54 protein-coding genes (2 of these 54 cut by a window edge) are annotated in these 57,671 nt (G+C 47.1%); 37 read left to right on the top strand and 17 right to left on the bottom strand.

Translation table 11 applies throughout. The annotated features are described in order from the left end of the window. A protein-coding gene (yumC, locus tag KY305_RS00555) for a ferredoxin--NADP reductase 2 (RefSeq protein WP_223060902.1) crosses the window boundary here: on the bottom strand, positions 1 to 47 show its start. 949 nt of this gene lie to the left of the window's left edge; 47 of the gene's 996 nt are visible here — the first part of the coding sequence; the start codon lies at positions 45 to 47; its stop codon lies off the left edge, out of view. A gap of 310 nt (positions 48 to 357) precedes the next feature. Here yumC and KY305_RS00550 point away from each other — a divergent pair, with 310 nt between their 5' ends. The 4 genes from KY305_RS00550 (at position 358) to KY305_RS00535 (ending at position 3,011) form a co-directional block, all read left to right on the top strand. Continuing rightward, positions 358 to 1,578: an NAD(P)/FAD-dependent oxidoreductase gene (locus KY305_RS00550; RefSeq protein ID WP_223060901.1), complete on the top strand. Its 1,221-nt coding sequence runs from the start codon at positions 358 to 360 to the stop codon at positions 1,576 to 1,578. Positions 1,579 to 1,751: 173 nt separating this feature from the next. Then, positions 1,752 to 1,880, top strand: a complete 129-nt coding sequence (locus tag KY305_RS00545) for a YuiA family protein (protein WP_223060900.1) — start codon at positions 1,752 to 1,754, stop codon at positions 1,878 to 1,880. A 68-nt stretch (positions 1,881 to 1,948) separates the two neighbouring features. After that, the gene (locus KY305_RS00540; RefSeq protein WP_214803386.1) at positions 1,949 to 2,269 is read left to right on the top strand and encodes a YuiB family protein; all 321 of its coding nucleotides are present in this window, start codon (positions 1,949 to 1,951) and stop codon (positions 2,267 to 2,269) included. A gap of 100 nt (positions 2,270 to 2,369) precedes the next feature. Further along, positions 2,370 to 3,011, top strand: coding sequence for a 3D domain-containing protein (locus KY305_RS00535; RefSeq protein ID WP_262417559.1), 642 nt, complete (start codon positions 2,370 to 2,372; stop codon positions 3,009 to 3,011). 30 nt (positions 3,012 to 3,041) lie between these two features. On the opposite strand, the gene KY305_RS00530 is transcribed toward KY305_RS00535, so the two are convergent. After that, positions 3,042 to 3,518 (bottom strand): divergent PAP2 family protein, encoded by a 477-nt coding sequence (locus KY305_RS00530; protein ID WP_223060898.1) that lies wholly within the window; start codon positions 3,516 to 3,518, stop codon positions 3,042 to 3,044. A gap of 147 nt (positions 3,519 to 3,665) precedes the next feature. On the opposite strand from KY305_RS00530, the gene KY305_RS00525 reads away from it, so the two are divergent. After that, a complete protein-coding gene (locus KY305_RS00525) occupies positions 3,666 to 5,156 on the top strand; it encodes a leucyl aminopeptidase (RefSeq protein WP_223060897.1) in 1,491 nt (496 codons plus the stop codon). 130 nt (positions 5,157 to 5,286) lie between these two features. Further along, entirely contained in the window at positions 5,287 to 6,615 is a 1,329-nt protein-coding gene (locus tag KY305_RS00520) for a Na+/H+ antiporter family protein (RefSeq protein WP_223060896.1), read from the top strand. Positions 6,616 to 6,652: 37 nt separating this feature from the next. On the opposite strand, the gene KY305_RS00515 is transcribed toward KY305_RS00520, so the two are convergent. Then, a complete protein-coding gene (locus KY305_RS00515) occupies positions 6,653 to 7,255 on the bottom strand; it encodes a biotin transporter BioY (protein WP_223060895.1) in 603 nt (200 codons plus the stop codon). 98 nt (positions 7,256 to 7,353) lie between these two features. On the opposite strand from KY305_RS00515, the gene KY305_RS00510 reads away from it, so the two are divergent. From KY305_RS00510 to KY305_RS00475, 8 genes are all read left to right on the top strand, one after another. After that, entirely contained in the window at positions 7,354 to 7,950 is a 597-nt protein-coding gene (locus tag KY305_RS00510) for a sulfite oxidase-like oxidoreductase (RefSeq protein WP_223060894.1), read from the top strand. Positions 7,951 to 8,125: 175 nt separating this feature from the next. Next, positions 8,126 to 9,001: an alpha/beta hydrolase gene (locus tag KY305_RS00505; protein ID WP_223060893.1), complete on the top strand. Its 876-nt coding sequence runs from the start codon at positions 8,126 to 8,128 to the stop codon at positions 8,999 to 9,001. A gap of 134 nt (positions 9,002 to 9,135) precedes the next feature. Then, on the top strand, positions 9,136 to 9,921 hold the full coding sequence (locus KY305_RS00500; RefSeq protein ID WP_223060892.1) for a 2,3-dihydro-2,3-dihydroxybenzoate dehydrogenase: 786 nt from the start codon (positions 9,136 to 9,138) through the stop codon (positions 9,919 to 9,921). Between the two features lie 22 nt (positions 9,922 to 9,943). Beyond that, positions 9,944 to 11,140, top strand: coding sequence for an isochorismate synthase DhbC (dhbC, locus tag KY305_RS00495; protein ID WP_223060891.1), 1,197 nt, complete (start codon positions 9,944 to 9,946; stop codon positions 11,138 to 11,140). Between the two features lie 21 nt (positions 11,141 to 11,161). Beyond that, on the top strand, positions 11,162 to 12,784 hold the full coding sequence (locus KY305_RS00490; protein WP_223060890.1) for a (2,3-dihydroxybenzoyl)adenylate synthase: 1,623 nt from the start codon (positions 11,162 to 11,164) through the stop codon (positions 12,782 to 12,784). Between the two features lie 20 nt (positions 12,785 to 12,804). Then, positions 12,805 to 13,740, top strand: a complete 936-nt coding sequence (locus tag KY305_RS00485; RefSeq protein WP_223060889.1) for an isochorismatase — start codon at positions 12,805 to 12,807, stop codon at positions 13,738 to 13,740. Positions 13,741 to 13,753: 13 nt separating this feature from the next. Continuing rightward, a complete protein-coding gene (locus tag KY305_RS00480) occupies positions 13,754 to 20,884 on the top strand; it encodes an amino acid adenylation domain-containing protein (RefSeq protein ID WP_223060888.1) in 7,131 nt (2,376 codons plus the stop codon). Positions 20,885 to 20,902: 18 nt separating this feature from the next. Then, complete coding sequence (locus tag KY305_RS00475; RefSeq protein WP_223060887.1) at positions 20,903 to 21,118, top strand: MbtH family protein; 216 nt, start codon at positions 20,903 to 20,905, stop codon at positions 21,116 to 21,118. 47 nt (positions 21,119 to 21,165) lie between these two features. Here the strand turns inward: KY305_RS00475 and KY305_RS00470 are convergent, their stop codons facing one another. The 3 genes from KY305_RS00470 to KY305_RS00460 all read right to left on the bottom strand — a co-directional run bounded on the left by KY305_RS00470 (position 21,166) and on the right by KY305_RS00460 (position 24,424). Then, a complete protein-coding gene (locus KY305_RS00470; protein WP_223060886.1) occupies positions 21,166 to 21,843 on the bottom strand; it encodes a YukJ family protein in 678 nt (225 codons plus the stop codon). A 117-nt stretch (positions 21,844 to 21,960) separates the two neighbouring features. Beyond that, a complete protein-coding gene (gene ald / locus KY305_RS00465) occupies positions 21,961 to 23,091 on the bottom strand; it encodes an alanine dehydrogenase (RefSeq protein WP_214803431.1) in 1,131 nt (376 codons plus the stop codon). Between the two features lie 103 nt (positions 23,092 to 23,194). Then, entirely contained in the window at positions 23,195 to 24,424 is a 1,230-nt protein-coding gene (locus KY305_RS00460) for a sporulation transcriptional activator AdeR (protein WP_223060885.1), read from the bottom strand. A 328-nt stretch (positions 24,425 to 24,752) separates the two neighbouring features. Here KY305_RS00460 and KY305_RS00455 point away from each other — a divergent pair, with 328 nt between their 5' ends. The 16 genes from KY305_RS00455 to KY305_RS00380 all read left to right on the top strand — a co-directional run bounded on the left by KY305_RS00455 (position 24,753) and on the right by KY305_RS00380 (position 42,531). Then, a complete protein-coding gene (locus tag KY305_RS00455) occupies positions 24,753 to 25,046 on the top strand; it encodes a WXG100 family type VII secretion target (protein WP_214803436.1) in 294 nt (97 codons plus the stop codon). 75 nt (positions 25,047 to 25,121) lie between these two features. Next, positions 25,122 to 25,361 carry an ESX secretion system protein YukD gene (gene yukD, locus KY305_RS00450; RefSeq protein WP_013353413.1) on the top strand — a complete coding sequence of 80 codons (240 nt, stop codon included), beginning with the start codon at positions 25,122 to 25,124 and terminating at the stop codon, positions 25,359 to 25,361. A 14-nt stretch (positions 25,362 to 25,375) separates the two neighbouring features. Further along, complete coding sequence (gene essB, locus KY305_RS00445) at positions 25,376 to 26,665, top strand: type VII secretion protein EssB (protein WP_223060884.1); 1,290 nt, start codon at positions 25,376 to 25,378, stop codon at positions 26,663 to 26,665. Between the two features lie 54 nt (positions 26,666 to 26,719). Beyond that, positions 26,720 to 31,195 (top strand): type VII secretion protein EssC, encoded by a 4,476-nt coding sequence (gene essC, locus KY305_RS00440; protein ID WP_223060883.1) that lies wholly within the window; start codon positions 26,720 to 26,722, stop codon positions 31,193 to 31,195. Beyond that, a complete protein-coding gene (gene esaA, locus KY305_RS00435; RefSeq protein WP_223060882.1) occupies positions 31,192 to 34,371 on the top strand; it encodes a type VII secretion protein EsaA in 3,180 nt (1,059 codons plus the stop codon). Before essC ends, esaA begins: the two co-directional genes overlap by 4 nt. A gap of 7 nt (positions 34,372 to 34,378) precedes the next feature. Further along, the gene (gene essA / locus KY305_RS00430) at positions 34,379 to 34,885 is read left to right on the top strand and encodes a type VII secretion protein EssA (protein WP_223061593.1); all 507 of its coding nucleotides are present in this window, start codon (positions 34,379 to 34,381) and stop codon (positions 34,883 to 34,885) included. Between the two features lie 24 nt (positions 34,886 to 34,909). Next, positions 34,910 to 35,641, top strand: a complete 732-nt coding sequence (locus tag KY305_RS00425) for a (S)-benzoin forming benzil reductase (protein ID WP_223060881.1) — start codon at positions 34,910 to 34,912, stop codon at positions 35,639 to 35,641. Between the two features lie 185 nt (positions 35,642 to 35,826). Next, positions 35,827 to 36,357, top strand: coding sequence for an HD domain-containing protein (locus KY305_RS00420; protein ID WP_223060880.1), 531 nt, complete (start codon positions 35,827 to 35,829; stop codon positions 36,355 to 36,357). A gap of 139 nt (positions 36,358 to 36,496) precedes the next feature. Then, a complete protein-coding gene (locus tag KY305_RS00415) occupies positions 36,497 to 36,733 on the top strand; it encodes a DUF2642 domain-containing protein (protein ID WP_223060879.1) in 237 nt (78 codons plus the stop codon). 136 nt (positions 36,734 to 36,869) lie between these two features. Next, positions 36,870 to 37,976, top strand: coding sequence for an AI-2E family transporter (locus KY305_RS00410; protein WP_223060878.1), 1,107 nt, complete (start codon positions 36,870 to 36,872; stop codon positions 37,974 to 37,976). Positions 37,977 to 38,039: 63 nt separating this feature from the next. Next, entirely contained in the window at positions 38,040 to 38,261 is a 222-nt protein-coding gene (locus KY305_RS00405) for a spore germination protein (RefSeq protein WP_214803459.1), read from the top strand. Positions 38,262 to 38,332: 71 nt separating this feature from the next. Further along, complete coding sequence (locus KY305_RS00400; RefSeq protein WP_214803462.1) at positions 38,333 to 38,581, top strand: YueH family protein; 249 nt, start codon at positions 38,333 to 38,335, stop codon at positions 38,579 to 38,581. 68 nt (positions 38,582 to 38,649) lie between these two features. Beyond that, positions 38,650 to 39,048: a YueI family protein gene (locus KY305_RS00395; protein ID WP_223060877.1), complete on the top strand. Its 399-nt coding sequence runs from the start codon at positions 38,650 to 38,652 to the stop codon at positions 39,046 to 39,048. Between the two features lie 94 nt (positions 39,049 to 39,142). After that, positions 39,143 to 39,694, top strand: coding sequence for a cysteine hydrolase family protein (locus KY305_RS00390; RefSeq protein WP_223060876.1), 552 nt, complete (start codon positions 39,143 to 39,145; stop codon positions 39,692 to 39,694). Positions 39,695 to 39,711: 17 nt separating this feature from the next. Beyond that, on the top strand, positions 39,712 to 41,178 hold the full coding sequence (locus KY305_RS00385; protein ID WP_223060875.1) for a nicotinate phosphoribosyltransferase: 1,467 nt from the start codon (positions 39,712 to 39,714) through the stop codon (positions 41,176 to 41,178). A 129-nt stretch (positions 41,179 to 41,307) separates the two neighbouring features. Then, positions 41,308 to 42,531, top strand: coding sequence for an EAL and HDOD domain-containing protein (locus KY305_RS00380; RefSeq protein ID WP_223060874.1), 1,224 nt, complete (start codon positions 41,308 to 41,310; stop codon positions 42,529 to 42,531). Positions 42,532 to 42,540: 9 nt separating this feature from the next. On the opposite strand, the gene KY305_RS00375 is transcribed toward KY305_RS00380, so the two are convergent. Continuing rightward, positions 42,541 to 42,882 (bottom strand): YuzC family spore coat inner layer protein, encoded by a 342-nt coding sequence (locus KY305_RS00375; protein ID WP_223060873.1) that lies wholly within the window; start codon positions 42,880 to 42,882, stop codon positions 42,541 to 42,543. Positions 42,883 to 43,344: 462 nt separating this feature from the next. On the opposite strand from KY305_RS00375, the gene degQ reads away from it, so the two are divergent. From degQ to KY305_RS00345, 6 genes are all read left to right on the top strand, one after another. Continuing rightward, the gene (gene degQ, locus KY305_RS00370) at positions 43,345 to 43,485 is read left to right on the top strand and encodes a degradation enzyme regulation protein DegQ (protein ID WP_061522314.1); all 141 of its coding nucleotides are present in this window, start codon (positions 43,345 to 43,347) and stop codon (positions 43,483 to 43,485) included. A gap of 184 nt (positions 43,486 to 43,669) precedes the next feature. Continuing rightward, a complete protein-coding gene (locus KY305_RS00365) occupies positions 43,670 to 44,554 on the top strand; it encodes a class 1 isoprenoid biosynthesis enzyme (protein WP_223061592.1) in 885 nt (294 codons plus the stop codon). Next, positions 44,554 to 44,730 carry a competence pheromone ComX gene (locus KY305_RS00360; protein WP_223060872.1) on the top strand — a complete coding sequence of 59 codons (177 nt, stop codon included), beginning with the start codon at positions 44,554 to 44,556 and terminating at the stop codon, positions 44,728 to 44,730. Before KY305_RS00365 ends, KY305_RS00360 begins: the two co-directional genes overlap by 1 nt. A 19-nt stretch (positions 44,731 to 44,749) precedes the next feature. Then, entirely contained in the window at positions 44,750 to 47,056 is a 2,307-nt protein-coding gene (locus KY305_RS00355) for a sensor histidine kinase (RefSeq protein WP_223060871.1), read from the top strand. 80 nt (positions 47,057 to 47,136) lie between these two features. Continuing rightward, the gene (gene comA, locus KY305_RS00350) at positions 47,137 to 47,781 is read left to right on the top strand and encodes a two-component system response regulator ComA (protein WP_214814425.1); all 645 of its coding nucleotides are present in this window, start codon (positions 47,137 to 47,139) and stop codon (positions 47,779 to 47,781) included. 21 nt (positions 47,782 to 47,802) lie between these two features. Then, a complete protein-coding gene (locus KY305_RS00345) occupies positions 47,803 to 48,186 on the top strand; it encodes a thioesterase, FlK family (protein ID WP_223060870.1) in 384 nt (127 codons plus the stop codon). Positions 48,187 to 48,225: 39 nt separating this feature from the next. Here KY305_RS00345 and mnhG read toward each other — a convergent pair whose 3' ends face one another. Genes mnhG through KY305_RS00310 form a run of 7 tightly spaced genes read right to left on the bottom strand, consistent with a single transcriptional unit; the run spans position 48,226 to position 53,995 of the window. After that, on the bottom strand, positions 48,226 to 48,600 hold the full coding sequence (gene mnhG, locus KY305_RS00340) for a monovalent cation/H(+) antiporter subunit G (RefSeq protein ID WP_223060869.1): 375 nt from the start codon (positions 48,598 to 48,600) through the stop codon (positions 48,226 to 48,228). Further along, the gene (locus KY305_RS00335) at positions 48,584 to 48,868 is read right to left on the bottom strand and encodes a Na(+)/H(+) antiporter subunit F1 (protein ID WP_214803495.1); all 285 of its coding nucleotides are present in this window, start codon (positions 48,866 to 48,868) and stop codon (positions 48,584 to 48,586) included. The genes mnhG and KY305_RS00335 overlap by 17 nt, the downstream gene beginning before the upstream one ends. Then, a complete protein-coding gene (locus KY305_RS00330; protein WP_223060868.1) occupies positions 48,868 to 49,344 on the bottom strand; it encodes a Na+/H+ antiporter subunit E in 477 nt (158 codons plus the stop codon). Before KY305_RS00330 ends, KY305_RS00335 begins: the two co-directional genes overlap by 1 nt. Positions 49,345 to 49,349: 5 nt before the next feature. Continuing rightward, a complete protein-coding gene (locus tag KY305_RS00325; RefSeq protein WP_223060867.1) occupies positions 49,350 to 50,831 on the bottom strand; it encodes a Na+/H+ antiporter subunit D in 1,482 nt (493 codons plus the stop codon). Then, entirely contained in the window at positions 50,824 to 51,165 is a 342-nt protein-coding gene (locus tag KY305_RS00320; protein ID WP_061522323.1) for a Na(+)/H(+) antiporter subunit C, read from the bottom strand. The genes KY305_RS00325 and KY305_RS00320 overlap by 8 nt, the downstream gene beginning before the upstream one ends. Further along, positions 51,165 to 51,596, bottom strand: coding sequence for a Na(+)/H(+) antiporter subunit B (locus KY305_RS00315; protein WP_061522324.1), 432 nt, complete (start codon positions 51,594 to 51,596; stop codon positions 51,165 to 51,167). The genes KY305_RS00320 and KY305_RS00315 overlap by 1 nt, the downstream gene beginning before the upstream one ends. Further along, a complete protein-coding gene (locus KY305_RS00310) occupies positions 51,593 to 53,995 on the bottom strand; it encodes a Na+/H+ antiporter subunit A (protein ID WP_223060866.1) in 2,403 nt (800 codons plus the stop codon). Before KY305_RS00310 ends, KY305_RS00315 begins: the two co-directional genes overlap by 4 nt. A gap of 243 nt (positions 53,996 to 54,238) precedes the next feature. On the opposite strand from KY305_RS00310, the gene KY305_RS00305 reads away from it, so the two are divergent. Then, a complete protein-coding gene (locus tag KY305_RS00305) occupies positions 54,239 to 54,457 on the top strand; it encodes a hypothetical protein (protein WP_223060865.1) in 219 nt (72 codons plus the stop codon). Positions 54,458 to 54,502: 45 nt separating this feature from the next. Here the strand turns inward: KY305_RS00305 and KY305_RS00300 are convergent, their stop codons facing one another. The 3 genes in view from KY305_RS00300 to KY305_RS00290 are tightly spaced (each overlapping or abutting the next) and all read right to left on the bottom strand, a layout consistent with a single transcriptional unit that may run on beyond the window. Next, complete coding sequence (locus KY305_RS00300; protein WP_223060864.1) at positions 54,503 to 55,462, bottom strand: ABC transporter permease; 960 nt, start codon at positions 55,460 to 55,462, stop codon at positions 54,503 to 54,505. Beyond that, positions 55,463 to 56,509, bottom strand: a complete 1,047-nt coding sequence (locus tag KY305_RS00295; protein ID WP_223060863.1) for an ABC transporter permease — start codon at positions 56,507 to 56,509, stop codon at positions 55,463 to 55,465. Continuing rightward, positions 56,506 to 57,671: the 3' portion of an ABC transporter ATP-binding protein gene (locus tag KY305_RS00290; RefSeq protein WP_223060862.1), read on the bottom strand. The gene runs 364 nt beyond the window's last position; the window shows 1,166 of its 1,530 coding nt (coding positions 365-1,530); the start codon falls outside the window, past its right edge; it ends in the stop codon at positions 56,506 to 56,508. Before KY305_RS00290 ends, KY305_RS00295 begins: the two co-directional genes overlap by 4 nt.

Here is a 57,671-nt window from a genome sequence, read left to right as displayed (position 1 = left end):
CCGCCGCCGATAACCGTAATATCGTAAACCTTTGAATCCTCTTGCATACCAAATTGCCTCCTAAATGAAAATTGTTATTAATTATAACATACAATTTGAAATGATGACGAGTGGCGAAACCCGCTCGGCCGCTTCATTCTTGAAAAATATCCTTGCCGCCGCTAAGATGGGGACAAATTCCATTCTGTTTTTTCCTGAATGTTTTCCGTTTCTCTCGGATACTATGGTGATATGCAGACATGTGCGGTTTTCTAAAAAATTTATAATTCATTTCATAAAATCCCGCCAATAAGCTGAAGCTATTACAAATGTTGATTTGATAATGCGTCTAACAGCAAAAAAAAGAAGGTGGATGTGATGGCATTGAATAAACCCAAAATCGTGGTTTTAGGTGCAGGTTATGGTGGATTAATGACAGTGACGAGGCTTCCGAAGCAGATCAGCGCAAATGATGCTGAGATTACTTTAGTCAATAAGCACAACTATCATTATGAGACGACATGGATGCATGAGGCGAGCGCAGGAACGCTGCACCATGACCGCTGCAGATATCAAATAAAAGATGTGATAAATGAATCGCGTGTCAAGTTTGTGCAGGATACGGTGAAAGCGATTGATGTTCAAAATAAAAAAGTTACCCTTTTAAATGGAGACATTCCGTACGATTATCTCATTATCGGGCTGGGCGCCGTCCCGGAAACATTCGGTATTAAAGGTTTAAAAGAATTTGCATTTCCGATTGCTAATATCAATACGTCACGCCAGTTGAAGGAACACATTGAACTGCAGTTTGCAACATACAACACTGAGGCCGAAAAGCGTTCCGACCGCTTAACCATTGTCGTCGGCGGCGCGGGCTTCACAGGCATTGAATTTCTGGGCGAGCTTGCCAACCGCATGCCGGAGTTATGCAGGAATTATGACATTGATAAAAGCCTGGTCCGCATCGTATGTGTCGAGGCTGCTCCGACTGTCCTGCCGGGCTTTGATCCGGAGCTTGTGGATTACGCCGTCCATTATCTTGAAGACAAGGGCGTTGAGTTTAAAATCGGCACTGCTGTTCAAGAATGCAGGGCAGACGGTGTCACGGTCGGTAAAAAAGACGAAGAGCCTGAAGAAATTAAATCGCAGACCGTTGTGTGGGCGGCAGGTGTACGCGGACATCCGATCGTGGAGGAAGCCGGTTTTGAAAACATGCGCGGCCGTGTCAAGGTGAATCCTGATCTTCGGGCGCCCGGTCATGAGAACGTTTTTATTCTCGGCGACAGCTCCCTGTTTATAAATGAAGAGACGGAACGCCCTTATCCGCCGACTGCGCAGATCGCGATGCAGCAAGGAGAAACAGTCGCCAAAAACTTAGGCCGCTTGATTAAAGGAGGACAGCTTGAAGAATTCAAGCCGGATATTAAAGGAACGGTAGCCTCCCTCGGAGAACATAATGCGGTCGGTGTCGTTTACGGCAAGAAGCTGAAAGGCACGCCGGCATCCTTCATGAAAAAGGTAATCGACAACCGTTCGTTATTTATGATCGGCGGCCTCGGCCTGACACTGAAAAAAGGGAAATTTAAATTCTTCTAAAAACCCGCAGGCGCGGGTTTTTACTTCTTTTAAAAAATGGCGGAACGAAAAGGATTCAGTAGTAAAAATAAGATGTTTCCGCTTACATCAAATGATTTGTCACATCTTCTGACTTGGTGCTTGACAATGGGATATGTTATATTATCAGAAAATTAAGAAAAAGGGTGATCCGCATGAAAACAACAGCGAAAAGCACTGTGGCCGCGTGCCCGTTCTGCTCTGGTAAAGGTTATTTACAATTGCTTCTTGGCGGCTCCGAAACATGTCCGTCCTGTCAGGGAAGCGGCAAAGAGACACGCTGATGTTTCCAGACGTTGACTTTTTTACCGCCTCCGAGGTACACTGAAAGTGCTTTAGGGGGTGGTTGTTTATGATTAGTTTGCCTGTCGTCATCATCTCAATTGTTTTATTTTTTGTTTTGTTTTTCGGCATTGGCTTTCTGTTAAACATGCTGCTGAGAATGTCGTGGATTATGGCTGTTGTATATCCGATTGTATGCCTTTTCATTATCAGCAATAAAAAGATGATCAGTTATGTGCAAGCCCCGGGAGAATCGTTTCAAAGCCTGTTTCAGCGCATGACGTCATTAGCGATCGCCGATATCGTCATTTTAGCCGGCGGCCTCGCCGGAGCCATTATGTCAGGGATTGCCATTAAGGCGCTTAGAAAAAGAGGATATCAAATGTTTTAAGCTCGCTTTCTTATTTGAGAAAGCTTTTTTTGTGTGATGCCGTTTTTGTATAGTGTCTCCCCGAGTTGGGAACAATGACTCGGAGGAGAGGTGATTGATAATGACGATAATCAGGCGCATATTCATGATCGTGCTCTTTTTGGGCGCATGTAACGCTACATACTTTGCCATCACCGGAGTAGAAGCAAAAGACCTGTCAAACTGGATGATTGAAAATCACGGGAAATCTTTGAAAAAAATCGGCATTCCGTTTCAGTCATTGCAGGATCATCCGGAAAGGAAGGCTTCAGGCGAAGTAAAGCCGCTGGAAGAAGCTTTTGACTGGAAGCGCTATCCGTCACATAAGGTGACGGCAACCGGTTATACGGCCGGGGCGGAATCTACGGGAAAATCCCCGGGGCACCCGCAGTACGGCATTACATATTCAGGTGTAAAGGTCAAACGCGATTTATATTCTACGGTTGCCGCCGATCCGTCTGTTTTTCCGATTGGGACCATTTTGTTTATCCCGAATTACGGGTATGGGGTAGTGGCTGATACCGGTTCAAAAATAAAAGGCAGCCGTCTCGATCTCTACTTTGACACCGTGAAGGACGTTTATAATAACTGGGGCAAAAAAACACTGGATGTTTATATCGTAAAAAAAGGTAACGGAACGGTTTCCGAGGATGAACTGGTAAAGCTGAATGAAACAAAGTCCTTACAAGTATTCAGAAACCAGTATAAAACTGTTAAAGAATAAAAACGCCTCAGCACCCGCTGAAGCGTTTTTTCACATAAAGAAATAATCTAAAATCAAGGTCAGCGCAATGCCCGTCAGGCCGCCGAAAAACACTTCAATCGGCTGGTGGCCGAGCAGTTCCTTCAGCTTTTTCTGCTTTTCTTTCTCCTCCGCCTTCGGAAAATCCCTTGCCTCGCTGACAAACCGATTAAAATCAATGACCAATTTATTAATGACCGTCGCCTGCTCGCCCGCATGGCGTCTTACACCCGTGGCATCAAACATCGTAATGACGGCGAAAATCGCAGCGACTGCAAACAGAGGCGAATCCAGACCGCTTTCCAAAGCTATACCCGTAGACAGCGCTGTTACGGCAGCGGAATGGGAGCTTGGCATGCCGCCTGTGCTTGTCACAAGGGACCAGTCAAGCCTTTTGGATACGATAAATTGAATGGGTACTTTTACAACCTGGGCAAAGATAATTGCAGCAAAGCTCGCCAGTAAAGGAAAATTCATAAATATATCCATATGTGACATCCTTTCTATATAAAACAGTCAAATGGAAACGAAAAACTGCAGGAAACGCCCTTAGTTTGTTAAAATAATATTAATGGAAAAATGTTTTATCATTATACCATTTTACATAACAAATACCCACCTAAGGAGTGTGTGCTCATGTTTTATGCGGCTGATCAACTGCGGCATCCTGAAACACTGGTCGTCGGACTTTTCCAAAAAAGCAGGCTTAACGGATTCACGAAGGAATTGGATGATGAGCTGAACGGACATTTGACACAGCTGTTAAAGGACGGTGATGTGTCTGCAAAACGAAATCGTGTATCAAAAGTATACCCTCCGCTCGGAACAGGTATGAAACGTATTTATTTTATCGGGTTGGGAAGAGAAGCGAATTACTCGTTTGAAGATACGAAAGAATGCTTTGCCCGCGTATTTCAGCAAATACATCAAGACAAAAAGCAGGAAGTGTCCGTGCTGCTTGACACGTTCGTTTCAAGCGAGGTGCCGGCCGCCGACGCCGCTCACGCACTGGCGGAAAGCTGTCTGCTTGCTGTTTACGAAGTGCAGGATTATAAACATAAATCGAATGAGCCGGATCAGGAGTTAACCTCCGTCTGTGCGGTGACGGATGAAGATTTGCAGGAAGTGCAGGCCGGCCTGAACGTCGGCGCCGCATACGGCCAAGGAACGAATTCAGCCCGTACGCTTGTGAATATGCCGGGAAATATGCTCACGGCGACCGATTTGGCGTCATATGCCGCTGAGCTTGCGGCAAAATATGATTTTGAATGTGAAATTTTAGAGAAGGATGAAATGGAAGAGCTGGGTATGGGCGGGATTCTCGCCGTCAACAAAGGATCAACTGAACCGCCGAAAATGATTGTCCTCAAGTATCAGGGCAAAGAAAACTGGGAAGATGTCATCGGTCTTGTCGGAAAAGGCATTACGTTTGATACGGGCGGATATTCCATCAAGCCGAAAACAGGCATCGTCGGCATGAAAAGCGATATGGGAGGCGCGGCTTCCGTCTTGGGCGCAATGGAGATTATCGGGGAACTCCGTCCTGAACAAAATGTGCTTGCCGTCATTCCGTCAACGGACAATATGATCTCCGGTGATGCCATGAAGCCCGATGATGTCATCGTATCGCTCAGCGGAAAAACGATTGAAATTTTAAACACTGATGCGGAAGGGCGGCTCGTGCTGGCAGACGGCATCACATACGCCAAGCATCACGGGGCATCTGTCCTCGTAGACGTTGCAACCTTAACGGGAGGCGTTGTGGTCGCGTTAGGAACGGAGACGACCGGCGCCATGACAAACCACGCGGCCTTTTATGAGCAGGTCGCCGACTCGGCCCAAGAATGCGGAGAGCCGATCTGGCAGCTGCCGATTACAGAAAAGGATAAAAAACGGGTAAGAAACAGCCAAATGGCTGATTTGAACAATTCTCCGGGACGGGAAGGCCACGCGATTATGGCGGGAACGTTTATCGGCGAATTTGCCGAGAACACGCCGTGGGTTCATCTCGATATTGCCGGGACGGCAACGGCCAATAAAGCGACGTGCTTCGGACCGTCCGGAGCAACCGGCGTCATGGCAAGGACCTTAGCCACATTGGCCGAGCGATTTACGCCCCAAGCTTAACCGCAGCCCGCTGCCCTAAAGCAGCGGGTTTTTGATTCCCAAAATCTTTAGTTGACTAAAGCGCAGAATATATGTTAACTTTAATTATCTACTACATTAGCAAACTAAAGGATTTTTGGAGGGAACTATCATGAATGCTGTTATTGTCGCAGTGCTGCTTATGCTCGTGTTAAGCTTGCTGCGTGTCAATATAATCATAGCCTTAATGATCGGCGCATTAGCCGGCGGACTGACTGGAGGTTTGGGCCTTGGCGATACGGTGAAGGCTTTTACAGACGGTCTCGGCGGAAATGCCACTGTCGCCGTCAGCTACGCGCTTCTCGGTGCGTTCGCCGCGGCGTTAACAAAGACGGGGCTTCCTGATGCAATGGTCGAAGCATCTGTCAAATTAATCGGAAAAAAGGAAGACTCGCGAAAGAAAGCACTGTCTAAAGTGTTAATTGTCCTGATTATTTTAATCATCTCATGTTTTTCGCAAAATGTGGTGCCTGTTCACATCGCGTTTATTCCTGTACTGATTCCGCCGCTTTTGAAAATATTTAATGAACTTGAAATGGACCGCAGACTGATTGCGTGTGTGATGACATTCGGTCTGACGGCGCCATATATTGTTCTGCCTGTCGGTTTCGGGCAGATTTTTCAGGGCATGCTGAGAGACAATATGGCATCATCCGGTTTAAAGGTGCCGCTCAGCGATATCCCGTATGCTCTGATTATCCCGACGGCGGGAATGGTCGTCGGCTTAATTTTGGCCATTATTTTCTTCCGTAAGCCGAAAAAATATGAAATGAAAGAAATTGCCGGATTATCGTCTTCCCCTTATACGAAAAAAAGCATCGCGATCGCCGTTTTGTCGATTGCTGTGTCACTTGGGGTTCAGCTCTATCTGTCACAGGTCTTGGGAGTGGAAGGCATGATCATGGGGGCGCTTGCCGGCCTGTTTACGCTGTTTATCAGCGGGGCCATGAAACGCAATGAAGCTGATAAGCTTATTACAGACGGTATGATTCTGATGGCTTTTATCGGTTTCGTCATGCTCGTTGCGGCAGGATTTTCAAATGTATTGAATAAAACGGGCGATGTAGCATCACTAGTAAAAGCTTCCACGGGATTTATCGGCCACAGCCAATCAGTGGGTGCATTCTTGATGCTGATCGTCGGTTTGTTAATCACAATGGGAATCGGTTCTTCATTTGCGACTGTACCTGTCATTACCACTATTTTTGTGCCGCTGTGTGTTCAGCTCGGGTTCAGTCCGATGGCGACGGTTGCGGTGATCGGAGCCGCAGCCGCGCTTGGAGATGCCGGATCTCCGGCGAGTGACAGTACGCTTGGCCCGACCTCAGGCCTCAGTGCAGACGGACAGCATCACCACATTTGGGATACGTGCGTACCGACGTTCATCTTTTACAACATCCCGCTTATTTTATTCGGCTGGATTGCTGCGCTTGTCCTGTAGAAAAGGCTCCCTTGTCAGGGAGCCTTTTTTGCAGTTCTTACACAGATGACGTATGATTTCTTCTGAAACCTGTCGCTTTATGAATTGAACGATAAATGGCGGGTGCAATAAAAGCCAATATTATGGCTAAGATCATATCTTTTATGAAAAACCAAACCATATAAAACCAGGCTGTACCATAGCTGATAGGAGCATGAAGCCACAGTTTCAGCGCAATATACATATAAGTCGTGCCGATCACGTAAATGACGCCGGTCCCGATGAGAGAGGCCGCAGCATAAAGAAATCGGCCAGGCTCCGCTTTTCTTTCTAACAGCCAGCCTGCGGCAAATGCTGCCGGAATGTAAGCGAGAATAAATCCGCCGCTTTTTCCGAGAAATGGCGCAAAGCCCGCTGAGAACTGAGCAAAAATGGGCGCCCCCGCTAATCCGGCCAGTGCATAGACCGTCATCGCAATGGCGGCGCGCCTGCTGCCGAGAAGCATCGCCGCTAACAGACAAAAGAACGGCTGAAGAGATAAAGGAATTCCCGCAACTTGCAAAAAGGGAGCCATTGATGTAATGTTGGCGCCGACACCCATCAGTGCGGCAAACATCCCGATAAGCGCCATATCACCGGCGCGAAGTTTACGTTGAATCATCTGTTTTCCCCCTTATACTTGTACCAGAATAGCGTAATGGAAGGAAAAATGATTGTCAACATAATTTTTATATAGGTTTACAAAATGGAGGGAGCCATATGTTTTTCGGGAAAACGAAACAAACAGTACAATCGGAAAGAGTGCCGCCAAACCAAAATGTCACAACGAAATTTCCAGTGCTGCACGCCGGAAATGTTCCTTACTATGAAGATTTGTCAAAATGGAATCTGCAGGTTTACGGACTTGTTGATCAGCCGATGCTGTTAAGCTTTGAAGATCTGAAGACCTTTCCGAAAACCGAATCAGAAAATGATATACATTGTGTTACGGGCTGGTCCCGGCTTGATAACGTATGGCAGGGAGTGCATGCAAAAGATATCGCTGAAAAAGCGGGGGTCCAAAAAGAGGCTGGATACGTCATACTTCATGCCGAAGAAGGCTGGACCGCCAATCTGCCGCTCACTGATTTTACACGGGAAACATCTTTGCTCGCATACGCTCATAACGGAGAGCCTTTAACGCCGGAGCACGGCTATCCGCTCAGAGGCGTTTTTCCCCATCTCTATTTTTGGAAAAGCGCCAAGTGGCTGCGCGGCATCCAATTTACGAAGGAAAACCATCCTGGTTTTTGGGAGAAAAACGGCTATCATATGAGAGGAGATCCGTGGAAAAATCAGCGTTTTACATGGGATTGATCCCATGTCACGAATAGTGCTTAGGTACCTTATTAATGTAAGGTGCCTTTTTTATATGGAAAATCCATTGACTTTGTTTGGCAAAAAAACTATTATTTGAGGTGTCTTTTGATATTGAAAATCATTATCAATGAGTGCGTATAAAGTAATTATCATATGAGGGGATGAACTGATCATGGACGGAAAGAAAACAAAGCAGGAAATCGTGCAGGGCGGGCAATTTACGATTCCGGGCACAGAAGTGAGGGAGATGCGTTCACGAAAAGGAGACCGTGCGTATCAAATTTTTGTGTCTGTTCCGCAGGAGGAACCGCCTCCGTCCGGCTTCCCCGTCATTTACCTGCTTGACGGAAATTCCGTGTTCGGAACAATGGCTGAGGCTTTACGGGTGCAAAGCCGCCGGCCTGAGAAAACAGGTGTTGTTCCCGCTGTGATTGTCGGAATCGGTTATCCGACGGACCAGCCGTTTTCTGCCGCTCGCCACTGTGATTTTACACTGCCTCTGCCCGAATCAGAGCTGCCGGTGCATCCGCAAGGGATGGCGTGGCCTGAGCGCGGAGGAGCAGAAGAGTTTTTGTCATTTATTGAGGAAGAACTAAAGCCTGAAGTGGAGCGCGATTATCGCATCGACACAGGCAGACAGACGATTTTCGGCCATTCATTGGGCGGCCTTTTTGTGCTGCAAGTGCTTTTGACAAGACCGGAATTGTTTCAGACCTATATCGCAGGAAGTCCGTCCATCCATTGGAACAAACGGTTCATCCATGAAGAAGCAGAGCGCTTTGCAGCACGACTGCGGGACGACGCAGAGCTGAACGTAAGCGTTCTCTTGGCGGCCGGAGAAATCGAAAAAAGCCATAAGAGCCGGATTCCAGAGCATGCAAAAGCACTGTTTTCGGTATTATCAGAGCTTGAGAGAGAAGGAGTGCGTGCCGAATACCGGGAGTTTGAGGGCGAGGGCCATATTTCCGTTCTTCCGGTATTAATCAGCCGGGCCCTGCGGTTTGCCCTAAATCCGGGCGGACCTCACACCTCATTTTCATCTATCTGAAAAAAACAGGTACTTCGGACCAAAAACGGCTGATTCTAAAATTCTAATTGACTGCGAGATTTGATTTGGATATGATTGTCTTGAACCATAATTGATAATGATAATCATTATCAATATAGAAGGAGTATGATGATATGGACGCATTGGGAATGAAAGGGAAAACCGCTTTCGTCACCGGCGCCGCTCAAGGCATCGGAAAAGCAACGGCGCTGGCCCTTGCTGTACAAGGCGTAAATGTGGCCGCTATAGATACGAATGAAAAGAAGCTTCACGAGCTTACGGAAAGACTTCAAAGTGAAGGCGTGCGCGCTCAAGCTTTTTCGGCTGATGTATCGGACAGTGCTGCTGTAAACGATATTACTGCGGCAATTGAACGTGAAATGGGGCCTATTGAGATACTGGTCAATGTCGCCGGAGTGCTTCGGCCGGGGCCGATCCATTCCCTCAGCGACGAAGACTGGGCAAAAACGTTCTCCGTCAATACAACCGGTGTGTTTAACGTCTCGCGCGCAGTCAGCCGGTACATGATAGAGCGGAAAAAAGGCGCCATCGTTACGGTCGGCTCAAATGCGGCCGGTGTGCCCCGGGCGTCCATGGCTGCTTATGCCGCGTCAAAAGCGGCAGCCGTCATGTTTACGAAATGCCTCGGACTGGAGCTTGCGGAATATAACATCCGCTGCAACATCGTGTCTCCCGGTTCAACCGAAACGGAAATGCAGAGGGCGCTTTGGCAGAATGAAAACGGAGCCAGGGATGTGATTGCAGGCTCTCTTGACACATATAAAACAGGAATTCCGCTGAAAAAACTGGCAAAGCCTTCTGATATTGCAAATGCCGTTCTTTTTTTAGCCTCTGAACAGGCAAACCATATTACGATGCACGATTTATGCGTCGATGGCGGCGCTACTTTAGGCGTTTGATTCACGATAAGGAGGTACGGACATGTCAAACCAACATTTATTGACAGAGATGTCAGCAAGAGAGGTGCTTGAAGCGTATCGGCCCGGGGCATTCTTTTTAGCTTCCCCCCGCAGCACGATGCTTGCGGAAGGGATATTTGCGAAAGTGCCGGAAGCAGAGGCCGATTCCCAGCTGAATACGCTGTCTGAACGTGTAATGCGTACGCTTGATCAGGCGAAGCGCTCCGGTATAAACCATCCGATTGTGGCAGGGGCCATTCCTTTTGACGGCACAAAGGCATCGCAGCTTTTTGTCCCGAGAGACGTTCATTTGGCCGAACCGCTTTCATTTATGACAATTTCACCTGAAAAACCGCAGACAAATACATACGACATTTTGCCTGTTCCGGAGCCTGAGGGCTTTATGCGCGGTGTGGAAAAGGGCGTTTTTAACATTACGGATGGCCCGCTCAGTAAGATTGTGCTGTCAAGAACGCTCCTTCTGACCGCAGAAAAGGATATTGATATTCATCAAGCCGTTAAGCATTTGGCGCAGCACAATCCGCACGGCTATACGTTTGCCGCAGATGTGACCGGAACATCAGAAGCGCGGAAAACGCTTTTCGGCGCAAGCCCTGAGCTGCTTCTTTCTAAAACCGGAACGGCTATTATGTCCAATCCTTTGGCAGGCTCAAGACCGCGCAGCACAGATCCGATTGAGGATCAGAGAAGAGCGGATGAATTGCTGGCTTCAGCCAAGGATCTGCATGAGCATGCGGTTGTTGTCGCTGCCGTTGCCTCTGCCCTTAAACCGTTCTGCCGGAAACTCGATGTGCCGGATAAACCGTCGCTTATTCAAACGGAGGCCATGTGGCACCTTTCAACCGAGGTAAGGGGAGAGCTTTCTGATCCGTCAACGACTTCGCTTGAGCTGGCGATCGCTCTTCATCCGACTCCGGCGGTATGCGGAACGCCTACAGATGCGGCACGGGAGGCGATTTTTGACATTGAACCGTTTGACCGCGGATTTTATACGGGAATGGCGGGCTGGTGTGATGCTGAAGGTGACGGAGAATGGATTATCGCACTTCGCTGCGCAGAGGCAAAAGCGCGTTCTCTCCGTCTGTTTGCAGGCGCCGGTATTGTCGCCGGATCAAAACCTCAGGATGAATTGGACGAGACATCTGCTAAATTCCGCACGATGCTCCGCGCGATGGGACTTTATCAAGATGACATGTAATGGAGAAGGGGGAAATCGATCATGCTGACTGGATTTACGCCGTGGCCGAAAGAGTTAGAGGATCAATACCGCAAAGACGGCTGCTGGAAAGGCGAAACCTTCGGAGGGGTGCTGAAAGAGCGGGCCGCTTTATATGGAGATCGCCCTGCCGTCACATGTGGTGAGACAAATTGGAGCTACAAAGAACTAGATGAAAGAGCAGATCGTTTAGCGGCCGGCCTGCACAAGCTCGGGATTCAAAAGGAAGACCGGGTCGTGATACAGCTTCCGAATACAGCCGAGTTTTTTGAGGTGATTTTCGCGCTGTTCCGCTTGGGGGCGCTGCCTGTTTTTGCGCTTCCTTCCCATAGAAGCAGTGAGATTACGTATTTTTGTGAGTTTGCAGAGGCGAAAGCCTACATCATTCCTGATACACATTCAGGATTTGATTACAGAGGCCTTGCAAGACAGGTGAAAGACAAACTTCCGTCCTTGGAACATGTAATTGTGGCGGGAGAGGCTGAAGAATTCCAGCAGCTGAGCAGCCTGCATACGGAACCTGTTCATCTGGAGGAAGTAAGTCCGGCTGAGGTTGCTTTTTTGCAGCTGTCAGGAGGAAGCACGGGGCTGTCCAAGCTGATTCCCCGAACACACGATGATTACATATACAGTTTGCGCCTCAGTGCGGAAATTTGCGGCCTGGATGATCAGAGTGTCTATTTGGCGGCCCTGCCGGCTGCGCATAATTATCCGCTCAGCTCACCGGGTGTTCTGGGAACTTTATATGCGGGGGGACGAGTTGTCTTATCACCGACGCCGAGTCCTGATGATTGCTTCCCTTTGATTGAACAAGAAAATGTGACGATTACCGCGCTCGTTCCGCCGCTTGCGATGGTGTGGATGGAAGCTGCGGGTACCCGCCGAAATGATTTATCCAGCCTCCAAGTGCTGCAAGTGGGAGGCGCGAAATTCAGCGCCGAAGCGGCCCGCAGGGTGAAGACCGCGTTCGGGTGCACGCTCCAGCAGGTTTTCGGAATGGCGGAAGGTCTGGTGAATTATACGAGGCTGGATGACCCGGAGGATATTATCGTCAACACTCAAGGTAAACCGATGTCACCGTTTGACGAGGTGCGGGTGGTAGATGATGACGGGCGGGATGCAGCACCTGGGGAAACCGGCCATTTGCTTACGCGCGGCCCATACACGATACGCGGCTATTATAAAGCACCTGAGCATAATGAAAGGTCGTTTACCGCTGATGGATTTTATCAGACAGGCGATATCGTCAGACTCACTCCGTCCGGCTATATCATCGTTGAGGGACGTGCGAAAGATCAAATCAATCGGGGCGGTGAAAAAATTGCCGCAGAGGAGGTAGAAAACCACCTCCTTGCCCATCCTGCTGTTCATGATGCAGCCATGGTGTCAATGCCAGATGATTTTCTCGGCGAGCGGTCTTGCGTGTTCGTTATACCAAAAGGAGAAACGCCAAAACCGGGAGAGCTGAAAGCATTTTTGCGTAAACGGGGACTTGCAGCGTATAAAATTCCCGACCGGATTGAATTTATCAGCTCATTCCCGCAAACGGGCGTCGGAAAGGTCAGTAAAAAGGATCTTCGTGAAACGATTGCCAAAAAACTGAAGCCTGCCCAAATCGAACTATAATAATAAAAGGAAGTGTTTACATGGCTATTCCGGCTATTCCTGCATATGCGATGCCAACAGCGTCAGATATGCCGAAAAATAAAGTATCATGGAATCTTAATCCTAAACGCGCGGTACTTTTAATTCATGACATGCAAAATTATTTCGTCGATGCCTTTATGAAGGGAGAGTCCCCGATTACGGATGCGGCTGCCAATATCAGCAAATTAAAAGAGCAATGCAGGGCGCTCGGTATTCCGGTCGTGTATACCGCACAGCCGGGCAGCCAAGATCCGTCAGATCGTGCCCTTCTGACTGATTTTTGGGGGCCGGGTCTTAAAAGCGGCCCTTACGAGGAAAAGGTCATTAAGGAGCTTGCCCCTGACGATCAGGACATTGTCCTGACAAAATGGAGGTACAGCGCCTTTAAACGAACCGATCTTCTGAACATCATGCGTGAAAGCGGGAGAGACCAGCTGATCATTACGGGAATTTATGCGCACATTGGCTGCCTTGTAACAGCCTGTGAGGCGTTTATGGAAGATATCCAAAGCTTTTTTATCGGGGACGCTGTTGCTGATTTTTCCTTGGAAAAGCATAAGATGGCTTTAACGTATGCGGCCGAACGCTGCGCGTTCACCGCTTTGACAAGTGAGGTGCTGGAGAGTCTGAACGGCGCGTCTCAGTCCGGAACGGAAGCAGGGGCTGAGACAGCTTCAGCGGTCCTGACGAAAGACCGGGTGCGTGAGCAAATTGCGGCGCTGCTTCAAGAATCGCCGTCTGATATTGATGAGCATGAAGATTTGCTGGACAGAGGTCTTGATTCGGTCAGAATCATGAGTCTCGTCGAACAATGGCGCCGTGCGGGAGCTGAAGTCACATTTGTGGAACTGGCGGAGAACCCGACGCTGGAAGAATGGTGGAGACTGCTTTCTTCCCGATCTCAAAAAGTCTTGCCGAACGCAGATTATTTATAAGGGAGAGAATAGAATGCATGATACACAACAGCTGCCTCTGACAGGCGCCCAGGCCGGTATCTGGTTTGCGCAGCAGCTTGATCCTGATAATCCGATTTACAATACAGGCGAGTATATTGAGATTAACGGCACAATTGATGTTCAACTGTTTGAAACGGCGCTTGTACGCGTTTTAACGGAAGCTGCATCGTTACATGCCCGATTCGGAGAGGACATGGACGGGCCATGGCAAATCATCAATCCGTCTCCCCGCATTACACTTGACGTGATCGACGTGAGTGCGGAAGCTGATCCGAAACAGGCAGCCCTCAGCCTGATGCAGGCCGATCTGGCTGAGCCTGTTGATATTACGTGCGGCCCGCTGTTTCGTGAAGTTTTATTTAAGGCAGGGCCGGAACGCTTTTTCTGGTATCAGCGCATTCACCATATTGCGATAGACGGCTACGGTTTTTCACTGCTGGCCCGGCGTACGGCACAAATGTACACCGAAATCACGAAGGGTCGTCCGGATGGTGGACGCTCCTTTGGTTCTTTTCCGCAATTGATTACAGAAGATCAAGATTACCGCGCCTCGGAGCGGTTCCGGGAAGATCGCGCCTTTTGGCTGGAGCGGTTTTCAGACGGGCCTGATGTCGTCAGTTTGGCGGACAGAGCGCCGAGAACGTCGAAAAGCTTTCATCGCTGTACGGCTTATATGTCTGAAACGGCTTTAACCGCCTTGAAATCATTGCCCAATTGGCATGAAGTCGTCGTGGCGGCGGCAGCTTCCTATATTCACCGTTTGACAAATGCCGGGGAAGTGGTGCTCGGACTGCCGATGATGGGCCGTATCAGGTCAATTTCACTGAATATTCCGAGTATGGCGATGAATCTTCTTCCGTTACGCCTTTCTCTCCGCCCGGATATGAGTTTTCAAGAGGCGGTCAGCCAAGTATCAAAAGAAATCCGCAGCATCCGGCGCCATCAAAAATACCGTCATGAAGACCTGCGCCGCGATCTTAAATTGATAGGTGAAAACCGCAGGCTGTTCGGCCCGTTAATCAATGTGATGCCGTTTGATTACAAACTTGATTTTGCGGGAGCGAAGGGCACTGTTCATAATTTGTCAGCAGGGCCTGTTGATGATCTGTCGATTAACGTCTGCGACAGATCAGACGGCAGCGGTTTGCGGGTAGACTTTGACGCGAATCCGGAAGTGTACAGTGCACAAGATGTAAAAGATCATCAAAAACGCTTCCTGCTTCTTTTGGAAACGGCCGTGCAAAATCAAATGGAAAAGATCGGAAGGATCAATCTTCTGCTTGAAAACGAGCGCAATAGCGTGCTGAAACATTGGAATGACACAGCAAAGACAGAAAGGCAAAAATGTTTGTCAGAGCTGTTTGACGATCAGGCTGCCAAAACACCGGACCGCCCGGCAATTATCAGTGAAAACGAAGAACTGAGTTACGCCGAACTGAACAGGCGGGCGAATCAGCTTGCGCATTTGTTAAAGGAAAAGGGGCTTGGACCGGAGCAATTTGCAGCATTGCTGCTTCCTCGTTCAGCGGACTTGGTGATCAGCATGCTCGCCGTGTTGAAAACGGGAGCTGCTTACCTGCCGCTTGATCCGGATTTTCCTTCTGACCGGATCACATACATGCTCAAGGATGCACAGCCTGTCTGTCTGATTACCTCTTCGGAATTGTCAGACCGTTTGCCTGAAGAAAGCAAAGCGGAAAAGATCATACTGGATGATCCGGAGACAGAAAAAGCGGCAGCCAAGCATGTTGCGGACAGCTCCGTTCAAACGGACGGCCTGTCACCTCTTCATCCCGCGTACATCATTTATACCTCGGGGTCAACAGGCAGACCGAAAGGCGTTGTTGTCACTCTAAAAAGCGTGAGCAATTTCCTCTTATCGATGCAGGAAATGTTCCCGTTCGGCGCACGAGACCGCCTGCTCGCCGTCACTACTGCGGCGTTTGATATTTCCGGACTTGAGCTGTTTCTTCCGCTCATCAGCGGAGCGGGCTGTGTTATTGCCCGCAAAGAGACCATTCAGGAACCGCAGGCGCTGGCAAAAATGATTCAAGCGTATGGCATTACGATCATGCAGGCGACGCCGACATTATGGCACTCGCTTGTTACCAATGAACCGGAATCACTCCGGACGCTTAAGGTGCTTGTCGGGGGAGAAGCGCTTCCAAGCTCACTTATGCATGCGCTGCTTGAATTAGGCTGTTCGGTTACTAATTTATACGGGCCTACTGAAACAACAATCTGGTCAGCCGCCCAGCCGCTTAAAAAGGGCCAAACCGGAGCGCCTCCGATCGGAAAACCGATTTGGAACACGCAGGTATATGTGCTGGATGCCGCATTGCAGCCTGTCCCGCCGGGAATTGCGGGTGAGCTTTATATCGCGGGGGATGGGCTTGCCAGAGGCTATTATAACCGATCTGATTTAACCGCGGAACGCTTTGTCGCTGATCCGTTCGGCCCGGCTGGTGCAAGAATGTACCGAACGGGAGATCTCGTGCGCTGGCGCGAGGATGGCTCGCTTGATTATATCAGCAGAGCGGACCATCAAATCAAAATCCGCGGGTTCCGGATTGAATTAGGTGAGATTGAAACGGTGCTGTCGAAATATCCCGGTATTTTGCAGGCCGCTGCGGTTGTTCGCGAGGATCAGCCGGGAGATAAGCGTTTGGCGGCATACGTTGTGGCAGATCATAGCTTTGAAACCGCTGAGCTGCGCGCGTATATGGGAGAAAGCCTGCCGGATTACATGGTTCCGAGCGCCTTTGTTCAGCTTGAAGAACTGCCGTTAACACCGAACAAAAAACTGGATCGCAGCGCTTTGCCTGCGCCGGATTTTTCCGCTGTCCTGTCAGAAAGAGGGCCGCGCACGCCGCAGGAGGACATATTGTGCGATCTGTTTGCTGAGGTCCTCGGTTTGGCAAGAGTCGGCATTGATGACGGATTCTTTGAATTAGGCGGACATTCGCTGCTGGCGGGGCGCCTGATGAGCCGGATTCGTGAGACGATGGGCGCGGAGCTTGGCATCGGCCGGCTGTTTGATACGCCGACAGTTGCAGGCCTTGCTGAACAGCTTGATACTGCAAGAAGCGTACGGCCTGCATTAAAGCCGCTTGACCGTCCGGAGCATATCCCGCTGTCATTTGCGCAGCTGCGCTTGTGGTTTCTCTATTGCCTCGAAGGGCCGAGCCCGACTTACAACATCCCGGTTGTCGTCCGTATGTCAGGTAAGCTGGATCAATCAGCGCTGGAAAACGCTCTTTACGATGTCGTCAGCCGCCATGAAAGCCTCCGCACCATTTTTCCGGAGAATAAGGGTTCAGCAAGCCAGCTTATTTTACCTGCTGATGATGCGCGGCCGGCATTCATCGTGACAAACACAAGTGAGAGCGAACTTCATGATCTGATTGCGGCTGCTGCCCGCTACCGGTTTGACCTCGCAAAAGAGCCGGCCATCCGCGCCGAGCTGTTTGATCTTGGCGGGGATGAGTATGCGCTGTTGGTCCTGCTGCATCATATTGCCGGTGACGGCTGGTCCTTGAATCCTCTCATGCGTGATTTGTCCGCGGCCTATACCGCGCGCTGTGCGGGCAAAAAAGCCGAATGGGCGCCGCTGTCCGTTCAGTATGCGGATTATGCGCTCTGGCAGCAGCAGCTTTTAGGCAGTGAGAATGATGCTGAGAGCTTAATCGCCCGCCAGCTTGATTTCTGGAAGAAGACGCTTGAAAACGTACCGGATCAGCTGGAGCTGCCGGCAGATTTTCCGCGTCCTGCCGAATCAAGCTACAGGGGGGGCACCGTCCCGGTTAAAATAGATCAGGATCTTCATGCCGGTCTCTTGACACTTGCCAGAGACCGGCGGGTGAGCTTGTTTATGGTGCTGCAAGCAGGGCTTTCCGCATTGCTGACCCGTCTTGGCGCAGGTACGGATATTCCGATCGGCAGCCCGATCGCCGGACGAAGTGACGATGCATTAGGTGAACTTGTGGGCATGTTCATCAATACATTGGTGCTCAGAACCGATACATCGGGTGATCCTAGTTTTTCTGAACTCCTTGAGAGAGTCAGAGGGGTCAATCTGGCGGCATATGAAAATCAGGATGTCCCGTTTGAACGTCTCGTTGAGGTGTTGAATCCGATTCGTTCCCGGTCGAGACACCCGCTCTTCCAAGTGATGCTCGCTTTCCAAAATACGCCTGATCCAGTGCTCAGCCTTCCGGAAATCGAAACAAGCCTTCAAATCAACAGCGTCGGTGCGTCCAAATTTGATTTGACGCTGGAATTGGCCGAACAGCGCCATGCCGACGGCACACCTGCAGGTATTGAGGGCCTTCTTGAATTCAGCACTGATTTATTTGAAAAAGAAACGGCGGAAGCACTTGCCGGCCGTCTGCTTCAACTGCTTGCTGAAGCTGCCGCTGACCCGAACAGGCCGATCGGAAGCTTATCTATTCTTTCTGATGAAGAGCGCCGTCAGCTATTGCCTGACTGGCGAAAAAAACATGATCTTCAGCCTCAGAAGAGTCTGCCTGAATTGTTTGAAATGCAGGCCGCCCGAAAGCGTGATGAAACGGCGGCAGTATTTGAAGAGAGGGAACTCACTTACGGAGAGCTGAATCGAAAAGCCAATCAGCTGGCACATATGCTGATTGCCCGGGGCGTCGGGCCGGAGCAGTTTGTCGCACTGGCGCTTCCGCGTTCCTTGGACATGATTGTCGGACTGTTAGCCGTCCTGAAAACAGGAGCCGCGTATTTGCCGCTTGATCCGGATTATCCGGCTGACCGTATCGCTTTTATGCTGCAAGATGCCAAACCTGTATATATGCTCACCAATCGAGAGGCCGCGTTAAAGCTTTCTGCCGGAAGCGAAGTGCCGTCATTTACACTTGATGATCCGCGCATTGCAGAGAAGCTCAATCAATATGCGGACACAAACCCTGAGGACGCCGGCCGGATTTGCCCGCTGTCGCCGCTTCATCCGGCTTACGTGATTTATACGTCAGGCTCGACGGGCGTGCCAAAAGGCGTCATCATACCGCATCATAATGTGATCCGGCTGTTTGAATCGACGCAGCACTGGTACCGCTTTGATTCTGAAGATGTGTGGACGATGTTTCATTCCTACGCTTTTGATTTCTCTGTCTGGGAAATTTGGGGGCCTTTGCTTCACGGGGGACGGCTCGTCATCGTGCCGCATGACATCAGCAGGTCGCCTGAGGCATTTTTACGCCTTCTTGCAAAAGAGCGGGTAACGGTGCTTAACCAAACTCCGTCCGCGTTTTACCAGCTGATGCAGGCGGAAAAAGAAAACAAAGAGCTGGGACAAAGGCTTGCGCTCAGATATATCATCTTCGGCGGCGAGGCGCTTGAATTAAGCCGGCTGGAGGACTGGTATACCCGCCATCCTGACAACAAACCGAAGCTCATTAATATGTACGGCATTACAGAAACCACGGTGCACGTCAGTTATCTTGAATTAGACAAAGACATTGCCGCCCTCAGAGCGAACAGCCTCATTGGCTGCGGCATTCCTGATCTGAGCGTATACGTGCTTGATGACAGACTGCAGCCCGTGCCTCCCGGAATAACCGGTGAGATGTATGTTGCGGGTCAGGGTGTGGCGCGCGGTTATTTAGGGCGGCAAAGCCTGACTGCGGAACGCTTTGTTGCTGATCCGTACGGGCCGCCGGGAACCAGAATGTACCGGACGGGAGATTTAGCGCGTCTGCGGACGGACGGCTCGCTCGATTATATGGGCCGGGCTGACCATCAGATTAAAATCCGCGGATTTAGGATTGAACTGGGAGAAATCGAAGCGGTTCTCGTCAGACATCCGGATGTGGAGGACGCTGCCGTAGTCGTCCGTGAAGACCAGCCGGGAGATAAACGGCTTGCCGCTTATCTAGTCTGTTCTGATAACAGCGCTTTTGATACAGGGGACATGCGCCGCTTTGCCGGAGAAAGCCTGCCGGATTACATGGTTCCTTCAGCCTTTGTGAAAATCGATGAACTGCCGCTGACGCCGAATGGGAAACTCGACAGGAAAGCGCTGCCCGCTCCTGACTTCCAAATGGAGATTACCGGACGGGGGCCGAGAACGCCGCAAGAGGAAATGCTGTGTGAGCTGTTTGCTGAAGTGCTGCATCTGCCGCGGGTCGGCATTGATGACCGATTCTTTGATCTAGGCGGACATTCATTGCTTGCGGTTCATTTAATGAGCCGCATTCGGGAAGCGATGGGAGCTGAGCTCAGCATCGGGACTTTATTTGAAGCTCCTACAGTCGCGAGCCTTGCCGAACGGCTTGAAACGGGGACAGGCACAAGCGCGCTGGATGTTCTTCTGCCGCTCAGAACGGCCGGAGAAGAAACGCCGCTGTTTTGTGTCCACCCGGCCGGCGGTCTCAGCTGGTGTTATGCCGGACTGATGTCCTCATTACAAGCAGATTATCCGATTTACGGATTACAGGCGAGAGGTATCGGGAAAAAGGAACAGCTTCCGCAAAGCTTAGATGAAATGGCGGCGGATTATATCGAGCAGATCCGCACTGTTCAGCCGAAAGGCCCGTACCGGCTGCTCGGCTGGTCGCTGGGAGGAAATGTGATTCAGGCTATGGCGACGCAATTACAGCGCCAGGGTGAAGAGGTTTCTCTTTTAGTCATGCTTGACGCGTATCCGAATCACTTTCTGCCGATTAAAAATGCGCCGGATGATGAAGAAGCCGTCATTGCGCTGCTTGCTTTAGGAGGATATGATCCGGACAGCCTCGGTGATCAGCCGCTTGACTTTGACAGCGCGCTGGAGATCCTTCGCCGTGAAGGAAGCGCGTTAGCCAGCCTGGATGAATCTGTCATGATGAACCTGAAGGACACATACGTCAATTCTGTCGGTCTTTTAGGGAAATATACGCCGCAGCCGTTTCATGGAGATGTTCTGTTCTTCAGATCCACGGTCATCCCTGAATGGTTTGACCCGATTGAACCGGATACATGGAAACCTTATATTACGGGAGAAATCGAGCGGTATGATTTAGACTGCCGCCATAAAGATTTATGCCAGCCGGGCCCGCTCGCGGAAATCGGCGCGATCCTGGCAAAGAAATTAAAAGGCCGGCGTACAGTCCGGTAAAGGAAGGAGAGAGCTGACATGACAAATCCCTTTGAACAGGAAGACGGCATATACCATGTGCTGGTCAACGCCGAAGGCCAATACTCGCTTTGGCCGGCCTATCTTGATGTGCCGGACGGATGGGAAGCTTGCGTGAAGGACGAGAAACGCAAGGTGTGTCTGGAGTATATCGAGACGAATTGGCGTGATATGAGGCCTGAAAGCCTGAAACAGACCGAACGTGCCAAGATGTAATGAAAGAAGCCTGCCGATTCATTCGGCAGGCTTTTTATACAAAAAAATCAGCTGGTAAGCTGTGTATGATCGCAATCCTTAAAGGGATGGCCTTCCTCATTTGTGCACCAGGACTGAGATAAGAAAGCTAAGAAGACCGCGGCCCACTGGTCTGAAAACTGGATTAAAATGCCGCCGTCGTGCCAGATGCCGTTATCCTTTTTCCAGCGTGTATCTATCGGGTTTCCTTGGTTCATATGAATATTATGCATGCCGTTTGTCGGTTTGAACCCGAATATCTTATCAGCCGCCGGTTCAGGCCCGAATTTAGAGCCGTAAATATAGACGGCTGCTTTTTCTGCCTTGGCCTTTTGCATATAGGTTTCAATAAAATCATTTAAATCATTATCAGGCCCCGTGACTTCATGCGGGAGCGGCTCCATTTTCTGCGGATCAAACAGTCCGCCGCGCACATAATCCAGCGCCAGTTCACGATTGGTCTCATCAATCGCGGTATATCCATACGGTATGTTCGGAAGCAGGGTAATGGCACTCGCGTCAAAATGATCGCGTGCCGCATAGAGAACCTCTGATTCCTTTGAGCTCGACATGACATTGATCGCACAGCGATAGCGCGTATCAGGCTCGCCAAGCACCTCGACTTGAAAATGCGGAGAATCATCATCTGTTTCCCTTCTCATATCTAAGACAGTGCCTTTTAGTACACCATAATGCTGAACAGCCATATGAATCCTCCTTTTCTTTCGGGATATGAATCTATATTCGAGGCCGCGGGGCCGTTTTCCTTTTGATGAAAATAGAAAAAAGGACAGCCGGTTAATCGGCCACCCTTTTCATTTTTATTAAGCCCCTGTCACTGAACCTTGCAGCGCTTTCTCGGCAGGCACGTAATCGTAGCCTAAGTCTTTGGCAACCGCTTCATACGTCACATGACCGTTTGCCGTATTTAAGCCCGCTTTGAGCGCCGGACTGTCTGCAATTGCAGCGGCCGCGCCTTTATTGGCGATTTCAAGGGCGTAAGGGACGGTTACATTTGTTAACGCAAGCGTTGATGTGCGCGGTACGGCACCCGGCATATTGGCGACGGCGTAGTGAACGACACCGTGTTTTTCGTACGTTGGGTTATCGTGAGTTGTAATATGATCAACGGTTTCAACGATGCCGCCCTGATCGATGGCAACATCAACAATGACTGAACCCGGTTTCATTTGTTTTACCATTTCTTCTGTAACGAGAGTCGGTGCTTTGGCGCCCGGGATGAGCACGGCGCAAATCAGAAGATCCGCTTCAGCCACAGAGTCTGCGATATTGACAGGATTTGAGATCAGTGTTTTAATCTGATGCCCGAATATATCATCAAGCTGGCGCAGCCGGTCTGCGTTCAAGTCGATCATTGTCACATCGGCACCAAGTCCGACAGCCATTTTCGCGGCGTTTGTTCCGACGCCTCCTCCTCCGATAATGGTGACTTTTCCGCGGGAAACGCCCGGTACGCCCGCTAATAAAATTCCCTTTCCGCCTTTTGGTTTTTCAAGGAACTGGGCGCCGATTTGAGCAGCCATTCTGCCTGCCACCTCAGACATTGGCGTAAGCAGCGGCAATGAACGCCCGTCAGTTACTGTTTCATATGCAATAGCTGTCACGCCTTTTTCTGTAAGCGCTTTAGCTAATTCCGGCTCTGCGGCTAAATGAAGGTATGTGAATAAGACCAGGCCTTGGCGGAAATACGCGTATTCCTCAGCCAGCGGCTCTTTCACCTTCATGACCATTTCTGCATCCCATACTTGCTTTCTGTCTTCAAGAATTTCCGCGCCTGCGGATACGTAATCTTCATTTGTAAAGCCGCTTCCAAGGCCTGCTCCGGATTCCACAAGAACCCGATGGCCGTGTCCGGCTAGCTGTGAAACGCCTCCAGGTGTTAATGCAACTCGGTTTTCATTGTTTTTGATTTCCTTTGGAACCCCTATAATCATGTCTGTTTCCCCCAATGTTTGTGTGATGCTTCAAGTGTAGCTTGATTTTTGCGAAAATTCTTTGTTTGAAACAGAAAATAAAAAAACACGGATTTGTGAAATTTCACGAATCCATGCTTCGAAGTTTGATATCAAGGTAAATCGTAAACTTTTCATTGATGTTTTTTAAATCAATTTCCGCGATTTGGCTGATCCGTTTCAGCCTGTAATTTAACGTATTGACATGAATGTTGAGCGCTTTAGCTGCGGTATTGACATTGCTGTCCGCATCAATAAAACGTTCAAGCGTCTTCACCATATCTGCCTGATGCTCTCTGTCATATTGCTCAAGCTTTGACAGGGAATAGTTCATATAACCGCTGTGCTTCCGCTTTTCATCCAATACATCCAAGTATTGATATATACCGAGCTCTGAAAAGCTGAAAAGGTGTTTGGTTTCTCTCACAAACCGTTCTTTCGCTTTTAATACAGAAAGTGCTTCCTGATAAGAACGGTATACATATGAAATGGACTCGTATATTCCGCCGAAAGCAATAGACACATCCTCAATTTTATAACGTTCCTTGAGCTGTTTTTGAATATGTAAGGCGAAATGCTTCAGGTTCTTAAAAGGCTGATCGGTTTTCGGCGCGGTTAACATGATTAATTCATTCGAATCCGCCGTCGCCAAAAGGACGTGAATTTGCTGGGTCGTTTCTTGTAAATATTGCAGCTGCTGCTCGCTTTTTTCGGTCAGCTCCTCATTCAGACGGATAATCATCACGCTGAACGCGGGCGGCAGCGCCATTCCGAGCTTATGAAACCCTTCGGCCATCTCGGTTTCTTGATAAATATGCCCGGTCAGCATTTTCCAAAAAAACTCCTGGCCGCGCTCTTCTATTTTTGTTTTGCGGATTTGCAGGTGCAAAAGCTTATTCCGCACTGCTTTGGCGGCGAGCTGAAGCGTCTGCAAATCATCTTCATTCAGTTTTTTTTTGACCTCCAGCGCCCAAATAAACCCGAGAACCTGACTGTTTTTCCAGATGGAAATGGCAACGCGGTTGCTTAGTCCGACCTCATCAATTTCTTTCACTTTGATCGGCTGATCTGTTTTTAAAAGAGCGGGGATCGTCCCGTCTTTCCACAATTTATTGATGACTTTTTCAGGAACCCTCCGCCCGATAATCGTCGACGTGCGGGCCGGGTCTGTACAATCGCTGTGCGTGCTGTAAGCGAGCAGCTTATGATTGACATCTTCTATTGTAATCGGGCATTGAAGAACTTCACTGATATGATCGGCTACATCCTCAAGTCTGTCGAAACTGTATTTAAATGGATCTATCGGATTGGTCATGGATATCCCTACTTTTTCATAGCTTCATACCTTGATCTTACCATCTTACTTTTCAGACTGGAAGGCTGTCAGATTGGACACATTTGAACGAAAGTGAAATAGGAAAATATGATCATTTGTATGAATTCGGAAGAATAAGAAAAACATACTATTATATTTACAAAATGTGTAAAAATAATGAAAAGTCTTGTATATCATAAGACTCATTTTGTAAAATTAAAACAGTTTTGTTTGACTGTACCGAATTGTTGTTTTTATAATAATGACGTTCAAAAAATAAGTGAATTAGCCCATATTTAGGCTGATGACACAGGAGGTAATAAGGAATATGTCTGGATTAATTCGTGTCACACCCGAAGAGCTAAGAGCGATGGCTAAGCAATATGGCGTTGAAAGTCAGGAAGTCATGAATCAGGTTGATCGCTTGAACCGAATGATTTCTGATTTAAAAGGCATGTGGGACGGTGCTTCAAGTGAAGCATTTGCAGATCAATATGAGCAGCTGAAACCTTCATTTATTAAAATGTCTGAATTGCTTCAAGATGTGAATCATCAGCTCGATCAAACGGCAAATACGCTTGAGTCAACTGACCAAGATATCGCTAACCAAATTCGCGGATAATAAGATGAATGAAGAAACGGAGCGCCTGATTCAATCAAGAAGACGGCGCTCTTTCTATGTAAGGGTGATATGAATATGTATATCGATATTACAATAGATTTAACACAATATAACGGAAGTGTCTTCGATCTCAGATTGTCAGATTATCATTCTGTGAAAAAAGTCATCGATATTGCCCGGCAGGCTCAGCATGTATCCGTTCCGCCGCGTGAAGGCTATTGGATCAGGGTGGTCAATAAAGAAACGGTTTTTTCCGGAGAACAAAAGTTATCTGACTGCGGCATTACGAACGGAGACCGTCTTGAAATTTTATGAGAGGACATGGTGGAATGACAGGTCATAACAGATCTTATTTAGAAACTGAATTAGATGCCGTCCGGGCAGAAACCGAATCAGGCTTCACGTTCACCTTCCAGCGGGAAAAAATCAAGCTTCTCGACGGGCTGGAAGCAAACGTGATTAAAGATGCTGATCCTTTTTTTCAAAAAGAGGTCTCAGTCTCAGAAGATGAAGTAACCATAACAATCAGACCTCCTTCTTCTTATCAGGCTTTCCGCTATATAAAAGGAAAAGATAAAAAAAGCAGGTGGCAATTTGCCTACCGTCTCGTCCAAGCTGTGAAACAGCATAAGCTGAAACGTCTCAATCTGATTGCTGCTCCTGAAAATATCGTGTTTGATAAAGCGCTGACGCCTTACTTTCTTCATTACGGCGTAAAGGAGAGTCTTCCGCCTTATGAAGAAGACGGGCAAAGGGTATGGAAAGAGCTTAAAGCAGCCGCAGCGCTAGCCGCTGACGGGGCGTTCACCTTTGAAGAGTATCTGAAATATAATGAGACCCTTTCATTCTCTCCCGAGGCTAAAAGCATTTTAGAGGCAGAGACGTTTGAAGAGCTGGAAGAAACGATCCAAAACACAATTGACCGGCTTGAAGCCAGGGATAAAACATACATAAAAATACCTAAAAAGAAATGGAAAATACAGAGATACGCCGGACTGGCGCTGGCTGTCTTGCTTGTGCCCGCTCTTTTGTATTCCATGTACATTCTGTTTTTCGCCCAGCCGAAACAAGAAGCGATCGTAGAAAGCAACCGGGCTTTTTTAAATCAGCAATACAGCAAAGTGATAGATACGCTGTCGAAATATGATGCGGAAAGGCTGCCTGAATCGGTGCAGTACGAGCTTGCTTCTTCGTATGTTGCGGTTGAAAAGCTTTCAGAAGAACAGCGGAAAAACATCGGAAATTTAGTCACGCTTCAATCAGATCCTAAACACTTCCTTTATTGGATCGATATCGGCAGAGGGGAAAATGAAGAAGCCATCAAAATCGGCCGCAATCTCGAGTACAACCCGTACATCTGGCTCGGACTTACAAAATATAAACAGCAATTATTAGCGGACGACAGTATGAAAGACGACGAAAAGCAGAAAGAACTGGACGCCGTAGAAAGCGAGCTGGCGAAGGCGAAAAAAGAGGCGGAGGAGCAGAATAAAGAAGCGGAGGAAAACAGTGACACCGCCGAAGCTTCCGCCGGACAGGATGAAAGCGGCAAACAAGACAAAGCGAAGGATAACAAAGAGAACGACAAGAAAGATGAGAAAAAAGATGAAAAAAAATAACAGCATACATCAAATGGCCATAAGTAACGATCAGGCTGTCAGGAGGTTCGCCATATGAGTCTGTTATGGGTCTTTTACCGGGAGCACGTACAAAAGATTCGGCTGTCTGAACTCCCGCCGTCTCAGCCGATTACGATCGGCCCGGATATGAAAGATACGATCACGGTCGGCACACTTCCGTTACGGCAAAACGCCGCCGCTCTTTATCGTAAAGAAACAGATCGTTATGATGTTTTCCTGGGAAATAACTGTGCCGGCGAATTGACAATAGGAAATGAAATGCCCTGCCGGATTGAAGAAGAGACGATGCGGCTTCTTCTCACACCTGACCAGGAAGAATCCTCCGTTTATTTTATCGGCGGGAAGGACGAGATCGTTTTCTCATCAGAAACAGAGGCATCGGATATATACAAAGAGCCCTCCTCCGCTCAAAAAGGCACTTTTTATCTGCGAAAGTCGGGAGGATGCTGGTCTGTCTTTCCTGATGGCCAGGAAGTTTATGTGAACGGAAAACTCACAGAAGCTCCCGAAAGACTCCGGACGGGAGACGAGCTGCTGTGGAATTTTCTGCGGGTGAGGCTGACGGAAGATGACCTATTAGAAATCATTCACCACGAACCATTTCAAACGGGCTTAATCAAAACAAAAAAACCAAGCACCGAAATGAAAAAGAAATATCCGCAATACCGCAGAACGCCGCGGATGGTCTATGATCTGCCCGAAGACCGGGTCTCATTCAGCTTTCCTTCGCAAGAGAGCGATCAAAACAACAGAGGCCTCTGGCTCGTCATTCTGCCTCCGCTGGTTATGCTGATCGTCATGACGATTGTCGCCATCATCCAGCCGAGAGGAATTTTCATCCTCGTCTCCATGGCGATGTTTATCATGACGCTGATTACGTCCACCGTTCAATATTTTCGCGAAAAAAGCCAGCGGAAAAAACGCGAGGAAAAGCGGGAGCGCGTGTACAAGCTGTATTTAGATAACAAACGGAAAGAGCTGCAGGCGCTTTCTGAAAAGCAATTGCAAGTGCTCACGTTCCATTTTCCGTCTTTTGAAAACATGAAATACTTAACCTCGGAAATCAGCGGGCGCATTTGGGAAAAATCGCTGGAAAGCAGGGATTTTCTCATGCTTCGGCTCGGAACGGGAACGGTTCCCGCAAGCTACGAGATTTCTATGAGCGGCGGCGATTTGGCAAACCGCGACATAGATGAACTGATGGAGCAGTCACAGCATATGCAGCGTGTGTACAAGGACATCCGCAACGCGCCCGTCACCGTTGATTTACAAGAGGGGCCGATGGGACTCATCGGAAAATCACAAATCGTGAAAAATGAGATTCACCAGCTGATCGGCCAGCTCGCTTTTTTCAACAGCTACCATGACCTGCGTTTTGTCTTTATCTTTCATGAAGACGAGTATAAGGAATGGGAGTGGATGAAGTGGCTGCCGCAATTTCAGCTGCCTCATATGTATGCGAAAGGGTTTATTTACAATGAACAGACCCGTGATCAATTGTTATCGTCTATTTACGAGCTGCTGAGAGAGCGGGATTTGGAAGAAGACAAAGAAAAACTCGTCTTCCAGCCGCATTTTATATTTGTCATCACAAACCAGCAGCTGATTTCAGAGCACGTCATTTTAGAGTATATCGAAGGCCGTCATGAGCACCTCGGCATCTCAGCCATCATCGCCGCGGAAACGAAGGAAAGTCTGTCAGAAAACATTCACACCCTCGTCCGCTACATTAATGAAGATGAAGGAGATATTCTCATTCAAAAGAAAAAAGCGGTGCAGGTTCCGTTTAGGCTGGACAAGCATGAACGGCATAACAATGAACGGTTTGCCCGAACACTGCGGACATTACAGCATCAAGTCGGGATGACAAACTCCATCCCTGAAACGGTCTCATTTTTAGAGCTGTTTCATGCAAAAGAAGTAAAAGAAATCGGCATCAGGCAGAAATGGCAGACGAGTGAATCAGCGAAATCGCTGTCCGTTCCGATCGGCTACAAAGGAAAAGATGACCTCGTGTATTTAAACCTGCACGAAAAAGCCCACGGACCGCACGGATTGCTGGCGGGGACGACGGGTTCCGGGAAAAGTGAGTTTCTCCAAACGTACATCCTGTCACTAGCCGTTCATTTCCATCCGCATGAAGCTGCATTTTTACTGATTGACTATAAAGGCGGAGGAATGGCGCAGCCGTTTCGTAAAATGCCTCATCTGCTCGGTACGATCACCAATATCGAAGGAAGCAAGAACTTCAGTATCCGGGCGCTTGCTTCGATTAAAAGCGAGCTGAAAAAACGGCAGCGCTTGTTTGACCAATATCGCGTGAATCACATCAACGACTATACAAAGCTGTATAAACAAGGAGAAGCGGAGATTCCGATGCCGCACCTGTTTTTAATTTCAGATGAATTTGCCGAGCTGAAAAGCGAAGAGCCTGACTTTATCAGAGAGCTTGTCAGCGCCGCGCGCATCGGGCGAAGCCTTGGCGTGCATTTAATACTTGCAACACAAAAACCGGGCGGCATCATTGATGACCAGATTTGGAGCAACTCGCGATTTAAAGTTGCGCTGAAGGTGCAGGATGCAAGTGACAGCAAAGAAATTTTGAAAAACAGCGATGCGGCAAATATTACCGTAACCGGACGAGGATATTTGCAGGTCGGCAATAACGAAGTATACGAGCAGTTCCAATCTGCATGGAGCGGTGCGCCTTATATGGAGGATGTGTACGGCACGGAGGATGACATCGCAATTGTTACCGATACAGGCTTGATTCCGCTCTCAGAAGTCGATACAGACGAACTGGCGAAAAAAGATGCGCCAGCTGAGATAGAAGCAGTGGTTGATGAAATAGAACGCATTCAAAAAGATATGGGCATTGAAAAACTGCCGAGCCCGTGGCTTCCGCCGCTTGCCGAACGCATACCGCGCACTCTTTTTCCGGCGGAAGAAAAAGACCGCTTCTTCATTGCGTATATTGATGAGCCTGATCAGCAAAGACAGGCCCCGCTCGCTTATACGATGATGGATGACGGCAACATCGGTATTTTCGGCTCGTCCGGCTACGGGAAGTCAGTAGCTGCGATCACCTTCTTGATGAACTTTGCGGAAGGATACACGCCGGAGCAATTGCATATGTACATCTTTGACTTCGGAAACGGCACGCTTCTGCCATTGGCGAAGCTCCCGCATACTGCTGACTATTTCTTAATGGATCAAATGAGAAAGATCGAAAAATTCATGATCCGCATCAAGGAAGAAATTGAACACCGAAAACGGCTGTTCAGGGAAAAAGAAGTCAGCCATATCAAAATGTACAATTCGCTCAGCGAAGAAGAGCTGCCGTTCATGTTTATCACAATTGACAATTTCGACATCGTCAAAGACGAAATGCATGAATTGGAAACGGAATTTATCCAGATTTCACGTGACGGGCAAAGCTTAGGCATTTACTTCCTGCTCACCGCAACAAGGGTAAACGCCGTCCGCCAGTCGCTTTTAAACAACTTAAAAACAAAAGCCGTCCACTATTTAATGGACCAATCCGAAGGGTATTCCATTTACGGGCGTCCGCCGTTCAGCCTCGAACCGATCCCTGGCCGCGTCATGATTCAAAAAGAAGAACTGTATTTCGCGCAAATGCTTCTTCCTGCTGATGCGGAAAATGATCTCGAGATGTTCCAAGCGCTGAAAAGCGATGTTCAGGCGTTAGCAGAGCGCCATGCTGGAAAACCGGGGCCGGCGCCGATTCCGATGCTTCCGGATATGCTGTCGGCAAAAGAATTCTCGCTCCGTCTCGGTCCGGACCGGGAGCCGTTTCGAATTCCTGTCGGGCTTCATGAGGAAAAAGTCAGCCCTGTGTATTTTGATCTCGGAAAACATAAGCACTGCCTCATTTTAGGTCAGACACAGCGCGGCAAAACAAATGTCATGAAAGTGATGATTGAACACCTGCTGCGTGAAGAGACAGAACTGATCGGCCTGTTCGACTCCATTGACCGCGGGCTTTCACATTATGCGCAGGAAACAAACGTCAGCTATTTGGATACAAAAGAAGACGTGAAGGAGTGGATCGAAACGGCCGAATACATCTTCAAAGAGCGGGAAGCGCTGTACGCGCAGGCCGTTAAGCAAGGCGATGTGCACAAGCTCAGCTTCTCTCCGGTCGTGTTGATGGCAGACGGCATTACGAGATTCCAGCAGACAATTGACACCGCCATTCAGGACACGCTGGCGATGTTTATGAAATCGTACGCGCACGTAGGCTTCAGCTTCATCCCGGCAGGCAATCACAGCGAATTCTCAAAAGGCTATGACTCCTTAACGACGGAAATGAAGCAGATACGCCATGCGATGCTGCTTGTGAAAAAATCTGAACAAAATGTGATTCCGCTGCCTTATCAACGGCAGGAACCGGACATTCAGCCGGGCTTCGGCTACTTGGTTGAAAACGGGAAGGAGCAAAAAATCCAAATACCTTTATGTTCAGCGGAGAGGGAGGCCGTCAGATGACTGAACAACGAAAAAGCCTGATCAAATTAATAGCCGCGGTCGTCATCATTCTGCTGCTGCCGGTGCTGTTTTTCCGGTTTATCGGCGATGACCCGACGAAACAAAAGATAAATGCCACACGCCAAATCGCGGTCGTAAATGAAGACACCGGGTTAAATGAGGAAACGGAAGCGGACGGCGAACAGCCGCAATCCGTCCATTTCGGCAAAGAAGTGGCAGCCGCTCTCGGTGACCGTCCGGATTATTCTTGGACGGTCGTCAACCGAAGTGCGGCGGAAAACGGTTTGGCGGCAAAGAAATACGACGCCATCGTCTATATTCCCTCTGATTTTTCAAAAGACATTTTGAGTTATGACAAGGAGCGTCCGCAAAAAGCCGCATTGACATTCAGCATTCAAAGCAACCTGAATGCCGTCAACAAAGAAAAAGTGCAGCGCGAGCTTGAGGATGCACAAAAATCAATGAATAAAAAAATGTCGGCCTTGTATTGGAATTTTGTCTCGCAAAAAGTGAACAATGTCAGAGGCGAATTTGACAAGATCGTCAATAAAGAATCAGAATTCCAAAACGTTATGTACAACTTTTATAAGCCAAGCTCGAATGACCTGGCAGGTGAAATCAAGCGGCAAAAAGACTTAATTGACGAATTGAAAGCATCAATGAATGAAGCTCAGGGCGCGTCAAAAGAAAAATTGTCCGCAGCTGACGAAGCAAAAAACACACTTAAAGATTTTGCCGATACAGTTGAACGATATAAACAATATCAAGAAAACCAGAAAAAACTGCTGCTGGCAGCCCAGGAACAAAATCAGCAGCAAATCACAACCGGACTGAACGCCATTAAAGCGCAGCAGGCCGCCAACCAATTCAGCACTCTCATGAGCGGACTGGCCACAGGCATAAACCAGGCAAAGACACAGCTGGGTCAAACCGGCTCAGCGATTGCGGCCGCCCAACAGGTGAGAGAAGAGCAAGTGCCTCAGCAGGAATTCGGCATGGCAAACATTCAATCTAATTTATTGGACAACTATTTGACCCAATATAAAGCTCAATCAAGATTTGAAACGCTGAACAGCATTCAAACGATCATGAAAAGGGATCGCCAATATTTAAGCGTTCCGGAAGAGAATCCGGGAGATGACGGCTCAGATAAACCGAAAGAAGAAGAAAAACCGGAAGAAGAAAAACCCGGCGAGCTGAAAATTGATTTAGACGATCAGCGTGAAGAATTGAATAACATTGCTGCTGAAATCAATGATATTTCTGAAGGATTGAAAGAGCCGGGGAAAGAACAACCGGAGCCGGGAGAACCCGGCAATACGAATGACGGTGAAAACACCGATCAGGATCACACTGGAAATCCCGATCAAAATGACGGAAATGTATCGGTGCCTGCTGAGGACGAAAAAACAGGCGGCACAAACAGCCAGGATTCAGGACAAGAAGACAAGCAATCATCTTCTGATAAAACAGATGACCATCAAACCAAAACCGTCCAAACCGCATCCGCCAAAACCCCTCTCAGCGTCATCCCGCTTGCTGATGAGAATGGAACGGATGATAACGGAACAGACGGAGACGGCGGTACAGACCTGTCAGAGGCAAAAGAAAGACTGAATCAAGCTGCCGAACGAATTCAGCAAATTGAAAAAGAACTCCAAGACAAACAGCAATCTCATAATGAAGAGCTGAAAAAACGTCTCGATGATCTTGATGGGGAAATCACGAAGCTTAAAGAGCAAATTGATTCCTTAAAAGACCAAGCGGAAAAATTACAGCGAAAGCTTGAACAAGCACAAGAAAAAAGAAATCAAGACTTCGATACCGTCTATAGGATGATTCGAAGCGTTGAACAAAATATTCTGCATTACCCGTCACTGGACGATGGCCGCAAATCAGATTTACAGCAAATATTTGCCGCCGACATCAATACGAAAAAGATATCAGATTTAATGAGCTACTATAATGATTTATCTTTGTACGAGGCGACGCTTTATCATTCTCTTGACGCAGGGTCACTGCCTGATGTGAAAAACAGGGTGCTGAGAGCCCAGCAAGGCGAAGTCCAATCTGTCCTCGCCGTAAAACCGGAAGAAACGGCAAGCTGGGAAAATCTGAAAAACAACAAGATGCAAACCGATGAAGACATCAATCATTTCATCAGCGGCATGACCGAATTCACTGATAACTACAACAGCTATATCAGAGATGAACAATCGGGAGTGCTCAATGAGCTTGCAAAAATTTCAGAAAGCGCCGCCAATGCAGCAGACCAGCTCGCAAAAGGCGCCGTGCAGGAAGCGGCAGTATTTAACGAAAACGGTTTAACCGGAACGATGGCACTGAGCGCTCAGGATACCGTCGGCCGAGAAGTGCTGCAAATGTCAGACACGATGGGTCATCTATCGGAACGCCAGTCAGGCATCATCAGCTACACCGACAACATGCAGCAAAGCGTAAATGATGTGCAGCATAAAGCCGATACCCTCAACAGTAATTGGGGTAAAAACGTGGATTCAACGAAACTGATCAGAAACGATGTCTACGGCATTTTAGGAAATGCGCTCGTTGACGGGCAGGAGAACGGATACGTTTACGATTATTTGGCCAATCCGCTTAAAATCAGCGGCGAGGTGCCGGAAGAACACGCCCAAAACGTTCCGCCGGTTGTCATTTTGGTCATTGTCCTGATCAGCAGCCTTCTGATCGGTTATTTCAGCTCGTATTATCAAAATGCGCCGCTTCTGGTAAAAGGTGCGCTGTTTGGCATCTTAAATATCCTTGTCGGCCTGATGATCAGTTTGTTCGGTTTGAATATTTACTCGCTTCCGGACGATCAGACGATTAAATGGTCAGTCTTTACCATTCTGCTTTTGGCCGCAAGTTCAGCTTTTATCCGGGCAGCCTTTATCTTCGGATCGATCTCCGGATGGATCGCATCGTCCGCGCTGATTCTGTTTTACGTGGCGCCGCTGATCGATCTGATTATGCCGAACTTCAGCTTTGACAGCCCTGTTTCTAAAATCTATATTGATATTCAATACGGAACGGGCCATCTGTTTACGATGGGAATCACCGTCTTGCTGATCATTACGCTGATCACAGCGGCGCTTCCGCTGATTCTTCGCCTGATTACGGAAAAAACGGAAGAAAGCGATCAATCTTATGAAGCGTAAAAAACAAATGGAAAAGGGGATCATGCTTTTTATGCTCTCCTTTTTCCTTTTCATACCCGCTGCTCTTGCTAAGACTGAGGAAAATACCGACGTCAAGCCGAATGAATATGAAAAGAAAGACATAGAGATTCGTACGAATTATTTGCATGATGATGCCTATTCCGAGGAAAAAACGGCGCTCCCAAAAGAACAAAGGGACATCACGTTTGAGAAACCGGCCGAAAATCAGGATAAAAAATTGATATCAAGCCTGTTCACATCATCAGACATCGAACCGAATACGATCACTGCGCAATCAAAGAAACTGGGAATTACCTTTTCAGAGCCGGCAATGCAGCATACCTCTGAAACTGAAAAAGAAGAAGAGAAGACATCCTTTTTGCTACCCGTCATTTATTCTGTTTTGATCCTGCTCGGTATTGCCGCGATTGTCTATCTGATTCCGAAAGTCACGGTGCAGGAAAAGTCCAAACCGCAGACGGATCGCTTGTATTCCCGCAGGGGCAGAACGTAAAATAAGAAAAAAAGGAGGATTTTCATGCAGTTTTTTCTTATTACAGGCGCCTCAAAAGGCTTGGGCCGCGCACTTATGGAGCAGGCGCTCAAAGAAGGCCATGAAGTATCGGCGTTATCCAGAACGGTAAGCGGGGAGAAACGCGAAGGGCTGACAGAATACAGCGTTGATTTGACGGATCTGGCAGACACCGAGCACCAAATGAAAGCGATACTCGATCAGGTTCAGCCGGAACGGTACACGGCCGTCACACTAATCAATAACGCCGGGATGGTAGCGCCGATCAAGCGGGCGAAAGAGGCTTCCATGGAAGAATTGGAGCGCCACTACACCCTTAATCTGACGGCCCCCGTTTTGCTCAGCCAAATGTTTACGAAGCGTTTTGAAGCATTCAGCGGAAAGAAAACGATCGTAAACATCACATCAGGTGCGGCGAAAAACCCTTACAAAGGATGGAGCGCGTATTGCAGCTCAAAAGCGGGGCTCGATATGTTTACGAGAACATTCGGGCTTGAACAAGAGGATGAAGAGCTTCCGGCACACATGATTTCATTCTCGCCGGGCGTTATGGATACAGACATGCAAGGCGTCATCCGTTCCTCATCGAAAGAAGATTTTCATGATATCGAACGGTTCCGCAATCTGAAAGAAACAAAAAGTCTGCGCAGCCCGGAATATATCGCCGGCGTCATTCACTCGCTGATTTCAGGCGAAGTGGAAAACGGCCGGATATATGACATAAAAGAATTTTTATAGAGCAGGTCAAACTGCTCTTTTTTTATTTGCCCAATCATTTTGCAATATTCATGCATATAATGACTGAAACCCTGTACAAGGGGTATAAGAAATAGAGGGGATGCGAACGGCTGATGTGACAGATGAATTGAGTTTCTTCTCAATTTATGTTAGGATTCTAAAAATATATATAAGGAGGGGTTTCCATGAGAAATGTTACGTTAATGGATGTCTTCACCCATCCAATCGCACAAAAATATTTACAGCGCTCCGGAGTCGCCCATGCGATAGCCTGCGCGTTTCATGCATATCGTCTGGCCGTAAAAGCAGGCGTCAGCCCGGATCTTGCGGCGAAAGCGGCTTTACTGCATGACGTCGGCCATTATGAATGGTACACAGACGGCAAATGGGATTATGAGAAGTACAGAAGAAACGATATCCATGCCATTAAAGGTGCGGAACGGGCGCATAAGCTGCTCATACGGCTCGGTGAAGAACCGAAAGCGGCGAAGGAAATTGCGCTGGCGATTCTGCTTCATACCGATTCCTATCTGCCTGAGGGCGAACTGGACAAGAATACGCTCCAGCAAATTGTGAAAAAAGCGGATGAACTGGATGAAGAACCGGGCGGCCACCATCACTACCGCCAAATCGGCCATACGGCCGCGCTTAAACAAATCCAAAAGCTTGATCAGTTAATTGACCAAGCCCAATATCCCATAAGAAAGACAGTATAGGCCTCTCCTGCGGCCTTTTCCGCTTTTACATAACTCCGCAATTTTCCTATTACCTTTTTGCCCCTCTAAGACGTACTGTGTCATATTCTTTGGCGGCTGCATATGCTGATGGAAAACATAGTAAAGGGGATCAGCGAAAATGGCCCATCAAGGAAGCCCGCAAATCGTATCGTTAGCAGACCCTTATGTTTACCAGACCATCCATAAGCTTATCGGCTCAAGGCTCATCATTCAAACCGTCAGACGTATCTTCAGGGGGCGGCTGATTGATGCCACGCCTGACCATATCGCCATCGAAGAATACTGCGATCATGTGTTTTATATCAGAAACCGCCACATGGTTTCTGTCATGCCTGACTATACTGAACGGGTGTAATCAACCGAAATAGGCGCAAACCGGAGGCGGCCCTTCAATTCCCCGGTGCGTCTTCTTTTTTGAGATACATAGATCCTCGAGGCTTTTTTTTGGTACAATCACAGTACAAGTTCACTTGACAATAGGAGGAAAAAGCTTGTTGAAATCAAAGGTCCACTTTTGGACGCTGCAAATTTTGCTTGTTTTGCTCATTATTTATGTTTCAACGAAAGTATCGTTTATTTTTCAGCCGTTTTTCGGATTTATCACAACCCTGTTTTTCCCGATCCTGATCTCAGGAATTTTATTTTTCATCTTTAATCCCATTGTGCGTCTGCTTGAGAAAAAAATTCCCCGGACGCTGGCAATCCTGCTCATTTATTTGGTTTTTATCGGCCTGATTGCTTTTATGTTTGCCGCAATCGGCCCGATCGTCGCCTCGCAGGTCACCGGGCTGTTTAACAATTTTCCGGATTATATCAATCAAATTCAGGGCTTAACGAATGAGTTATCCCATTCTAAATGGTTTACGTGGATGATGACGCAGGATTTTGTCTCAATTGAAAAAATTCAGCAGTCGCTGACGGGCTTTTTACAGAGCCTCCCGCAAAATGTTACCGCAAGCCTTTCTGCGGTTTTCGGCGTCGTCACGAATATTACGCTTGTCGTGATTACCGTTCCGTTTATTCTGTTTTATATGCTGAAGGACGGGCAGCGTTTTCCGCGATTGGCGGTTAAAATATTGCCTTCTTCCTACCGGACGGAAGGCTTGAAAATATTTAATGATTTATATGTCACATTGGCCGCTTACTTTCAAGGCCAGCTCTTAATCTGCCTCTTTGTCGGAACGGCTTGCTTTATCGGGTACTGGATCATCGGTCTGCCGTATGCGTTAATTCTCGGGATGGTGATCGCCGTCACCAATATCATCCCGTATCTCGGGCCGTTTCTGGGAGCCGCTCCGGCGGTGATTATCGCTTTGATGGATTCGCCGGCGAAGGCGCTGTTTGCGATTATCGTCGTCGTGGTCGTTCAGCAGCTTGATGGAAATCTGCTGTCTCCGCTTGTGATCGGGAAGCGGCTGAATACCCACCCGCTCACCATTATTCTGCTGCTTGTCGGAGCAGGCAGTTTCGGCGGCATTCTCGCCATGATTTTGGCCGTGCCGGTCTACGCCGTCTTAAAAGCCTTTGTCTTAAATATCGTCCGGCTCATCAGGCTGCGCCAGCGCTCAAAGCGTGAAGACAGCCGCAAGCCGAAATAAAAAACGGGCACACCTCCCGGTTCAGCGCATAAAATGCTGTAAATAAGGGCGGAGGTGTAGGGTATGCCTGCAATTGTGGGACCGATTTATATTATGAGTTTAAACGGAGACGCCGCGGCGAGCTTCGGGGATGTGTTTGCGATCTCCCCAAAAGCCGTGGATCACTCAGCCGCGGGAGCCGGGTGGTTTCATTCCGGCGACTTTGCCAAAGTCAATAATAAATTCAGCAAAACGCTCTTCGAAGATATTGATCTGTTCGACGAACCGAAATGGTTTAACGGGTGACAGCCTCCCTTTGGGAGGCTGTTGCTTTTTTGTAGTATAATAGAATCAGTCTTTTTAAAAGGAGAATTCTCATGAAAATCAGAAAAGCGAACATTACCGTGCCGGCCGGAATGATCGGCGATGTGTATCTGCATGAAAATAAAAAAGAGCAGCATACCCTCGTTGCCGTTCCTGAGCTGGAATGGAGCACAATCATTTCTTACGAGGAAGAGAAACACGCGCTCGTGCAAAGACTGCACCAATCGTTCAGCAAGCTGACAGAAGAAGAGCCTGCTTTGGAGCTTGCGCGCAAAATCACCCACTGGGTGACTGAAATGTAAAGAAAAACGGGTTGATCGCTGCCCGGCCGCGGCGATCATGATAGAACATGCAGAGGAGGGACAGGCCGATGAGCGATAAAACGGTTGATCTTTATTTACAGCAGGGAATGTATGGTCCTCTCCAGACAAAACCGGATGAGCGCCATCTATTTTTAGGCTCGCTTCGCGAAAGAGTCATCATTGCCCTGACGAAGGGGCAGGTGCTGCAAAAGACACCGTATGAAGAAGTGAAGCGGGCGCTGAAGAGCCGCACAAAAGCGGTGCTTTATATAAACGGAAAGCTTCCTTATCATGCCTATTCGCCTTATATGAAGCTCGCGTCAGCAGCCGGCGTCAGAAGCTCCGTCATCTCGGATCTTCAATTTGAAACCCCGCTCGGCCTTGTGTTTGCCGCCGATGATGCCATGAACCGTGACAGCATTTACGTTCAGGATGACATTTTTAAGCGCTCACTCCTGAAACCTTAAAGACAAACCGCGGTTTGTCTTTTTTACAATGCCAATTCACTTACAAGTGGAGATAGGATATAATGTTCACATATGAATGGCGGGGAGGCCGGCTATGAAAAAAGCATTTATCTGCATTGATTATACGAATGACTTTGCGGCAGAGAACGGAGCATTAACTTGCGGAGAGCCCGCAAGGCAAATTGAAGAAACGATTGTCAAATTGACAGAAGCGTTTATTGAAAACGGTGATTACGTTGTCTTTGCAGTAGATTCACACGATGCAGACGATGTCTTTCATCCCGAAACACGACTGTTTCCTCCGCATAACATCAAAGGTACAAAGGGGAAAGAGCTGTACGGAAAGCTATTGCCTCTTTATCGGAAACATGAATACGCAAAGAACGTAAGCTATATGGAAAAAACGAGATATTCTGCTTTTGCGGGAACGGATTTAGAGCTGAAACTGCGGGAGCGGCAGATCACTGAACTGCATCTTGCCGGCCTGTGCACCGACATCTGCGTCTTGCATACGGCGGTTGACGCCTACAACAAAGGTTTTCAGATCGTCGTTCATAAGCACGCTGTGGCAAGCTTTAATCCGGATGGGCACGAGTGGGCCCTGTCCCATTTTAAGAACAGCATCGGAGCGCAAGTGGCAGAGTAAGGAAGGGGAAAATAATTTTGGTGGAGCATGGTTTTAAAGATGACAGTTTGTCTTTACATACAGATCTTTATCAAATTAATATGGCCGAGACGTATTGGAGAGACGGCATTCATGAGAAAAAAGCGATTTTTGAGCTTTTTTTCAGAAAGCTTCCCTTTGAAAACGGCTATGCGGTATTTGCGGGCTTAGAAAAAGCAATCGAATACTTGGAGAACTTCAAATTTACCGACAGCGACCTTAATTATTTAAAAACGGAATTAAACTATCAGGATGATTTCATTGACTATTTGCGGGGGCTGTCTTTTACAGGCTCTCTATACAGCATGAAAGAGGGGGAACTCGTTTTTAACAACGAACCGATCATGCGCGTCGAAGCGCCCCTCATTGAAGCACAGCTGATTGAAACCGCTTTGCTCAACATTGTGAATTACCAAACATTAATCGCCACGAAAGCGGCCCGCATCAAAGGCGTGGTCGGCGATGAAGACGCGCTTGAATTCGGAACGCGGCGCGCCCACGAAATGGATGCGGCCATGTGGGGAGCGAGAGCGGCTCTGATCGGCGGCTTCAGCGCAACGAGTAATGTAAGAGCCGGTAAGCGCTTTAATATCCCGGTATCGGGCACACACGCACATGCCCTTGTGCAGGCGTACCGTGACGAATATACCGCTTTTAAAAAATACGCCGAGACGCATACAGACTGTGTGTTTTTAGTCGATACGTATGATACGATCCGTTCAGGCATGCCGAATGCGATTAAAGTCGCAAAGGAATTCGGCGACCGCATTAATTTTATCGGCATCCGCCTGGACAGCGGGGACTTAGCCTATCTTTCTAAAAAAGCGCGTGAAATGCTTGATGAAGCGGGATTCAAAGACGCAAAGGTGATTGCCTCAAGCGATCTTGATGAGCATACAATATTAAACCTTAAATCGCAGGGGGCGAGAATTGATACGTGGGGAATCGGCACCAAGCTGATTACCGCCTATGATCAGCCGGCTCTCGGTGCGGTTTACAAGCTCGTAGCAATTGAAGAAAACGGCAAATTGACGGATACCATTAAAATTTCATCAAACCCTGAAAAGGTGACAACTCCGGGCAGAAAGAAAGTATACCGGATTATCAACAAGCTGAACCATCATTCTGAAGGGGATTACATTGCTCTTTACGACGAACAGGTCAATGACCAGAAACGCTTAAAAATGTTTCATCCCGTTCACACGTTCGTCAGCAAATTCGTGACCGACTTCTATGCGAAAGACCTGCATGAGCCGATTTTTGAAAATGGCGTTTTGTGCTACGATAATCCTGAAATTACGGATATCCAGCAATATGTGCAGGATAATCTCAAGCTTCTGTGGGAGGAATACAAGCGGATCAGCAAGCCGGAAGAATACCCGGTTGATTTAAGTGAAGACTGCTGGAGCAATAAAATGCACCGGATTCATGAAATCAAAAGCCGGCTGAAACAGGAACTTGAATAGATGACAAAAAGGCCTTTCCGATTGGCGGGAAGGCTTTTAGTTTGCAATAATATTTTTCACATTTAGACAAATTTCGTCAAATTATTTGATATACTTAATCTCGAAGGCCGCACCTAAGGGGGTAAATCAATGAAGGTGTTTGTTGCGAGACAGCCTATTTTCAATAGAAACGAACAGGTTGTTGCTTATGAACTTCTTTACCGGGAGAGCGAAGAGAACCGTTATTCGGCTGCGGACGGAGATAAAGCGACAACGGATCTCATTATTAACAGCTTTATCAACATCGGAATTGAAAAGCTGACTGAGGGGAAACGCTGCTTTGTGAATTTTACAGAAAGCTTGATGTTTTCAGATCTCCCTACCTCCTTCGATCCTGACCAGCTGATTATCGAAATTCTTGAGGACATCCCGATCACTCCGGCTTTGATCTCAAGATGCAGACAGCTGAAAAGATTAGGATATACGTTAGCCCTTGACGATTTTTACACCATCAATCCGGCGAATGAAGAATTATTGGAACAGCTGATGAAATATATTGATATTTTAAAGATCGATTTTTTACAATGCTCACGCTTTGAACGCAAAAAAATCATTCAGAACTACAGCTGTAAAAGCCTGATTTATTTAGCGGAAAAAGTGGAGACGAGAAAAGAGTATAAACAGGCCGCCATGGATGGCTTCCACCTGTTTCAAGGATATTTTTTCAGTGAACCGCGTGTCATCAGCGGTAATGATCTGGCATTTCATTTTCATTCTTACTACGAGCTGTTAAACGAATTAAACAAAGACCAGCCTAATATACAGCGAGTCACGGAATACATAGAACGGGATGTCACATTATCCTATCAGATTTTGCGTTTTTTAAACGGATCACAAACACGGCTGAAAAAAAAGATAGACAGCATCCAGCAGGCCATCATGATGCTTGGGCTGAATGAGATAAAGCGCTGGATTTACATTCTTTCTTTCAGAGACTTAACGACAAAAAGCCATTCAAGCAAAAAAGAAATCATCAAGATCTCATTAATCAGGGCAAAGCTGTGTGAGCTGTTGGCGAAAAAAACCGCAAGACCGCAGCCCTCCTCTTATATGCTGATCGGCATGTTTTCACTGATTGATACACTCCTGCACAGAGAGTTAGAGGAGATTGTAAAAGAACTGCCTTTAATCGATGAAGTCGGACAGGCCCTTCTTGGCTATGAAAACGATTATTACAAGATGCTCGGACTCGTGAAAGCCATTGAATGCAACAATTGGGACTGTGATGAGTGGGGAAAAGAACTGGACAAAGAAGAAGCCTATGAATGTTATTTGCAGGCCATCGAGTGGTGCCGGCAGCTTATCGTGGAATAAGGTTTTTCATTATGACCATCTGAGCGCGATAATAAACCGGCTCTGCTCTCTGATCAGGCTGATGCGGATGCCGTCGGGATTGAACGTGACATCAAAGTCATTTTTGATGCCGGTCTGTTTAACCAGCCGCTTTACCATCGCAACATCAGATGATTGGGCTGCGGTGAGGATGCGGCGCGCAAGCTCTTTTGATGCTGACAGACGCGTAAGCAGCAGCTGGGCATCACCAAGCATGCCCGCAGCATCCTTTGCGGACCCTGTCAAAGATTCTGCGTGAATCGGGGGAAAGGCCGCAGGAATGCGGAACGGCGCGGCGTGTAAAACAGGACAGCATGGGTACACATAATGCATGCGGCAGCCTCCTTCTAAGAAAACATTCGTTATACATGAGTATAGGCGCCGCCATAACGAGATATGCCATGCAAAAGACCACAATGCGGGGTTGCGGTCTTTTCGGTGTTTGTCGGTGGTTATGCGCTGTTGTTCGCCCATTTATTTTTGAAATTGCGGCGCTAAGGACTATAGTCCTTGGTGAATTGTCAGAAAACCATTAAAAAAACAACCGCCACACGATTTTTACCCGCTCTGTCCCAAACGTCTGTCAATATCGTAGATATATAGTCCTGTTCGCTTTATGACCTATTCGGGACTATGGGATTACCGGCATTTGCGGTGTCACGCAGATACTTTTACACATACTTTTCGGTGAAAAATCACGCAAAAACGTTTACACTATTAGTAACAGATCAAATACCTAGGACTCGTTCACCATACACAATTCATTGATCTTTCAAAAAAAGGAGTGTGGAAACGGTGGAAAAGAAATTAGAAGAAGTAAAGCAATTATTATTCCGACTTGAACATGATATCAGAGAAACAACCGACTCACTGCGAAACATTAACAAAAGCATTGATCAACTCGATAAATTCTCATATGCAATGAAAATTTCTTAAAAAGACTTGGAAACAAGTCTTTTTTTTGTGCATTTTTTATACATTTCATGGATAAAGTATTATACGATTGTTAAAAAACCAAAAACCTGCTGTCTTTCATCATCTGTATTTAGTAAAATAGAATGGGAGGGTGAAGACAATTATTGAGCAAATGTGTTTAGATGCCGACCAAATCAAGAATAAAATGAAGAGTATAATAGAGCAAAACATATTCAACGAACATTTACTACAGCTTCTTCTTGGGTTTGTTGAATCCAGAAAATATTTAACCTTTGCTGAATCTGCTTTATTGCATTATGAAGTTTTTGGCGGAAAGGATTTTAAGACTGCTGAGAAACTTGCGGCGGGAATTGAAATTCTTACGCTTTCCGCCGATATTATCGATGATCTTGAAGATGAAGATAACAATCAAGCCCTTTGGATGAAGATAGACCATTCAGAAGCTTTAAGCGCAGCTTTTTCATTATACACAGCAGGGCTGCAAGGGATTAATTCAATTAACATGAATCCCTTAATTCTTACTTACATACTGAAATATACACAAGACGCTATGCAAGGGCAACACGATGACATAATCAATAAGCCAGAGAAAGAAGATGAAAGCTTAGAGGTCATTAGATTAAAATGCGGGAGTCTATTCGCTCTATCCAATGTGGCAGGTACTATGTTAGCAACTGGAAAGTATAATGAAACTGTTGAAACGTATTCCTATTACAAAGGAATGTTTGAACAGATATATAGTGATTATCTGACTCTTTTCAGCTCTAAACGCAGTGATATTTCAAAAGATAAACACACGTTAATCAACTTGTACCTTAAGAGGATGTTTAACGAGCCTTCTGAAAAATTGGTTCGTATGTTTTCTCATAGAGAAACACACCTTAAGTTTATATCTGATAAACACATTTTTATTCAGACATTAACTGATGCAGGTGTTACTCAGTATGTTTCAGTTTTACACCAATTGTATAAGCAAAAATGTGAACATGCTATAGATGGACTAAATCTTGAAAACAGTAAAATAGATAAATTGAAAAAGTATGTAGTTAATAGGGGGAATGAAGTATAATGCAGGATTTAATTAATTATATATTGAAATATCCGGAAGTATTAAAAAAATTACAAGCCAATGAAGCATGTTTATTAGGCTATGATTTAGGTATTACTCAAATATTAATCAATTCATTTGAAGAATCTTCCGTTGTGAAAAATGACGGAAAAATAGAGCAATGGGAAAAAGGATAAATGTTCGGTGGTGTAATATGTGAAAAACTTTATTAAACAATTCACTATTTCAGTCATTATCTTAAGCATCGTTTATGTTTGCTATGTTTCTTATATAAACATAAATGGGATTATAATCGGGACAAAAGTTATTGAAAATAAAAACAAACAATTCCAAGTAATAGAGATGTCAGAAACTTCTTACGGGAAATTCGTAGGTTTAGAAAAAGGTGACATCATTCTAAAAATCAACAAAGAAAAACCATCTGCTAAATTTTTAAAAGGAGATAATCTTAGTCATATCAAAAGTTTAGATGTAAGCAGAAATGGAAAGCAAATTCATTTAGATGATTTTGATATTGTTAATTTAGACAAATCCTATAGCTTTTTTGTATTCGTTCTTCCACTTGTGTTTTATTTTTTAAGTATAGTATGTATATTTTACATTCTAAAGGTGAATCAAACAAGAAAATCGTTTGCGGGATACATTTTAATTTTGTTTTTGTTAGATATTTCAATTGCTTATATAAGCGCAGGAGGACCATTTAGAGGACATTCATTTAACAGATATGTCAATTTGTTCACATTTATAGCTTCTCCTATATTTTATCTTCAGTTTATACAACAATATTTTGAGGAATTAGGAAAGAAGTTTGCAAATCGTCTAATCAATATCTTGTATATATTCCCGATTTTTAATATTATCATGGAGTTTTTTCGTAAGAAATTACCTTTTGACATTATAACAAACCTTAATCTTATCTCGTTTTTTCTCGTTACTCTTTCAGGTTTTGTTCTCGTGTTCTATCACTTATATAAATATAAATATTCAGAGCATGCTTATATTTTGAAAGTTTTAATTCTGACAAATACACTTTCTTTTGCTCCATTTTTACTTTTTTACGTCGTACCTAATATTTTAACTGGTGATTATATATTTCCAGCTCTGCTATCAGCCTCATTGCTTGTCCTTATCCCATTTGGATTAGTATATCAGTTTGTTGCAAATAAAATATTTGATATAGAATTTATATTAGGAAGAATGAGGTATTATACTTTACTGGCTGTAATCCCAACGCTAGTTATTGTCGGAGTTTTATCGGTCTGGGCGGGAACAAATGAGTTTCAAATGAATCCTATTAGACAGACTGTTTTCATCTTTATCATAATGTTTGCTGTATTTTACTTTAAAGAAATAATAGATTTTAAATTTCGTTTAAAACGTTTTTCTGAAAAATTTAATTATCAAGATAGTATATTCAAATATACTCAGCTTATCAGAAGTATAACATCTTTAAAACAAATGTTTAAAGAACTAAAAAAGACGATTCTGGATGTTCTTCTTGTCAGTAAAGCTTATGTCTTTGAAGTTACCTCTGAGGGTGACATTTTATATCATGATAAAAAGGATAATGAGCCTGACTGGGAAATGTATTCAAAAGAATTTAAGAAAGTTACTACAGAGATTGGTAAAATCATTGAGCTAAACCGCGGTTTTTTAATGAAAATAGGAGAACGTGGGGGAAGTTCTTATGTTTTGCTTTGTTTGTCCACTATTAATACACCGAGACTGACACGAGATGAGATTTCATGGCTGAAAACATTGTCTTTCTATACGAGTGTCTCTATGGAAAATGTTATACAAATCGAAGAACTCATGAACCACTTGCAAGATTTAAAACAACAAGGATCAAACCCGGTCTGGCTCAAAAAACTGATGTTTACGATCGAAGAAAAGCAGCGTTCTGATCTGGCTCGTGATCTGCATGATTCGGTGCTGCAGGATTTGATTTCTTTGAAGAGGCAGTGTGAGCTGTTTCTGGCTGATTTTAAGAAAGAAGAGCCTTGCCAGTTAGAGGTGAAGGACAAGCTTCATCAGATGAATGAACAGATGTCCGATGTGATCCTGATGACGCGGGAGACGTGCCATGAGCTTCGGCCTCAGCTGCTGTATGATTTGGGGCTTGTCAAGGCGGTATCGAAGCTCGCCGCGCAGCAGCAGGAGCGGGCGCCGTTTCATATCCGGCTGAATACCGGGCGGTTTACGGCAGCGCTGGATTTGGATTCGCAGCTGAATTTGTATCGTATCATTCAAGAGTTTCTTTCCAATGCCTTGAAGCATTCTCAGGCGAATGAAGTGCTGATTATGCTGATCAGCATCCAAAATAAGGTCATTTTGCATTATGAAGATGACGGGGTCGGATACAATCAGGAAGAAGGCGGTGACCAATCGATGAGTATGGGGCTTTCGGGTATTAAGGAACGCGTCCGGGCGCTGGATGGCCGCATCAAAATCGAGACGAGCGAAGGAAACGGATTTAAAGCGGATATTGAAATGGAATTGTAACCAATTTATCACTAAATCGACTTGGCAGAAGCCAAGTCTTTTTTATAAAATGGAAATGAATGAGTAAAAGGGAGGAAACCATGAAAAAGATACTAGTGATTGATGATCATCCGGCTGTCATGGAGGGCACTAAGACGATTCTTGAAACGGACACGAATCTTTCTGTTGATTGCCTCAGTCCCGATGTCAGTGAACAATTTGTTCTTCAACATGATTTTTCAGCTTATGATCTCATATTGATGGATTTAAATTTAGGTGATGACATCAGCGGGATAGAGCTTTCCAAGAAAATCTTAAAAGAGAATCCTCTCTGTAAAATTATTGTCTACACAGGGTATGAAGTTGAAGATTATTTTGAAGAATCAATCCGCGCCGGTCTGCATGGCGCCATCAGCAAAACTGAATCCAAAGAAAAAATCATGCAATACATATACCACGTGCTCAACGGACAAATTTTAGTCGATTTTTCATATTTCAAACAGCTGATGTCACAGCAAAAAACGAAAACGTCTTCTTCCCCTCAAAGTGAGCAGGACCGCTTAACGCCGAGAGAACGCCATATTCTGCAAGAGGTCGAAAAGGGCTTAACCAATCAGGAAATCGCCGATGCGCTTCATTTGAGCAAACGGTCAATTGAATACAGCCTGACTTCTATTTTTAATAAATTAAACGTCGGCTCACGTACGGAAGCGGTGCTGATCGCCAAATCTGATAATGTATTATAAACGTTGAAGGGAGAAAGACAAATGAACTTAAAAAATACATTGCTTGAAGCGCTCGGTATTGAGATTACCGAAAACACGGCGGAGAGATGCGTGGCGATTATGCCGGTGGATAAGAGGACGGTGCAGCCTTTCGGTTACCTGCACGGAGGAGCTTCAGCCGCGTTGGCGGAGACTGCGGCAAGCGTCGGTGCACAGCATTTTATCGACCAATCGTCTCAGGCGTGCGTCGGGCTTGAGATTAACGCGAACCATCTAAAATCCGTCAAAGAAGGCGGCACGGTCACAGCAATCGCGGAACCGATTCATACCGGCAGAGCAACCATTGTTTACGAGATTAAGATTTATGATGAAAAAGAAATGCTGATCTGTGTTTCCCGCTGTACGCTGGCTGTCATAACGAAATAAGAAAACAGCCGGAATCCTGATGCGTCCGGCTGTTTGTTTTTACAAATATGAATCCTCTTTTCGTTTAATCACAAAGTTTCTGATCCCTTTATAATCGTCCTGAACGCTTCTTTTATCAAGCGAAACCCCCGAATTATACGCAGCCCTGCAAATGAGATGAGCCCCGACCGGCGCTGTCAGCAGGATAAAGATGATCCCGAGCAGAATTTTTGCGGATATTTCTCCGGTCAGCATCCACAGATAACATAAGACGCCGAGCAATATCATATTGACGCCGAGAGTTGAGCCTTTTGAAGACGCGTGGGCGCGTGTAAACACATCAGGAAGCCGAAGCGTGCCGAAAGAGGCGACAAGACAGATCAGCGATCCCATCAGGATAAAGAGGGCGACCGCCCATTTAACGATCTCGATCATTTTCGATAATCTCTCCTTTCTCTAAAAATTTAGCAAAAGCAATTGTCCCGATAAACGATAAAATGCCGAGCAGCAGGATAATGTCCAAAAAGGCCGTCGTTTTCAATAAGATGGACACGAGCGCTGTCATGGCAATCAGATTAATGCCGATCGCATCAAGAGCGACGACCCGATCCGGTACTGTCGGTCCTTTAATGACACGAATGACATACAGCAAGGTCGAAACCGCCATAATGCCGAGCGATAATTGAAGAATGAACGTAAACATCAGCGGCTCACCTCCTGAATGGCTTTTTCAAAAGAGACACGGATGTCATGAATCGCTTTTTCCGCATCGTCAATGTCCATAGCGTGTATATAAAGAATCGACCGGTCATCGGAAATGTCCATGACAAGCGTCCCGGGCGTTAAGGTAATTAACAGCGAGAGCAGGGTAATCTCCCAGTCCGCCGTCAACTCCGTCTTAAACGCAAAGATTCCCGGACGTATATTCAGTTTCGGCGACATAATCGTTTGCAGCACACTGACATTGGCTAAATATAATTCCTTCATAAAGATAAGAAACAGTTTGATGATATTCCATATTTTCCAAACATAAAACGGGCGCGAGAAGAAACGCCTGAAAAAAAAGAGCGCCGCCAATCCCGCAATAAATCCCGTGATGAATCCCGCGGCACTGAGACTGTTTGTAAGAAACATCCAGCAAACAGCGAGAAGAACATTTAATAATAGTTGAAAAGCCATGCCATCTACTCCTTCAAAACAGCTTCAATGTATTTTTCCGGATTCAGCAGAGTCTCAGCCGCCTGATTGACATACGGTGACACCCATTCGGTTCCGAGGCCGAACAAAAGCGACAGAAGGAGGAAAACAGCTGCCGGATAAAGGAGCCCTTTTGCGGAACGTTTGCCCCCGGCAGGTGTTTCCTTTTCTTCCCCCCAAAAAGCCGTAATAAAAATCTTCAGCACTGAATACAGAACAAGCAGGCTTGACAGCAGAATCAATACGGAAAACAGCATTTCCCCACGGTCAAACCCGCCTTCTGCAATCTTCAGCTTGCCCACAAAACCGCTGAACGGCGGAATGCCGGCCAGAGAGATGCCGGAGATAAAAAACATCCAGCCCAAAACCGGGTAGCGGGTGATCAGACCGCCCATTTTATGCAGGCTGGCCGTGCCCGTCAAAGCGATGAGCGTTCCTGCAAGCATAAACAAAGCCCCTTTAATCAGCATATCGTGAATCAGATAATAAATCGCTCCTTGAATGGAGGCGGGAGTGTTCATGGCGATTCCGAATAAGATGACGCCGACGGCTGTAATAATATTGTAGATGACGATTTTCATGACATCGGCATAGGCGATGGACCCGATTACGCCGAATAAAACCGTCAGCATCGCAAGCCACATCATCAGCTGATGGGTAAAGCCTATATCGTGAATAAAGATCAGCGTAAATACCCTTAAGATTGCATACAGCCCGACTTTCGTCAAAAGAGACCCGAACAAGGCTGAAATCGCCGTCGGCGGCGCGTAATAAGAACCCGGCATCCAGAAGTACAGAGGGAAGATCCCGCCCTTTAAACCGAATACGACGAGAAACAGCACGCCGATGACCGTGATCAGCCCCGTCTGGCCTGACTCGCTTATTCTTACGCTTAAGTCGGCCATATTCAGCGTTCCCGTCACGGCATATAAGTAACCGACGCCGATGACAAAAAACGCGGATGACACAATGTTAAACACGATATATTTCAATGATTCTCTTAATTGAATCTTCGCCCCGCCCAGAACGATCAGCATGTAGGACGCGATAAGCAGAAGCTCAAAAAAGACGTACATATTAAACAAATCACCCGTTAAAAACGCACCGCTCACGCCGGCGAGAAGAAATTGCACGGCTGAATAATAGAATGCGCGCTCCCGTTTTTCCCCGATGGAGCGGAAGGAATAGAGGATAACGAGCAATCCGATGACAGCGGTTGTCAGAACCAGCAGGCTTGCCAGCTGGTCTGCAGCCAGCACAATGCCGTACGGCGCTTTCCAGCCGCCAAGCGTCAAGGTCTGAACCCCGCCTGTAAAGACGGTTTGAACGAGGAGTGCGCTGATCACGATGGAAGCAGCGGAGACGGCGGTGCTGAATATCCGCATCAGCATGACGTTCCTGTTCATAAATATTAAGAGAACTGCGGCCAGAAGGGGCAGCAGGATAGGCAGTACCACAAAATTATTCATGTTGATCATTTCCCCTCATTTGATCCATATCATCCGACTTCAATTCCTGGTAGGCGCGAAACGCCATGACGAGCAGGAAGGAAGTGACGCCGAATGAAATGACGATCGCCGTCAGTATCAGAGCTTGCGGCAGCGGATCGACAAATGACGTGCTTTTCCCGCCTAAAATGGGAGGGGCGCCTTTTTTCAGGCCGCCCATCGTCAAAAGCAGCAAATGCACGCCGTGGCTTAAAAGAGCGGTTCCGATAATGACGCGCAAAAGACTTTTAGAAAGCAGCAAATAGGTCGCGGCCATAAACAAAATACCTGCGATGACAGACATTAAGATTTCCATTATTCTTCCTCTCCAATCGTTTGAATAATGGTCATTGTAACGCCGACGACGACGAGATACACGCCCAGATCAAACAAAGTGGCCGTCGCCAGCTCCGTTTTTCCGAGCAGGGGGAGCTGAAAGTGGCCGAATGTATGGCTCAGAAAAGGCGCTCCGAAAAGGAACGATCCGGCTCCCGTTGCAATCGCGATCAAGAGACCCGCGCCCGCTACATATATAAAATTAACAGGTAAAATAGATTGAACCGTCTTTAAATCAAAAGCTAAAAGCAAAAGCACAATGGCAGAAGACGTAATCAATCCGCCGACAAATCCTCCGCCGGGTGCGTTATGCCCGGATAAAAATAAATAGAAAGAGAAAAGCAGAATGATAAAGGATACCAGCTTGGTTACTGTCTGCATGATGATGTCATTCGTTTTATGCTCTCTCAACGCTCTTCTCCCTCCTCTTTGACTTTCGTTCTGATCATACTGTAAATCCCGAGAGCGGCAATCGTCAGCACCGTAATTTCAAACATCGTATCAAAGCCCCTGAAATCCACCAGGATGACATTGACGATGTTATTGCCTCCGCCCAGCTTGTGGCTGTACGCGGTAAAAAAGGAAGCGATGCTGTCCTTTGTTTTTTCGCTTGAAGACGCGATTCCGAGCAGTGTGACAATGATGCCCACGCCGAGCGAAATCACGAAATTCGTCATTCGGAATGTTCTTGTCTTCTTTTTCCGCTTCATCTTCGGCAGGTGATAGAAACAAAGAAGAAACAGAGCGACGGATATCGTCTCAATGACAAGCTGCGTCAGCGCCAGATCGGGCGCTCTGAAGATGACGAAAAACAGTGCCAGCGTGTAGCCGACGACACCGAGTGAGATAATCGCCGTCAGCCGTGACTTGGCGAAGACGGTTGCCGCGGTCGCGCTTACCATGACAAGTGATAAGACGACTTCATACGGCCCGATCTCCGCCATGTCTTTCGTTGTAAATGAAAATCCGCCTTTCAGCGCAAGCGCTGATCCGATGAGTATAATAAAAGCGGCAAAGATATACAGCAGATAGTCTCTTAAAAAACCGGTCATATAAGATGACGTCAGCTGATAAGACCTTTTTTCCATGCTGCCCGTTATGCTGTCGTAAAGGCGGTTCAGCGTCAGTTTTTTCGGAAACAGGTGATAAATGCGTTCCCATTTAGATAACGTCACATAGCCGACCGTGCCGGCAATGATAATGCCGAGCGTCATCAGCACCTCTGCCGTCACCCCGTGCCACTGCGAAATGTGGACATGGAATGTGTTCCCGCCGGTTAACAGAGCCGGGTAAATGGAATTCATCGCCGGTTCAATCAGGCTGTAGGACAAAACGTTCGGTACGAAAAACAGGCTGACCGCACAAGCTGCAAGGATGACAGGCGAAATCAGCATGCCGAGAGGAGCTTCGTGCGGCGCCTTTTCGAGCTGATCAGGCTTCGCGGTTCCTCTGAATGTCCTAAAGAACAGCTTCATGCTGTAGATGAAAGTAAACACGCTGCCGACCCACGCAAGGACGGGGAACAGCACTCCCCACGTATCAAGGTGAAAAATATCTGCATGGGCAATCCGCAGCATACTTGTAAAGAACATTTCCTTGCTCAAAAAGCCGTTAAAAGGAGGAAGGCCAGCCATGGAAAACGTGCCGATCAGGGAGACGGTGAACGTAATCGGCATGACCGCCATCAGCCCGCCAAGCCTGCGGATATCTCTCGTTCCTGTCTCATGATCAATAATACCGACCGCCATAAATAAACTTCCTTTAAAAGTGGCATGGTTAATTAAGTGAAACACAGCCGCCATCACAGCCGCCGTAAAATATTCCGAATGCTGGTAATGGAGAGCGGCGGCTCCGACTCCGAGCATGGATACAATCATTCCGAGCTGGCTGACTGTGGAAAAAGCTAAAATCGATTTTAAATCAGTTTGTCTGACTGCCTGGAATGATGCCCATACCATCGTGATAAGGCCCACGGAAGCAACCGTCCAAAACCACACAGGTGAAAACGCAAAAATCGGACTGAACCGGGCAATGAGATAAATGCCGGCCTTCACCATTGTGGCGGAATGAAGATAGGCGCTGACAGGAGTTGGCGCCTCCATCGCGTCAGGCAGCCAAATGTAAAACGGAAACTGCGCCGACTTCGTAAATGCCCCTAATAACAGGAGAATCATCGCCGGGATAAAGAACGGATGGCCGGCGATTAGATGCACCTGATTGACCATTTCCCTGATACTGAATGAGTCCGTGATAAGGTACAGGAGGATAAAGCCTCCGAGCATGCAAAGCCCCCCGCCTACGGTGATCAAAAGCGATTTCACCGCGCCGTAGCGTGATTTCTCCCGTTTATACCAATACCCGATTAATAAGAAAGATGACAGGCTTGTCAGCTCCCAGAACATATAAAGCACAATGATGTTATCAACGAGCACAACGCCGAGCATCGCGCCCATAAACATTAGCAAGTAAACATAAAAGGGGCCGAGCTTTTCCTTCTCTTTAGATAAATAATAAATGCTGTACAGCGTAACTAAAGAGCCGATACCCGTAATCAATAAAGCGAATAACAGACCGAGACCGTCAATATAAACGGTAAAGTTAATGCCGAGTGACGGGATCCATTCAGCCACGGACCGGACCGTTTCTCCCGCCATCGTCATACGGAGCATGCTGATAAAGTAAATGAACAGCAAGACGGGCAAAACCAGCACAAACCAGCCCGTATGAATGTTTTTTACCCATTTCCAGAGAAAGGGAACAATACATGCAAATAAAAAAGGCGCCAAAATCGCTAAATGTAACAGCTGCAACAGAAGACCTCCTTCGCTTGTTTTTTCATCAAGCAACTGCTTTATGTAAGATTGAATAAAAATAAATTCAAGGTCATAGGACCCAGTACAAATTATATCGCACTTTTTTTTACCCTGCTACGGCATAATGTATTCCTTTCTGTATTTTGTGGTCTTTTGAACTTAAAATAAATTTATCAAACATTTTTGATTTTGTATATCCATTTATCTTTCAGATCAAGCTGAAGATAAGGAGCTGATCAGATGAAAAGAAAAGCTACGGTATGTACAGGATTATTTTGTTCCATCATCGCAGGAACATTCATAGCGGATGGATTGCATAAAGGACGGCATCAAATGGGAGCCGATAACTGGGAGCGGTTTTTTCTCGATTCGGAATACGCGCATGACAGATTAAGCGCAGCCGAATCGTTGAGGGAGCCATTTCAGCCGCGGGAATATATGAGGATCGTCAAAAGATAAAAAGAGTTCCGGCGCAGGGAGCGCGGAACTCTTTTCTGATGCTTTTCAGCGTTTCCCCTTAATGTAAGGGATGCCGTTTGCTTTAGGTGCATCTGCGCGGCCGATAAATCCGGCGAGCGCGAGAATGGTTAAGATATAAGGAGCCATCAGCATATACACATTCGGTATGTCTTTGAAAAGGGGCAAAAGCGAACCGATGATGCTCAGGCTTTGCGCAAAGCCGAAAAACAGCGCCGCCCCGAGCGCGCCGATCGGATGCCATTTGCCGAAGACAAGCGCGGCAAGCGCGATAAAGCCTTGGCCGGAAATGGTGGAATGAGTGAAATCGAGCGCAATGGTGGAAGCATATACACCGCCGCCGAGACCGCCGAACAGTCCGCTGATCATGACGCCGATATAGCGCATTTTAAACACGTTCACACCCATCGTGTCAGCTGCCATCGGGTGTTCCCCGACCGAACGGATGCGAAGCCCGAACGGCGTTTTGAATAAAATGAACCAAGAAATAAAGGCCAGGACAATAGCTAAGATTGACGTGTAATACACGTCAGAAAAGAAAATCTTTCCTAACACCGGAATGTCACTCAAACCGGGAATATTTGTTTTATAAAAGGGCTCGGGAATTTTATCCGTCTGCGCTTTTCCGTATATGAGCTTGACGATAAACAGCGTTGCGCCTAATGCAAGCATATTAATGGCCACACCGGTTACAGTCTGATCAGCACGGAAGGAAACGGCAGCGGCCGCGTGAATCAGCGAGAACAGACCGCCCGTAATCATCGCTGCAATTAAGGCGAGCCACGGTGTCGCCGCCCCGAGCTGATGTCCGAGAAATAAGTTGAACAGCACACTTGTAAAGGCGCCGATAATCATCAGTCCTTCTAAGCCGATGTTGACAACGCCCGATCTCTCGGAAAACACGCCGCCGAGAGCGGTTAAAATAAGCGGGGCAGCGTATACGAGTGTTGCCGGGACAATTATGGATAAGATCTGCAGAAAGTCCACTTATTTCGCCCCCTTTTTCTTCAATTTATCAAGCACGAGACGGATGGCATAGCTTGATGCTACAAATAAAATAATAATGGCAATCACGATATCAACTACTTCTGAAGGCACGCCTGATTCAATCGGCATATTTAACGCGCCGACTTTAAGGCCGCCAAGCAGACAAGCCGCTAGCACTACGCCGATGGCTGTATTGCCGCCGAGAAGGGCGACCGCGATTCCGTCGAAGCCGACGCCGGTAAAGGCGCCCTTAACCGCTGCGTATTGAAAGGTGCCGAGTCCTTCCATCGCACCGGCAAGTCCGGCGAAAGCGCCTGAAATCAGCATGGAGTACATCATATTTTTTCTGACGCCCATCCCGGCGTACTGTGCGGCATGCTGGTTAAAGCCGACTGCGCGGAATTCAAATCCGCTTCTTGTCTTATGAATGATAAACCACATGACGACAGCCATAAAAAGAGCGATCAGAATGCCCCAGTGAAGGCGGGAGTAATCTGTCAGCTGCTCTAAAAATGGCGAGCGGAGAGAGGCGCTTTCATGGATTTTGGCCGTTTTGTCCCGGTGATCCGTCATGACATCGGATATGAGATAATTGGTTAAATGAAGAGCGATATAATTCATCATGATGGTGACAATCACTTCATGGACAAAAAACCGTGCTTTTAAAAATCCGGGAATCAATCCCCAAAGCCCGCCCGCAGCGGCTGCTGCTAATAAAGCAAGCGGAAGGTGGACATAAGCCGGGGCGTCAAAGGAAGTGCCGACCCAAACGGCGGCGGTCCAGCCGACAAGCAGCTGTCCTTCAACACCGATATTGAACAGACCCGTCCGAAAGGCGAACGCCACCGCCAAACCGGACAAAATATAAGGCGTAATCTGCCGGACCGTTTCTCCTATGTAATACACTTCACCGAAGATGCCGTTCCAGAGAGCCGAATATCCGCTGATGACATTGTAGCCGCTGGCGAGCATGATGACGGCTCCCGCCGCTAAACCAAGAATGATCGCAATCAGCGGAACAGCCAGATGAGAAAGTCGATTAATCATTGTGTGTTCCTCGCTTCCCTTTGCTTACTTCCCGCCATTAAAAGTCCGAGCTCCTGCTCGTTTGTTTCCAGCGGATTAACGTTTGCGATGATGCTGCCTTCAAAAATGACGGCGATTCTGTCGCTTACATTCATAATTTCATCAAGCTCAAACGATAGCAGCAGCACCGCTTTGCCGGCGTCCCGCTGCTCAATCAGCTTTTTGTGGACGAATTCAATCGCGCCGACATCCAGTCCCCGGGTCGGCTGAGCTGCGATTAAAAGGTCGGGGTTTCTGTCCACTTCCCGGCCGATAATGGCCTTTTGCTGGTTTCCTCCCGACAGCGCCCGCGCAGGCGTAAATTCATCAGGGGTTCTGACATCGTATTCTTCAATCAGGCTGCGGGCTTTGTCATAGATGGCATGGTTGTTTAATATGCCGAAAGAGGAGTAGGGCTTTTGGTAATAACTTTGCAGCACGATATTTTCACCGATCGGAAAATCAAGAACAAGCCCGTGCTTATGGCGGTCCTGGGGAATATGCCCGATGCCTGATTCGGTGACTTTTCGCGGCGGCAGGTTTTGCAAAGGCTTGCCGTTTAACGTGATCGTGCCCGAATGTGTTTTTCTGAGGCCGGTAATGGCTTCAATGAGTTCAGACTGTCCGTTTCCGTCAACGCCCGCGATGCCGACAATTTCACCGGCTCTGACAGAGAGGGACAGCTGTTTGACCGCTTCAACCCCGCGTGTGTCCTTGACAGTAACTTGAGAAAGCGAGAGTACTTCTTTTTTCGGGTCAGCCGCTTTTTTGTCCGTTTTAAATGAAACCTCCCGTCCGACCATCAGGCTCGCCAGCTCATCTTTATCCGTATTCGCCACATCCAGCGTCTGAATGCCTTTTCCTTTGCGGATGATGGTCACCCGGTCGCACACTTCCATAATTTCTTTTAATTTGTGGGTGATGAGAATAATAGATTTCCCTTCATTGACCAGGTTTTTCATAATTTGAATGAGTTCTTGAATTTCATGCGGAGTCAGCACCGCGGTCGGTTCGTCAAAAATGAGAATCTCGGCGCCCCGATAGAGGGTTTTTAAAATTTCAGCGCGCTGCTGCATGCCGACAGAGATATCGGCGACTTTGGCATCCGGATCAATTTGCAGCCCGTAACGGTCGGAAATCTCAC

Origin of the sequence: Bacillus sp. YC2 (assembly GCF_019891195.1) — a bacterium.
In the GTDB taxonomy this organism is placed as follows: domain Bacteria; phylum Bacillota; class Bacilli; order Bacillales; family Bacillaceae; genus Bacillus.
This window is presented reverse-complemented; position numbering and strand designations above follow the sequence as displayed.

Coding starts and splice junctions, on each gene's coding strand:
- dhbC (WP_223060891.1), top strand. CDS start 9,944: ATGTCAAACCAACATTTATTGACAGAGATGTCAGCAAGAGAGGTGCTT.
- KY305_RS00405 (WP_214803459.1), top strand. CDS start 38,040: ATGCCTGCAATTGTGGGACCGATTTATATTATGAGTTTAAACGGAGAC.
- essA (WP_223061593.1), top strand. CDS start 34,379: ATGGAAAAGGGGATCATGCTTTTTATGCTCTCCTTTTTCCTTTTCATA.
- KY305_RS00490 (WP_223060890.1), top strand. CDS start 11,162: ATGCTGACTGGATTTACGCCGTGGCCGAAAGAGTTAGAGGATCAATAC.
- KY305_RS00360 (WP_223060872.1), top strand. CDS start 44,554: ATGCAGGATTTAATTAATTATATATTGAAATATCCGGAAGTATTAAAA.
- esaA (WP_223060882.1), top strand. CDS start 31,192: ATGACTGAACAACGAAAAAGCCTGATCAAATTAATAGCCGCGGTCGTC.
- KY305_RS00515 (WP_223060895.1), bottom strand. CDS start 7,255: ATGATTCAACGTAAACTTCGCGCCGGTGATATGGCGCTTATCGGGATG.
- KY305_RS00380 (WP_223060874.1), top strand. CDS start 41,308: ATGAAGGTGTTTGTTGCGAGACAGCCTATTTTCAATAGAAACGAACAG.
- KY305_RS00375 (WP_223060873.1), bottom strand. CDS start 42,882: ATGCATTATGTGTACCCATGCTGTCCTGTTTTACACGCCGCGCCGTTC.
- KY305_RS00530 (WP_223060898.1), bottom strand. CDS start 3,518: ATGGATATATTTATGAATTTTCCTTTACTGGCGAGCTTTGCTGCAATT.
- essB (WP_223060884.1), top strand. CDS start 25,376: ATGACAGGTCATAACAGATCTTATTTAGAAACTGAATTAGATGCCGTC.
- KY305_RS00365 (WP_223061592.1), top strand. CDS start 43,670: ATGAAGAGTATAATAGAGCAAAACATATTCAACGAACATTTACTACAG.
- essC (WP_223060883.1), top strand. CDS start 26,720: ATGAGTCTGTTATGGGTCTTTTACCGGGAGCACGTACAAAAGATTCGG.
- KY305_RS00335 (WP_214803495.1), bottom strand. CDS start 48,868: ATGTTTACGTTCATTCTTCAATTATCGCTCGGCATTATGGCGGTTTCG.
- KY305_RS00535 (WP_262417559.1), top strand. CDS start 2,370: ATGACGATAATCAGGCGCATATTCATGATCGTGCTCTTTTTGGGCGCA.
- KY305_RS00525 (WP_223060897.1), top strand. CDS start 3,666: ATGTTTTATGCGGCTGATCAACTGCGGCATCCTGAAACACTGGTCGTC.
- KY305_RS00470 (WP_223060886.1), bottom strand. CDS start 21,843: ATGGCTGTTCAGCATTATGGTGTACTAAAAGGCACTGTCTTAGATATG.
- KY305_RS00345 (WP_223060870.1), top strand. CDS start 47,803: ATGAACTTAAAAAATACATTGCTTGAAGCGCTCGGTATTGAGATTACC.
- KY305_RS00475 (WP_223060887.1), top strand. CDS start 20,903: ATGACAAATCCCTTTGAACAGGAAGACGGCATATACCATGTGCTGGTC.
- yukD (WP_013353413.1), top strand. CDS start 25,122: ATGTATATCGATATTACAATAGATTTAACACAATATAACGGAAGTGTC.
- KY305_RS00295 (WP_223060863.1), bottom strand. CDS start 56,509: ATGATTAATCGACTTTCTCATCTGGCTGTTCCGCTGATTGCGATCATT.
- KY305_RS00330 (WP_223060868.1), bottom strand. CDS start 49,344: ATGGCTTTTCAACTATTATTAAATGTTCTTCTCGCTGTTTGCTGGATG.
- comA (WP_214814425.1), top strand. CDS start 47,137: ATGAAAAAGATACTAGTGATTGATGATCATCCGGCTGTCATGGAGGGC.
- KY305_RS00505 (WP_223060893.1), top strand. CDS start 8,126: ATGGACGGAAAGAAAACAAAGCAGGAAATCGTGCAGGGCGGGCAATTT.
- KY305_RS00550 (WP_223060901.1), top strand. CDS start 358: ATGGCATTGAATAAACCCAAAATCGTGGTTTTAGGTGCAGGTTATGGT.
- KY305_RS00325 (WP_223060867.1), bottom strand. CDS start 50,831: ATGAATAATTTTGTGGTACTGCCTATCCTGCTGCCCCTTCTGGCCGCA.
- KY305_RS00460 (WP_223060885.1), bottom strand. CDS start 24,424: ATGACCAATCCGATAGATCCATTTAAATACAGTTTCGACAGACTTGAG.
- KY305_RS00425 (WP_223060881.1), top strand. CDS start 34,910: ATGCAGTTTTTTCTTATTACAGGCGCCTCAAAAGGCTTGGGCCGCGCA.
- KY305_RS00400 (WP_214803462.1), top strand. CDS start 38,333: ATGAAAATCAGAAAAGCGAACATTACCGTGCCGGCCGGAATGATCGGC.
- KY305_RS00395 (WP_223060877.1), top strand. CDS start 38,650: ATGAGCGATAAAACGGTTGATCTTTATTTACAGCAGGGAATGTATGGT.
- KY305_RS00485 (WP_223060889.1), top strand. CDS start 12,805: ATGGCTATTCCGGCTATTCCTGCATATGCGATGCCAACAGCGTCAGAT.
- KY305_RS00420 (WP_223060880.1), top strand. CDS start 35,827: ATGAGAAATGTTACGTTAATGGATGTCTTCACCCATCCAATCGCACAA.
- KY305_RS00545 (WP_223060900.1), top strand. CDS start 1,752: ATGAAAACAACAGCGAAAAGCACTGTGGCCGCGTGCCCGTTCTGCTCT.
- KY305_RS00390 (WP_223060876.1), top strand. CDS start 39,143: ATGAAAAAAGCATTTATCTGCATTGATTATACGAATGACTTTGCGGCA.
- ald (WP_214803431.1), bottom strand. CDS start 23,091: ATGATTATAGGGGTTCCAAAGGAAATCAAAAACAATGAAAACCGAGTT.
- KY305_RS00510 (WP_223060894.1), top strand. CDS start 7,354: ATGTTTTTCGGGAAAACGAAACAAACAGTACAATCGGAAAGAGTGCCG.
- KY305_RS00415 (WP_223060879.1), top strand. CDS start 36,497: ATGGCCCATCAAGGAAGCCCGCAAATCGTATCGTTAGCAGACCCTTAT.
- KY305_RS00500 (WP_223060892.1), top strand. CDS start 9,136: ATGGACGCATTGGGAATGAAAGGGAAAACCGCTTTCGTCACCGGCGCC.
- KY305_RS00520 (WP_223060896.1), top strand. CDS start 5,287: ATGAATGCTGTTATTGTCGCAGTGCTGCTTATGCTCGTGTTAAGCTTG.
- KY305_RS00455 (WP_214803436.1), top strand. CDS start 24,753: ATGTCTGGATTAATTCGTGTCACACCCGAAGAGCTAAGAGCGATGGCT.
- KY305_RS00480 (WP_223060888.1), top strand. CDS start 13,754: ATGCATGATACACAACAGCTGCCTCTGACAGGCGCCCAGGCCGGTATC.
- KY305_RS00540 (WP_214803386.1), top strand. CDS start 1,949: ATGATTAGTTTGCCTGTCGTCATCATCTCAATTGTTTTATTTTTTGTT.
- KY305_RS00320 (WP_061522323.1), bottom strand. CDS start 51,165: ATGGAAATCTTAATGTCTGTCATCGCAGGTATTTTGTTTATGGCCGCG.
- KY305_RS00305 (WP_223060865.1), top strand. CDS start 54,239: ATGAAAAGAAAAGCTACGGTATGTACAGGATTATTTTGTTCCATCATC.
- mnhG (WP_223060869.1), bottom strand. CDS start 48,600: ATGATCGAGATCGTTAAATGGGCGGTCGCCCTCTTTATCCTGATGGGA.